At 26.9% G+C, this 57,671-nt stretch carries 65 protein-coding genes and 2 pseudogenes (2 of these 67 cut by a window edge); 20 read left to right on the top strand and 47 right to left on the bottom strand.

Features of this window, described 5'->3' with window-relative positions; all coding sequences use genetic code 11:
* The 13 genes from AWT65_RS02405 to AWT65_RS02350 form a co-directional block, all read right to left on the bottom strand.
* A protein-coding gene (locus tag AWT65_RS02405) for a DEAD/DEAH box helicase (protein WP_066728978.1) crosses the window boundary here: on the bottom strand, window positions 1–1,781 show its 5' portion. 454 nt of this gene lie to the left of the window's left edge; only the first 1,781 of its 2,235 coding nucleotides appear in the window; its start codon is at window positions 1,779–1,781; the stop codon falls past the left edge of the window.
* Entirely contained in the window at window positions 1,778–3,328 is a 1,551-nt protein-coding gene (locus AWT65_RS02400; protein WP_066728976.1) for a site-specific DNA-methyltransferase, read from the bottom strand. The genes AWT65_RS02405 and AWT65_RS02400 overlap by 4 nt, the downstream gene beginning before the upstream one ends.
* A gap of 11 nt (window positions 3,329–3,339) precedes the next feature.
* Window positions 3,340–4,038, bottom strand: a complete 699-nt coding sequence (locus AWT65_RS02395; RefSeq protein ID WP_066728974.1) for a hypothetical protein — start codon at window positions 4,036–4,038, stop codon at window positions 3,340–3,342.
* Between the two features lie 215 nt (window positions 4,039–4,253).
* The gene (locus AWT65_RS02390) at window positions 4,254–5,987 is read right to left on the bottom strand and encodes a site-specific DNA-methyltransferase (protein ID WP_066728972.1); all 1,734 of its coding nucleotides are present in this window, start codon (window positions 5,985–5,987) and stop codon (window positions 4,254–4,256) included.
* Window positions 5,988–6,307: 320 nt separating this feature from the next.
* On the bottom strand, window positions 6,308–6,619 hold the full coding sequence (locus AWT65_RS02385) for a hypothetical protein (RefSeq protein ID WP_066728970.1): 312 nt from the start codon (window positions 6,617–6,619) through the stop codon (window positions 6,308–6,310).
* Entirely contained in the window at window positions 6,616–6,975 is a 360-nt protein-coding gene (locus AWT65_RS02380) for a hypothetical protein (protein ID WP_066728968.1), read from the bottom strand. The genes AWT65_RS02385 and AWT65_RS02380 overlap by 4 nt, the downstream gene beginning before the upstream one ends.
* 144 nt (window positions 6,976–7,119) lie before the next feature.
* Window positions 7,120–7,305, bottom strand: a complete 186-nt coding sequence (locus AWT65_RS06730) for a DNA methyltransferase (RefSeq protein ID WP_232292783.1) — start codon at window positions 7,303–7,305, stop codon at window positions 7,120–7,122.
* 145 nt (window positions 7,306–7,450) lie between these two features.
* The gene (locus AWT65_RS06725; RefSeq protein WP_232292781.1) at window positions 7,451–7,789 is read right to left on the bottom strand and encodes a hypothetical protein; all 339 of its coding nucleotides are present in this window, start codon (window positions 7,787–7,789) and stop codon (window positions 7,451–7,453) included.
* A complete protein-coding gene (locus AWT65_RS06580) occupies window positions 7,786–8,178 on the bottom strand; it encodes a Fic family protein (protein WP_066728966.1) in 393 nt (130 codons plus the stop codon). Before AWT65_RS06580 ends, AWT65_RS06725 begins: the two co-directional genes overlap by 4 nt.
* Window positions 8,150–8,473, bottom strand: a complete 324-nt coding sequence (locus AWT65_RS02365) for a hypothetical protein (protein ID WP_066728964.1) — start codon at window positions 8,471–8,473, stop codon at window positions 8,150–8,152. The genes AWT65_RS06580 and AWT65_RS02365 overlap by 29 nt, the downstream gene beginning before the upstream one ends.
* 105 nt (window positions 8,474–8,578) lie before the next feature.
* Complete coding sequence (locus AWT65_RS02360; RefSeq protein ID WP_066728963.1) at window positions 8,579–10,933, bottom strand: heavy metal translocating P-type ATPase; 2,355 nt, start codon at window positions 10,931–10,933, stop codon at window positions 8,579–8,581.
* A 76-nt stretch (window positions 10,934–11,009) separates the two neighbouring features.
* Window positions 11,010–11,204, bottom strand: a complete 195-nt coding sequence (gene rpmF, locus AWT65_RS02355) for a 50S ribosomal protein L32 (protein ID WP_066728962.1) — start codon at window positions 11,202–11,204, stop codon at window positions 11,010–11,012.
* Window positions 11,205–11,425: 221 nt separating this feature from the next.
* A complete protein-coding gene (locus tag AWT65_RS02350) occupies window positions 11,426–12,757 on the bottom strand; it encodes an MATE family efflux transporter (protein ID WP_066728960.1) in 1,332 nt (443 codons plus the stop codon).
* Window positions 12,758–12,885: 128 nt separating this feature from the next.
* On the opposite strand from AWT65_RS02350, the gene ahpC reads away from it, so the two are divergent.
* The 6 genes from ahpC to AWT65_RS02320 all read left to right on the top strand — a co-directional run bounded on the left by ahpC (window position 12,886) and on the right by AWT65_RS02320 (window position 16,344).
* Entirely contained in the window at window positions 12,886–13,452 is a 567-nt protein-coding gene (gene ahpC, locus AWT65_RS02345; protein WP_066728957.1) for an alkyl hydroperoxide reductase subunit C, read from the top strand.
* Complete coding sequence (locus AWT65_RS02340; protein WP_066728955.1) at window positions 13,452–14,048, top strand: thioredoxin family protein; 597 nt, start codon at window positions 13,452–13,454, stop codon at window positions 14,046–14,048. The genes ahpC and AWT65_RS02340 overlap by 1 nt, the downstream gene beginning before the upstream one ends.
* 75 nt (window positions 14,049–14,123) lie before the next feature.
* Window positions 14,124–14,489 carry a GntR family transcriptional regulator gene (locus AWT65_RS02335; protein WP_066728953.1) on the top strand — a complete coding sequence of 122 codons (366 nt, stop codon included), beginning with the start codon at window positions 14,124–14,126 and terminating at the stop codon, window positions 14,487–14,489.
* Window positions 14,476–15,177 (top strand): ATP-binding cassette domain-containing protein, encoded by a 702-nt coding sequence (locus AWT65_RS02330; protein ID WP_066728952.1) that lies wholly within the window; start codon window positions 14,476–14,478, stop codon window positions 15,175–15,177. The genes AWT65_RS02335 and AWT65_RS02330 overlap by 14 nt, the downstream gene beginning before the upstream one ends.
* Window positions 15,170–15,844 (top strand): ABC transporter permease, encoded by a 675-nt coding sequence (locus AWT65_RS02325; protein ID WP_066728951.1) that lies wholly within the window; start codon window positions 15,170–15,172, stop codon window positions 15,842–15,844. The genes AWT65_RS02330 and AWT65_RS02325 overlap by 8 nt, the downstream gene beginning before the upstream one ends.
* Window positions 15,845–15,906: 62 nt before the next feature.
* Window positions 15,907–16,344, top strand: coding sequence for a PTS sugar transporter subunit IIA (locus tag AWT65_RS02320; protein WP_066728949.1), 438 nt, complete (start codon window positions 15,907–15,909; stop codon window positions 16,342–16,344).
* A gap of 38 nt (window positions 16,345–16,382) precedes the next feature.
* Here the strand turns inward: AWT65_RS02320 and AWT65_RS02315 are convergent, their stop codons facing one another.
* The 28 genes from AWT65_RS02315 to rpsL all read right to left on the bottom strand — a co-directional run bounded on the left by AWT65_RS02315 (window position 16,383) and on the right by rpsL (window position 33,434).
* On the bottom strand, window positions 16,383–17,753 hold the full coding sequence (locus tag AWT65_RS02315; protein ID WP_198142937.1) for an ABC transporter substrate-binding protein: 1,371 nt from the start codon (window positions 17,751–17,753) through the stop codon (window positions 16,383–16,385).
* Window positions 17,754–17,894: 141 nt separating this feature from the next.
* Window positions 17,895–18,431: a hypothetical protein gene (locus AWT65_RS02310; RefSeq protein WP_066728945.1), complete on the bottom strand. Its 537-nt coding sequence runs from the start codon at window positions 18,429–18,431 to the stop codon at window positions 17,895–17,897.
* A gap of 48 nt (window positions 18,432–18,479) precedes the next feature.
* A complete protein-coding gene (secY, locus tag AWT65_RS02305) occupies window positions 18,480–19,796 on the bottom strand; it encodes a preprotein translocase subunit SecY (protein ID WP_066728943.1) in 1,317 nt (438 codons plus the stop codon).
* Between the two features lie 27 nt (window positions 19,797–19,823).
* Window positions 19,824–20,357, bottom strand: coding sequence for a 50S ribosomal protein L15 (gene rplO, locus AWT65_RS02300; RefSeq protein ID WP_066728942.1), 534 nt, complete (start codon window positions 20,355–20,357; stop codon window positions 19,824–19,826).
* Between the two features lie 6 nt (window positions 20,358–20,363).
* Window positions 20,364–20,543 (bottom strand): 50S ribosomal protein L30, encoded by a 180-nt coding sequence (gene rpmD, locus AWT65_RS02295; RefSeq protein WP_066728940.1) that lies wholly within the window; start codon window positions 20,541–20,543, stop codon window positions 20,364–20,366.
* A gap of 16 nt (window positions 20,544–20,559) precedes the next feature.
* Window positions 20,560–21,057, bottom strand: coding sequence for a 30S ribosomal protein S5 (gene rpsE, locus AWT65_RS02290; protein ID WP_066728938.1), 498 nt, complete (start codon window positions 21,055–21,057; stop codon window positions 20,560–20,562).
* Between the two features lie 19 nt (window positions 21,058–21,076).
* Entirely contained in the window at window positions 21,077–21,439 is a 363-nt protein-coding gene (gene rplR, locus AWT65_RS02285) for a 50S ribosomal protein L18 (protein ID WP_066728935.1), read from the bottom strand.
* Between the two features lie 14 nt (window positions 21,440–21,453).
* Window positions 21,454–21,987 carry a 50S ribosomal protein L6 gene (gene rplF, locus AWT65_RS02280; RefSeq protein ID WP_066728934.1) on the bottom strand — a complete coding sequence of 178 codons (534 nt, stop codon included), beginning with the start codon at window positions 21,985–21,987 and terminating at the stop codon, window positions 21,454–21,456.
* 38 nt (window positions 21,988–22,025) lie between these two features.
* The gene (rpsH, locus tag AWT65_RS02275) at window positions 22,026–22,421 is read right to left on the bottom strand and encodes a 30S ribosomal protein S8 (protein WP_066728933.1); all 396 of its coding nucleotides are present in this window, start codon (window positions 22,419–22,421) and stop codon (window positions 22,026–22,028) included.
* Window positions 22,422–22,440: 19 nt separating this feature from the next.
* Window positions 22,441–22,728, bottom strand: coding sequence for a 30S ribosomal protein S14 (gene rpsN, locus AWT65_RS02270; RefSeq protein ID WP_066728930.1), 288 nt, complete (start codon window positions 22,726–22,728; stop codon window positions 22,441–22,443).
* Between the two features lie 11 nt (window positions 22,729–22,739).
* Window positions 22,740–23,294, bottom strand: coding sequence for a 50S ribosomal protein L5 (rplE, locus tag AWT65_RS02265; RefSeq protein WP_066728929.1), 555 nt, complete (start codon window positions 23,292–23,294; stop codon window positions 22,740–22,742).
* A gap of 13 nt (window positions 23,295–23,307) precedes the next feature.
* Window positions 23,308–23,691, bottom strand: a complete 384-nt coding sequence (rplX, locus tag AWT65_RS02260; protein ID WP_066728927.1) for a 50S ribosomal protein L24 — start codon at window positions 23,689–23,691, stop codon at window positions 23,308–23,310.
* Between the two features lie 16 nt (window positions 23,692–23,707).
* Window positions 23,708–24,076, bottom strand: a complete 369-nt coding sequence (gene rplN, locus AWT65_RS02255; RefSeq protein ID WP_066728926.1) for a 50S ribosomal protein L14 — start codon at window positions 24,074–24,076, stop codon at window positions 23,708–23,710.
* Window positions 24,077–24,097: 21 nt separating this feature from the next.
* Window positions 24,098–24,352 carry a 30S ribosomal protein S17 gene (gene rpsQ, locus AWT65_RS02250; protein ID WP_083497794.1) on the bottom strand — a complete coding sequence of 85 codons (255 nt, stop codon included), beginning with the start codon at window positions 24,350–24,352 and terminating at the stop codon, window positions 24,098–24,100.
* A gap of 11 nt (window positions 24,353–24,363) precedes the next feature.
* Window positions 24,364–24,549 carry a 50S ribosomal protein L29 gene (rpmC, locus tag AWT65_RS02245; protein WP_066728924.1) on the bottom strand — a complete coding sequence of 62 codons (186 nt, stop codon included), beginning with the start codon at window positions 24,547–24,549 and terminating at the stop codon, window positions 24,364–24,366.
* Entirely contained in the window at window positions 24,549–24,971 is a 423-nt protein-coding gene (gene rplP, locus AWT65_RS02240) for a 50S ribosomal protein L16 (protein ID WP_066728922.1), read from the bottom strand. Before rplP ends, rpmC begins: the two co-directional genes overlap by 1 nt.
* Window positions 24,971–25,627 (bottom strand): 30S ribosomal protein S3, encoded by a 657-nt coding sequence (rpsC, locus tag AWT65_RS02235; protein WP_066728920.1) that lies wholly within the window; start codon window positions 25,625–25,627, stop codon window positions 24,971–24,973. The genes rplP and rpsC overlap by 1 nt, the downstream gene beginning before the upstream one ends.
* Window positions 25,628–25,644: 17 nt before the next feature.
* Window positions 25,645–25,980, bottom strand: coding sequence for a 50S ribosomal protein L22 (gene rplV, locus AWT65_RS02230; RefSeq protein ID WP_066728918.1), 336 nt, complete (start codon window positions 25,978–25,980; stop codon window positions 25,645–25,647).
* Window positions 25,981–26,007: 27 nt separating this feature from the next.
* The gene (rpsS, locus tag AWT65_RS02225) at window positions 26,008–26,283 is read right to left on the bottom strand and encodes a 30S ribosomal protein S19 (protein WP_066728917.1); all 276 of its coding nucleotides are present in this window, start codon (window positions 26,281–26,283) and stop codon (window positions 26,008–26,010) included.
* A 29-nt stretch (window positions 26,284–26,312) separates the two neighbouring features.
* Window positions 26,313–27,140, bottom strand: a complete 828-nt coding sequence (gene rplB / locus AWT65_RS02220) for a 50S ribosomal protein L2 (RefSeq protein WP_066728915.1) — start codon at window positions 27,138–27,140, stop codon at window positions 26,313–26,315.
* A 134-nt stretch (window positions 27,141–27,274) separates the two neighbouring features.
* Window positions 27,275–27,559: a 50S ribosomal protein L23 gene (rplW, locus tag AWT65_RS02215; RefSeq protein ID WP_066728914.1), complete on the bottom strand. Its 285-nt coding sequence runs from the start codon at window positions 27,557–27,559 to the stop codon at window positions 27,275–27,277.
* A 1-nt stretch (window position 27,560) separates the two neighbouring features.
* Window positions 27,561–28,199 carry a 50S ribosomal protein L4 gene (gene rplD / locus AWT65_RS02210; RefSeq protein ID WP_066728912.1) on the bottom strand — a complete coding sequence of 213 codons (639 nt, stop codon included), beginning with the start codon at window positions 28,197–28,199 and terminating at the stop codon, window positions 27,561–27,563.
* A gap of 15 nt (window positions 28,200–28,214) precedes the next feature.
* Complete coding sequence (gene rplC / locus AWT65_RS02205; RefSeq protein WP_066728910.1) at window positions 28,215–28,838, bottom strand: 50S ribosomal protein L3; 624 nt, start codon at window positions 28,836–28,838, stop codon at window positions 28,215–28,217.
* A 68-nt stretch (window positions 28,839–28,906) separates the two neighbouring features.
* On the bottom strand, window positions 28,907–29,212 hold the full coding sequence (gene rpsJ / locus AWT65_RS02200; RefSeq protein ID WP_157055040.1) for a 30S ribosomal protein S10: 306 nt from the start codon (window positions 29,210–29,212) through the stop codon (window positions 28,907–28,909).
* Window positions 29,213–29,284: 72 nt separating this feature from the next.
* On the bottom strand, window positions 29,285–30,469 hold the full coding sequence (gene tuf / locus AWT65_RS02195; RefSeq protein ID WP_066728554.1) for an elongation factor Tu: 1,185 nt from the start codon (window positions 30,467–30,469) through the stop codon (window positions 29,285–29,287).
* 17 nt (window positions 30,470–30,486) lie between these two features.
* Window positions 30,487–32,565, bottom strand: coding sequence for an elongation factor G (gene fusA, locus AWT65_RS02190; protein WP_066728907.1), 2,079 nt, complete (start codon window positions 32,563–32,565; stop codon window positions 30,487–30,489).
* A gap of 11 nt (window positions 32,566–32,576) precedes the next feature.
* Window positions 32,577–33,047, bottom strand: coding sequence for a 30S ribosomal protein S7 (gene rpsG, locus AWT65_RS02185; RefSeq protein WP_066728905.1), 471 nt, complete (start codon window positions 33,045–33,047; stop codon window positions 32,577–32,579).
* 15 nt (window positions 33,048–33,062) lie between these two features.
* Window positions 33,063–33,434: a 30S ribosomal protein S12 gene (gene rpsL, locus AWT65_RS02180; RefSeq protein ID WP_066728899.1), complete on the bottom strand. Its 372-nt coding sequence runs from the start codon at window positions 33,432–33,434 to the stop codon at window positions 33,063–33,065.
* 488 nt (window positions 33,435–33,922) lie between these two features.
* Here rpsL and AWT65_RS02175 point away from each other — a divergent pair, with 488 nt between their 5' ends.
* The 6 genes from AWT65_RS02175 (at window position 33,923) to AWT65_RS02150 (ending at window position 39,125) form a co-directional block, all read left to right on the top strand.
* Window positions 33,923–34,279: a DUF4143 domain-containing protein gene (locus AWT65_RS02175; protein WP_157055039.1), complete on the top strand. Its 357-nt coding sequence runs from the start codon at window positions 33,923–33,925 to the stop codon at window positions 34,277–34,279.
* A gap of 46 nt (window positions 34,280–34,325) precedes the next feature.
* Window positions 34,326–36,203 carry an ABC-F family ATP-binding cassette domain-containing protein gene (locus AWT65_RS02170; RefSeq protein ID WP_066728897.1) on the top strand — a complete coding sequence of 626 codons (1,878 nt, stop codon included), beginning with the start codon at window positions 34,326–34,328 and terminating at the stop codon, window positions 36,201–36,203.
* The gene (locus AWT65_RS02165) at window positions 36,193–36,846 is read left to right on the top strand and encodes an HAD family hydrolase (RefSeq protein WP_066728896.1); all 654 of its coding nucleotides are present in this window, start codon (window positions 36,193–36,195) and stop codon (window positions 36,844–36,846) included. The genes AWT65_RS02170 and AWT65_RS02165 overlap by 11 nt, the downstream gene beginning before the upstream one ends.
* Window positions 36,847–36,952: 106 nt before the next feature.
* Window positions 36,953–38,056: a hypothetical protein gene (locus AWT65_RS02160; protein WP_066728894.1), complete on the top strand. Its 1,104-nt coding sequence runs from the start codon at window positions 36,953–36,955 to the stop codon at window positions 38,054–38,056.
* A complete protein-coding gene (locus AWT65_RS02155) occupies window positions 38,031–38,252 on the top strand; it encodes a hypothetical protein (RefSeq protein WP_066728892.1) in 222 nt (73 codons plus the stop codon). The genes AWT65_RS02160 and AWT65_RS02155 overlap by 26 nt, the downstream gene beginning before the upstream one ends.
* Window positions 38,253–38,438: 186 nt before the next feature.
* The gene (locus tag AWT65_RS02150) at window positions 38,439–39,125 is read left to right on the top strand and encodes a DUF3800 domain-containing protein (RefSeq protein ID WP_066728889.1); all 687 of its coding nucleotides are present in this window, start codon (window positions 38,439–38,441) and stop codon (window positions 39,123–39,125) included.
* Window positions 39,126–39,158: 33 nt separating this feature from the next.
* On the opposite strand, the gene AWT65_RS02145 is transcribed toward AWT65_RS02150, so the two are convergent.
* The 3 genes from AWT65_RS02145 to AWT65_RS02135 form a co-directional block, all read right to left on the bottom strand.
* A complete protein-coding gene (locus AWT65_RS02145; protein WP_066728887.1) occupies window positions 39,159–41,489 on the bottom strand; it encodes a hypothetical protein in 2,331 nt (776 codons plus the stop codon).
* A gap of 246 nt (window positions 41,490–41,735) precedes the next feature.
* Window positions 41,736–44,057, bottom strand: a complete 2,322-nt coding sequence (locus tag AWT65_RS02140) for a hypothetical protein (protein WP_066728885.1) — start codon at window positions 44,055–44,057, stop codon at window positions 41,736–41,738.
* Between the two features lie 78 nt (window positions 44,058–44,135).
* Window positions 44,136–46,595: a hypothetical protein gene (locus AWT65_RS02135; protein ID WP_066728883.1), complete on the bottom strand. Its 2,460-nt coding sequence runs from the start codon at window positions 46,593–46,595 to the stop codon at window positions 44,136–44,138.
* Between the two features lie 232 nt (window positions 46,596–46,827).
* Here AWT65_RS02135 and AWT65_RS02130 point away from each other — a divergent pair.
* Window positions 46,828–47,438, top strand: a pseudogene (locus tag AWT65_RS02130) (cation:dicarboxylate symporter family transporter); the annotation flags it as partial.
* Between the two features lie 129 nt (window positions 47,439–47,567).
* Here the strand turns inward: AWT65_RS02130 and tnpB are convergent.
* The 3 genes and pseudogenes from tnpB to AWT65_RS02115 form a co-directional block, all read right to left on the bottom strand.
* A complete protein-coding gene (tnpB, locus tag AWT65_RS02125) occupies window positions 47,568–48,707 on the bottom strand; it encodes an IS200/IS605 family element RNA-guided endonuclease TnpB (RefSeq protein WP_066728879.1) in 1,140 nt (379 codons plus the stop codon).
* 46 nt (window positions 48,708–48,753) lie between these two features.
* A pseudogene (tnpA, locus tag AWT65_RS02120) lies at window positions 48,754–48,983 on the bottom strand (IS200/IS605 family transposase); the annotation flags it as partial.
* 82 nt (window positions 48,984–49,065) lie between these two features.
* Complete coding sequence (locus AWT65_RS02115) at window positions 49,066–50,235, bottom strand: amidohydrolase (protein WP_066728877.1); 1,170 nt, start codon at window positions 50,233–50,235, stop codon at window positions 49,066–49,068.
* Between the two features lie 100 nt (window positions 50,236–50,335).
* Here AWT65_RS02115 and nagB point away from each other — a divergent pair, with 100 nt between their 5' ends.
* The 7 genes in view from nagB to AWT65_RS02080 are tightly spaced (at most 13 nt apart) and all read left to right on the top strand, a layout consistent with a single transcriptional unit that may run on beyond the window.
* Window positions 50,336–51,169 (top strand): glucosamine-6-phosphate deaminase, encoded by an 834-nt coding sequence (gene nagB / locus AWT65_RS02110; protein ID WP_066728875.1) that lies wholly within the window; start codon window positions 50,336–50,338, stop codon window positions 51,167–51,169.
* The gene (locus AWT65_RS02105) at window positions 51,166–51,705 is read left to right on the top strand and encodes a hypothetical protein (RefSeq protein ID WP_066728873.1); all 540 of its coding nucleotides are present in this window, start codon (window positions 51,166–51,168) and stop codon (window positions 51,703–51,705) included. The genes nagB and AWT65_RS02105 overlap by 4 nt, the downstream gene beginning before the upstream one ends.
* Window positions 51,706–54,285 (top strand): single-stranded-DNA-specific exonuclease RecJ, encoded by a 2,580-nt coding sequence (recJ, locus tag AWT65_RS02100; protein ID WP_066728872.1) that lies wholly within the window; start codon window positions 51,706–51,708, stop codon window positions 54,283–54,285.
* 8 nt (window positions 54,286–54,293) lie between these two features.
* On the top strand, window positions 54,294–54,782 hold the full coding sequence (locus AWT65_RS02095; RefSeq protein WP_066728870.1) for a flavodoxin: 489 nt from the start codon (window positions 54,294–54,296) through the stop codon (window positions 54,780–54,782).
* Window positions 54,783–54,795: 13 nt separating this feature from the next.
* Window positions 54,796–56,637 carry a type I pullulanase gene (pulA, locus tag AWT65_RS02090; RefSeq protein ID WP_066728869.1) on the top strand — a complete coding sequence of 614 codons (1,842 nt, stop codon included), beginning with the start codon at window positions 54,796–54,798 and terminating at the stop codon, window positions 56,635–56,637.
* Window positions 56,634–57,551, top strand: a complete 918-nt coding sequence (locus AWT65_RS02085; RefSeq protein ID WP_066728868.1) for an ABC transporter substrate-binding protein — start codon at window positions 56,634–56,636, stop codon at window positions 57,549–57,551. The genes pulA and AWT65_RS02085 overlap by 4 nt, the downstream gene beginning before the upstream one ends.
* Window positions 57,552–57,561: 10 nt before the next feature.
* A protein-coding gene (locus tag AWT65_RS02080) for an ABC transporter substrate-binding protein (protein ID WP_066728866.1) crosses the window boundary here: on the top strand, window positions 57,562–57,671 show its 5' portion. 787 nt of this gene lie beyond the right edge of the window; the window shows 110 of its 897 coding nt (coding positions 1–110); the start codon lies at window positions 57,562–57,564; its stop codon lies beyond the right edge, outside the window.

Below are 57,671 nucleotides of genomic sequence, written 5' to 3'. Positions count from 1 at the left end.
TCTACATTTTTTGAATTAGGTATAAAGTCATAATATTCTTCTTTTGGAATATAGAAGTAATCTTCTTTAGCTTCTTTTATTTGTTGTACACCACTATCTTGCAATTCTATTTCTTGAAATTCATAAAATACTTCTTTTAACTTATCAATATTATTAATTATGAAAGTATAATATTCACTTAATTTTAAATTAAGTAATTTATTTGAATTAATACCATAGCCTTTTTTAAATAAGGTTCTTAAAATTTTATTAGTTGTTTCATATGAAAGCCCCATCGTTTTTTTCAATTCATTTGTATTATGTTGCAAATCTATACCATGTAAGTGTGTATCTATCTTTATATTCATTTTTGATATATCTTTACTTTTTGTTATTTGTTCAAAAGTTGTATATTTTCCTTTAAGATATGTCTTTGTAATATATTCTCCAAACTCATATCCATATATTTCTAAAATCTTTTTATTATTTTCCTTTATCGTTCCTAATTTATACTTTTTCTTTAAAAATTCATAAATATTTTTTCTAACTTTTTTTTCATCTTGATATTGATAGTCATCTTTTCTTGTTTGCTTTATTAATTTTATTTCCTTTGCGTCATTTTTCAAAAATACTTTTTGTTTTTCACAACCTAAACCTGAGTTAATAACTTCTAATTTATACTTTTCATCAAATGTGTATAAATATGAACAATCTAATATATCATCTTCATAATGTATTGCCCTAGGCATTCTTCTTAGTCTACCTAAAGTCTGTATTTCAAATGTTTCACTCATTTTTTCTCTTAATTTTACCAAAATTTTCGCTCTCGGACAGTCCCAACCTGTTGCAATTGCTTGTTTAAATAAAAGAAAATCTTGTTTTCCATCAATATTCGTTATATCTTTTAGATTAATTATACCTATTTTTTTAGATTTTTCTTTTTTATCTGCTGATGAAAACCAACTAGAAACCAATCCATTTTCATAACTGTATCCCATTTCATTTAATTTATCTTCTACTTGTTGTATAAGATCATCATTTAAGTTAGGAAATTGAACTAAAACTAAAGGGTTAATATTCTCTCCTATTTTTCTATATTCTTCTTTTACTTGTTTTCTAATTTCATTTGCCTTTTCAATTAATATATTCGTTTCATGTTGTATATCATCTATTTCAACTTCATTTAAATCTTTATTAATATACATAAATTTTGTAATTAAACCTTCATTAATTACATCTTCTTCTTTTATTTCATATATTTCACCAATAGATTTTGGATTAGGTGTAGCCGAAACTCTTATTTCATATTTAGCATTTATACTATTTATTATATCATCAGCTTTTTTAGTATCATTATTATGTTCTTCATCAATTATTATTATAAACGGAAACTGTTGTGAATGTGCTTCTGCAATTCTTTCAAACAAATTCTTTCTTTCTGTGTCTGAAATTGCAATATTACCCCTTTTTGTAATTTTTTCCCAATTAATAAAATATGTTGTATTCAATTCAAATCCATTATTTATTATACTGTCTATATCTCCAGTCTTTAAATTAGGACAAAATTTATTCATTTTTTCAAGAGATTGCTTTTCAAGTTCACCTTTACCAGGACACAACCAACAAAATACTGCATCAGATATATCAAGATATCTTTCAATAAAGTTTAATAATATTATTGTCTTACCACTACCAGTTGGACTTTTCACTATTATTCTTCTATTTGATTCTGAATCCATAGTTTTATCTATTAAAAAATCTACCGTTCTTTCTTGAAAATCTTTCAAATTTATTCCTATCATATTTCTCCCAACTCTTTCAATTCATTTCTATAATATATTTCTGGAACCTCTTTTATCTTTATTCTCTTTTTTTCTACTATTTTTTGTTCTTTACCACTTAACATTATTCCACTCATAATATATACTGAACTATCACAAGAACTTTCTTCTAATACTTTTTCGACTTCTTCTTCATCGTAGATTACTTTTACTTCTTTTCCTTCTTCCAAATTTACCATTTCTTGTATATGTTCATTTAATTTTTCATATACTTCTTCATCTGATTTTGATACATAATCTACCTTATAGTATTTTAAATTATGTGGTAATTCTTCCTGTATATTACTAAGTCTTTTATATGTTACATCTTCACATATATTATTTTCATTATTAGTACATAATATATACTTACGATTCCCTCCATCTTCAACATTAAGCTTTGCCACTGCATGTCCTGTTGTACCTGATCCTGCGAAGAAGTCGAGGATTGTGGAGTTTTTGTTAGAAAAACTAAGAATATACATTATTAGTTCTATCGGCTTTGCATAGTTAAATTTATCTTTACCAATTAAATTTACTAATGTTTTTGTTCCCAAAGAATTAGGATAATCTCTTATTTCACTTCTCATTATTTGTCCATTTTCATTTAATCTTTGCTTTATTTGTAATGAATATTTTCCATCAGCTATTTTTTTAAATCTAATATCTCCTTTTTTTAATAATTCAAGAAATTTTTCTTTTTTATATATCCAAGAATTTTCTACTAATTCTCCATTAGGAAATTCAATTTTATAAATATTTGAACTCCCTTGTCTATTCCTTGCAAATGTATCCCAAAAATATTTACCATTATCATCTGATTCATTATAACGCTTTAAATATTTTTCATCAAAAGGAACATAAAATCTATTTTTTTTTGTTATATCTTTAGAATATAGCAATATATATTCATGATCAGTTGAAACATACTTAGACATGCTTCCACCACCTTTTCTGGTAGTTCTTGTAAAATTAGCTATAAAATTTGCTCCTCCAAAAATTTCATCACATAATAGTTTAAGTTGAAATAGTTCATTATCATCGATACTTATATAAATAATACCATCATCTATCAATAACTCCCTTGCTATTCTTAATCTTTTCTCCATAAAACTTAGCCACTTACTATGTGAATAGCCATCTGTTTTGTCTACATATTGATCATTATAAATAAAGTCCTTATTACCTGTATTATATGGTGGATCTATATATATTACATCTATTTTCCCCTTATGTGTCTTTTCTAATAGTCTTAATGAATGTAGGTTATCTCCTTCTAGTAAAAAGTTATATGCTTTTTCTTTATCTTTTTCTATTTTTCTTTCTTCTACTTCTTTAAATACTGGTATATTTGTTTTTAATTCTTCATCTACTTTTTCACTATGTTCTTCCCATACTAATCCATATTTCTTTTCATTTAAGGCTTTCTCAATTTCTGATATTATTCTAATATCTTCATCTTCTTTTCCTTCTTTTAATTTTTCTAAATAATTTAAAAGTTTTTCTCTTCTTTCTTTTGATATATTCATTTTCCACCTTTCTAATATGAATATGAATTTCTCATTTCTTCCATAATTTCTAATTTACTAGAATAATCTAAATATATAAATACAAGCATTTTATACACATATTCCATATTTTCATATAAAATATCTAAATCTATGACTTCTCTTTGTTTTAAATAAAATTGTTCTTCTCCTTTATTTGTATAAGGATATCTCACAAAAGTTAAATCATTTGTTTTATCATATATATTTTTTATAAAATTATATATTAAATTTAATCCTGTTAATAATTGTTCCGAACCTTCTTCTTTTTCCATTCTTTTTTTTATATATTCATATAATTTATTTAAATTGTGCCTATATTTTGAAATAGAAATATCTTTTTCTTCTGAAATTTTTTCCATCACTATAATTATAGCTTTAAAATATAATTCTATAGTTTGAATAAAGCAAAATAATATAGGAAAAATCAGCCTATCTGCATCTCTATTTTCATAACATTCAAAACATTCTTCTAATGTTTTTTTACTAACAAAATAATAAGAATCAGCTAAAAATATTAATTTTTCTTCCTCCGAGTCAATAATATCTCTCATATTCCAACTTAAATAAGCTGTTCTATGTATTCCTGCATTATCACTAAATAATGATTCCATATTTTGACTCATTTTTTCTACTTTTTCAGCATATTCATTTATATCTATAATATCGATATTTTCCAAAAAATCTTTCATATTAACCTCTTTTTTATATTCATTAAGTTTCTATATCTAAATTTTTAAAAAAATAATTTATACGATGTCCAATAATTAAATTAAAATTTAACTCTCTATTTTATAAATTTTTTGATTGTATCTATATAAATTATAGCTAATCTTATTTTTGCCCATATTGCTCATTCTTTTTTAGTATAATTGCCATATCTAACCAATCTTTAATTATTTCTATACTATATTTCTCCCAACTCTTTCAATTCATTTCTATAATATATTTCTGGAACCTCTTTTATCTTTATTCTCTTTTTTTCTACTATTTTTTGTTCTTTACCACTTAACATTATTCCACCCATAATATATACTGAACTATCACAAGCACTTTCTTCTAATACTTTTTCTACTTCTTCTTCATCGTAAATTACTTTTACTTCTTTTCCTTCTTCCAAATTCACCATTTCTTGTATATGTTCATTTAATTTTTCATATACTTCTTCATCTGATTTTGATACACAATCTACCTTATAGTATTTTAAATTATGTGGCAATTCTTCTTGTATATTACTAAGTCTTTTATATGTTACATCTTCACATATATTATTTTCATTATTAGTACAAAGAATATATTTCCTATTTCCACCATCTTCTTTATTAAGCTGTACAACTGCATGTCCTGTTGTACCTGATCCTGCGAAGAAGTCTAAGACTATTGAATTTTTTCTGTTGAACCATTTATTTAATTGTTTTATAAGTCTAATAGGTTTTTTACCATTTTTAAAATCCATTTTCCCTTCTTTTTGAATATTCATCATATCTGAGTAAAAATCTTTCCACAATGCTCCTCTTATTGTAACTCTTTGCAATTTTGGATCATAATCATCAGAAAAATTAATATTTTCTTTAAGCGATCTTAATTGTCTTATTTTACCACTAGATGTTGTGGTTAATAAATATTTCTCATATTTTAATATCTTTTCTTTTTCTAATTTTTCAATTATATATTCTGGAATCGCAATACTACATGCCATTTCTTGATATATTATATCTGAAATATCATTATAAAAATATTTTTGTATTTCTTCATTTATTAATATACCTTTTCTTATGCTATTATTTGTAATCTTTTCATTATCTAAAATATTATATTTTTGAAATAATTTAAATATCTTCTCATTATTATTTTTTATGTATTCATCAATTGTGTATATATAGTATTTATTATCTAAATTTAAAATTATTTTATTAAAATGATTGTCCCAAATATCTGTTTTTTCGTACAATGGTTTTCTATCTATATATATCTTTTCTATATTTTTACTATATATAAAAATATATTCGTGATTCTTAACAATTCTTCCTTCTTGTGCTGACTTTACTTTCATTCCTTGTGTTTTGGATAATTCTACACATATACTTGAAACAAAATTCTCTCCCCCAAACACCTCATCACAAAGTAACTTTAATTGTGCTTGTTCATTATCATCTATTGAAATGAAGATTACTCCTTCTTCTGTTAATAATTCTTTTGCTATTCTTAATCTTTTTTCCATAAAACTTAGCCACTTGCTATGTGAATAGCCATCTGTTTTGTCTACATATTGATCATTATAAATAAAGTCCTTATTACCTGTATTATATGGTGGATCTATATATATTACATCTATTTTCCCCTTATGTGTCTTTTCTAATAGTCTTAATGAATGTAGGTTATCTCCTTCTAGTAAAAAGTTATATGCTTTTTCTTTATCTTTTTCTATTTTTCTTTCTTCTACTTCTTTAAATACTGGTATATTTGTTTTTAATTCTTCGTCTACTTTTTCACTATGTTCTTCCCATACTAAACCATATTTCTTTTCATTTAAGGCTTTTTCAATTTCTAATATTATTCTAATATCTTCATCTTCTTTTCCTTCTTTTAATTTTTCTAAATAATTTAAAAGTCTTTCTCTTTTCTCTTTTGATAAATTCATTGTTTATCTATTCTCCTATTATTTATTTTTTAATTATCCTCACCTTTATTTCATTTACAACTTTGCAAAATCAATAGCTTTTTTGTGTAACAAATTCTTTCATTACAGTTTTTTAACCCTTTCAGTTTCTATGTCATCAATTTCAAAAGAACCGTCATTTAATTCATCGAGTCTTTTTCGGAGTTTACCCAATAAGTCTAGCATTTTGTATTTATCTTTCTTTTCTTGTTCTTTATCAAAATATACTGGCTGGTTTTTATAGTCTATTTTATAATATGATGAATATAAATCTAAATTTCTTCATTTATTTACTACTTAATTTAAATATTCAATTCTGAAATTTTAACATTATATCTGTATTTTAATTTACTTTTAATTTTATTTGAAATTTCTAAATATAGTTTTTTTATTTCTTCTATCTTTTTAGGTTCTTTATCTCCAATATATGAAAATTCTATTTTTGTATTTATAAATAAACTATCATATAAATCTTGTAATTTCTGTACTTTTTCTGTAATTTCATCATCTAGTCCCAATTGCTCTGCAAGTATATTGTCTATAATATATCCATTTTCATTAAGTAACCACATTGGATATAAACCATATTCTAAATCAATTCTTATTGTTTTCATTTCATGTTCCCCTTACTTGGATTAGCTCCTATAATATATCCATTTTTAGATATAGTTATTGCTATATATTTTCTCTTCCCATTTAGCTCTATCTCATATATATCTCTCGGAAATTTACCAGTTCCTTGTTTTCCAACTATTTTCCCTACTTTTATTGCATAAATAATTACTCTAGGTAATTGATATTTATCTATTCCTATCAATTTAAAGTCTTTTTCATGTTCATTTAATATATGTCTAAAACCAGCTCTTTTATTTCCCTTTTCTAACCAAGCTATATTCCCATTTTTCTGTCTCATTATTGCTATAACATCTTCTTCTGTAAATTTAACACCACTTCGTCTAAGCTCATCCATCAAATGCTCTGGTTTTAATGCTCCCTTGGTATTTTTATATATACCACTATTACCTGCACCTATTAGATTACACCTCTATGTACTTTTGAAGTATAAGGTTCAATGGGGATAAGCTCTGTTCTACTTTTATATTTATCAAATATACTATCTGGCATTGTTCCATTTATAAATATTTTTTGAATATACTAAACAGTATTCATGACTTACTGAAATATACAAACTTTGATTTTTAGAACTATTTGTATTCCTTGTAATACTAGCTATAAAATTCTCTCCCCCAAATATCTCATCGCAAAGTAACTTTAATTGTGCTTGTTCATTATCATCTATCGAAATGAAGATTACTCCTTCTTCTGTTAATAATTCTTTTGCTATTCTTAGTCTTTTTTACATAAAGCTTAGCCACTTACTATGTGAGTAGCCATCTGTTTTGTCTACATATTGATCATTATAAATAAAATCCTTATTACCTGTATTATATGGTGGATCTTATATATATTACATCTATTTTCCCCTTATGTGTCTTTTCTAATAGTCTTAATGAATGTAGGTTATCTCCTTCTAGTAAAAAGTTATATGCTTTTTCTTTATCTTTTTCTATTTTTCTTTCTTCTACTTCTTTAAATACTGGTATATTTGTTTTTAATTCTTCGTCTACTTTTTCACTATGTTCTTCCCATACTAATCCATATTTCTTTTTATTTAATGCTTTTTCAATTTCTGATATTATTCTAATATCTTCATCTTCTTTTCCTTCTTTTAATTTTTCTAAATAATTTAAAAGTTTTTCTCTTTTTTCTTTTGATATATTCATTTTCCACCTTCAATAATTTCTAAATCATTTTCATATTCTTCTTCTATTTTCTTTTCTTCTCCTGGGATACAATATGAAAGCATTGTTTCTTTTTGAGCTTTTAACATTGTTTTAAATAATGGTATTATATTATCATTATCATAATAATCTACCAACTCTTTTGATGTATTTTCATCATAAAAATTAATTACAAAAGGAGCATACCCTTTTTTCACTAATAAACCATTCATCATAAGTTGTGCTGTTCTCTTATTTCCATCTCCAAAAAATTGATGCTTAAATAATTTTAAAGCTAATTCAATATATTTTCTGCCCTTATTTTCTTTTTCATTTTTGTACCAACATTTTAAAACATCAAATTCATATTCTAGCTGAAATGGAAAAGCCACCTATATTATCAAAATTTTCATTAGCTGCTACATATCTATTTATCATACATAAAATATCTTTATCAAAATATAAGTCATCATAATACAATTTATCTAAAAGATAATCTAATCCATTTTGAATTGATTTAACTAATATAATATCACGAGCATTAGCTTTAACTTTTAAATTTGAAATTGCTGCTACCGTTTCTGCAAAAGTCATTTGTGAACCTTCACCTTTTGATAATACAAATATAGTATTATCATATTCTTTATTTAAAATAAACATTGCTCTTTTTTTATCAATTTTATACATACTTTATATTTCTCCCATTTTTTATTATTCCTATGTATCTTTTTTATTTTACCATTAATTGTTTACCTAATCAATTAAAAAAGCACCCATTTTTTGGGTGCAAATTCAATTAATTTTTATTCTCTTTATTCTCTTAGAATTAAATATTGCAACTAGAGCTACTCCAACATCTCCAAACACAGCTCCCCACATTCCTGCTTTGCCTAAGATACCTAAAATGATTATAATAAATTTAACTATAAGTATTATACTTATATTTTCTAATACTATATACTTCATCTTTTTGGCATTTTTTTTCAAATAAACAACATTCATCAAAGTTTCAGTATTAAATACTATATCTGAAGCTCCTATAGTTACATCACTACCAGCTTTCCCCATAGCTACACCTACATCTGCACTTGCTATAACTGGGGCATCATTAATTCCATCACCCAAATACATAATTTTTTGCCCTTTTTTATGTTCTTCTAATATTTTAAGCTTATCATTAGGTAATAGATTATAGTAGCACTCATCAATAGTTAATGAATTTTTAACTTCCATTGCTGAAAGTCTATTATCACCTGTTAGCATAACTATATTTTTTATACCATTTTGTCTCATTTGTTTAATAGCTTCTTTAGTATCTTTTTTAACTTTATCTCTAATATAAATATTAAGAACATATTGCCCATTAAAGGCAACATTAACATTAGTTCCATATTCATCCTTTATATTCTTCGCACTAGCTGGAATCAATACCTTATTTTTTTTCATCATAGCATCATTTCCAACTAAAACTTCATACTTTTCAGTTATTAATTTTATACCTTGACCTGCTATTTCTTTTAGGCTTTTAATTTGAATATCTTGACCAAAAGTCTTATCTTCTTCAGGATTATTTATACTAAATTCATGATTATTACATAAATCTTCCTCAAAATGTCCTATATGATGTCTATATTCATCAACATACATTTTCCCATCCTTATTTTCCCCATGTTCTTTTGGTTTATGACAGCAACCACAATGTTGACAATAGCTAATAAATTCCATATATACATCATCATATTTGACCTTTGTTAAGCCATATTTTGCTTTTATAAACTCTATTATACTTTTGGCAATGGGATGATTTGAATTATTTTCTGCAATATAAATATATTCAAAAATTTCTCTTTCATTCAAATCACGCATATTATCATAATATTCATTTATTTCTGCAACATGGAACTTACCTTCTGTGATTGTTCCAGTTTTATCCAAAAAGACCGTATCAACTTTTTCAACTGTATCAAAAATATTTATTGCCTTAACTAAAATCCCTTTTTTAGCAAGTGATCCAACACCAGTAAAATATGTTAAAGGTATACTCAAAACCAAGGCACAAGGACAAGATATTACAAGTAAGACTATACTACTATAAAGCGATTTTTCAAAAGTAATTCTTTGTGTAAACAAAGGTGGTAGTATAGCAACTAAAATAGCTAATATTATTATACATGGTGTATACCAATTAGAAAATGTTGTTATAAATTTATCTGCCTTCGTTTTTTTATGCATAGAACTTTCTATTAATTCGACTAATTTAAACATTGAAGAATTTTCATACTTATGTGTTACTTTAAGTATAATTTTAGAATTCATATTAATAGCCCCTGCATATACTGCTTCACCTATTTCTATTTGTTTAGGCATACTTTCACCTGTTAAAGCTGCCAAATTAAATTCTCCAGATCCTTTTACTATTATTCCATCTAAAGGTACTTTTTCTCCAGGTTTAACTAATATATAGCTACCTTCCCTAACATCTTCTATTTTAACTTCTTCAAAGTTTTCATTTTCATCTAAGATAACATTTGCAGTATCTTCTTTTAATTCTAATAAATTCTTTATATCTTTTCTTGAATTTATAATAGCAATATTTTGGAAATATTCTCCAATAGCATAAAATACCATAACTCCACAAGCTTCTTCAAATGAGCCTATACAAAAGGCGGCTATTGTCGATATACTCATAAGTACTTTTTCATCAAAGAAATTTTTTCTTATTATACAATTATATGCTCCTATTAATATAGGTAACCCTATTATCAAATAAGATACTATATATATGGGATCAAAGAACAAATATAGATCATAAGGAACATACATAAATTTTTGCAATATTTCTACAATAAATGCTATGGCAAAAAGAACAAATGAAGTAATAATAAGATATTTTTCTTTTTCTAAATTATTTATTTCATGATCTGCTTCTATATCTGCCTTACTTTTATTAGGTTCTAAAACTTTAACATCAGGTTCAATTTCTTTTATGTCTTTTTTAACCTTTGCCATGTCCTTTGTAGTTATTATCATTGTTTTAGTTGCAAAACTTATGCTAACTTCTTCTACATATTCTTTTTCCTGTAAATATTTCTCTAATTTTATTCCGCAATCTGCACAATCTAATCCTTCTAGTCTATATTTTTCCATATTTTTACTTTGCCTTTCAAACTAATTTTCTAGTAAATTATACATTATAAAAAAAAAGAAGTCAAAACTTCAATATTTATTTTGCTTCCTTTTCTTCTTTAGCTTCAGCTAATACTTGTCTACCTCTATATAGCCCTGTTTCTAAGTTTACTCTATGTGGTCTTCTTACTGTTCCATCAGCTTCAACTATAAATGAAGGTGCTGATATCCCATCATGTGCCCTTCTCATGTTTCTTTTTGCTTTAGAGGTTCTCTTCTTTGGTACTGCCATTTCGAGACTCCTTTCGTTCTTTCGTCAATATAAGAATTATACATAATTACTGATTTTTTGTCAAGTAATGAAAGGATATAAATTTAGGGAAAATATTTCAAATAATTCTAATTGATAAAAGTTAAGTCTTGTAAAAGATAACCTCATTAACTGTATTATATTAATATTTTCTTATATTGTAAAATATATATTATTTATAGTACTATTAATTTTATTTATGATTAGCTAACTAAATTGTTTAACCATGATTTATTCATATATTTATAATAGCATAAGCAAGCTCTTAATATTTCTGCAAATGAAATAGATACAAAAACATAATATATTGGAAAATGTAAAATAAAGGCTGAAATATATCCCATTGGAACAGCAAAAACCCAAGAACCTATTATAGATTGATACAATACAAATTTTGTTTCTCCTCCTGCTGTCAATGCACCATTAGTAATAGTCATATTAAATATTTTTATTGGTGCAAAAATTACCATAAAATACATTACTTTTTTTGTCATTTCTAATGAATATGGACTTAATTTAAAAATAGTTAGATATAGATTATTAAATAACAAATAAATACAACCTACTATAAGAGGTGCAACACTTGCTAATATCAATATTTTTTTAGAAATTATATATGCCTTTTCTTTTTCATTTTTGCCTAAATAATTACCTACAAGAACACTAGAGGCAGTTGAAAATCCACTGAAAAATCCTATTATAGCTCCTTGTATAGGAAACATTATTGTAACTGCTATTGTTTGCTTTGTCCCCATATAACCATATATTGAGTTTGAAATACTATCTGTTGCTATAAAGCTAATATTTTCAACTAAAGTTGGTAGGGTTAATTTCCAATATAGAAGAATATCTTTATCAAAAGTTAAAAATTGTAAAAGTTCCTTTATGCTATATGACCCTATTAATTTTTTCCCATAAACTATGCTCAGTAAAATTATACAAGAAATAGTTTGTGAAGATGTAGTTGCAATTCCAGCTCCTAAAACACCAAGTTTTGGAAAACCAAATTTACCAAAAATTAAAATATAATTAAATAATGTATTTACACCAAGTCCTACAATTGTTGCATATAGTGGAATTTTAACTATTTTTGCATTTCTTAAAATGGTTACATATATTATATTCAAGAAAAATGGTATATACCCTAAGGCAATAGCCCTATGATATTTTATTCCAAGGGATATTACTTTTTCATCATTCGTAAATAAAGTCATACAAAATCTAGGAAATACCATAGATAAGATAACAAATACCAAGACTAAAACACTTCCTGCAAACATTGTCATACCTTGTATTTTACTAATCTTTTCTGTTTGTTCGCTTCCTATTAATTGTGCTGATAAAATACCTAATCCTCCAGTTAAACCTATCATAGTAAATAATAAAATGAAAAAAATCTTAGATCCTAAGCCAACTGAAACCACCGCTGTTGTTCCCAAAGTTCCAACCATTATTTGATCAAAAATATTGAATAGTGAGAACATAATACTTTGTATTGCTACTGGTATTGCTAATTTAAATACAGATTTCCACATAATTCCCCCTCCGTTCCATAAATATAACACATATATAACATCATTTCAAGTTTTTTGTAAATGATTATTGACATAATTCTGTGCTTGTATTAAAATATAAATATATTAAAGAAAAGAGAGGGATAATTATGGCAATAATTGGGAAAAAAATTGAAGATTTTACTGTTAACGCATATCACAATGAAAGTTTAGATGTAATTAATTTTGAAAAAGATATTAAAGGACATTGGTCATTATTTTTCTTTTATCCTGCAGACTTTACATTTGTATGTCCCACAGAATTAGAAGATTTACAAGACCATTACCTTGAATTTGAAAATCTTGGTTTCAAAGTTTTTTCAGTAAGTACAGATACACATTTCTGTCACAAGGCTTGGCATGATACATCAGAAAGAATTAATAAAATTACATATGCAATGATAGGTGATAAAACAGGAGAATTATCAAGAATGTTTGATGTTTATGATGAAACAACAGGTTTAGCTAATAGAGGTGCTTTCATCTTAAATCCTGAAGGTGAAATAGTTGCTTGTGATATTACAGCTGATGGTGTAGGTAGAGAAGTCAGCGAAATATTAAGAAAGGCTACAGCTGCTAAGTTCATAGCTGAACATCCAGGACTTGTATGTCCAGCTAAATGGGAAGAAGGTAAAGAAACACTAGAACCTGGTTTGGATTTGGTAGGTAAATTATAATGCTTATAAATAACGAAATTAAGAAGCAATTATCTGAATATTTTAAACATATAACTAGACCCGTACGAATACATACTAAAAATCCTAGTGAAAATTTAAATAGCTTTTTATCAGAAATTGTTTCATTGTCTAACAACTTAAGTATAGTTCAAGATCCTGATTTACCATATCGTAATAATTCATTTGAACTTTATGATGTTGATAAAGCAACTGGAATAGTATTCTCAGGCATACCTGGTGGACATGAATTCAATAGCTTTATACTTGCAATTCTATCTATATTTGGCTTGGGTGAAAAATTAACAGATGAACAAAAAGCTAAAATTAAGAATATAGACGAAAAAATGGTTATAGAGGTTTTTGTAACTTTATCTTGTACTTTTTGCCCTGGCGTTGTTCAAAGTTTAAATAAAATAGCTTTAAATAATAGCAATATTATTGTTAATACAATAGATGGTAATGAGTATATAGCAGAAGTTCGTGAAAAAAGAATTGTAGCTTCTCCAACGGTATTTATCAATGGTGAATTTTTAACTTCTGGTGCTCAAAGCACAGATAAATTAATAGAAATAATAACAGATAAAACTATGAGTTAAACTCATAGTTTTTTTTCTTGACTTTTATTTAAAACTACTGTACTATATAAGTATATAAGTTGAGAGGAGGAAGATATGGTTTTTAATTCTTCAAAGCCCATTTATTCTCAAATTTATGATATGTTAATTCGTGATATCATTAATGGAAAATATAAATGCGGCGATAAGATTATTTCTATAAATGAATTTTCAAAAAAATATGTTGTAAATCAAAATACTGTAATACATGCCTATCGTGAATTAATGTATGATAATATTATTATTTCAAAAAGAGGTTTAGGTTTTTTTGTAACAACAGATACAAATATTATAAATTCTTTTTGTGAAAAAAGAATCGATTCTTTAATACTTTCTTTTTTAAAAGAAATTAAAAATTGTGGTTTTTCTAAAAAGGAATTATTAAGAAAAATAGAGGAGGTAAATTTCGATGATATCAATTAACAATTTAACAAAAAAATTTAAAAATAAAGTTATACTTAATAATTTAAATCTTTTTTTAGAAAATGGTAAAATCTTAGGTCTTTTAGGTCCTAATGGTTCAGGTAAAACAACTCTACTTAAAATTTTATCTAACACTTCGAAAGCCGATAGTGGTTCTATTATAATAAACAATGAAAAATTATCATATAAGACTAATGAGTTTGTAGCTTTTTTACCAGATGTTCCTTTTGCTGATACTTCAAACACAATAGAACAAAGTATCCTTGAGTTCAAATATTTTTATAAGGATTTTGATGAAAATAAAGCAAATAATTTACTAAAAAAACTTAATTTAAATAAAAAAGCAAAAATAAAAACTTTATCTAAAGGAATGCTAGAAAAATTACATTTAATATTAATTTTATCTAGAAAAGCAAAATTATATATTTTAGATGAACCTATAGCTGGAGTCGATATAGTAACAAGAAATGAAATTATGAATTTATTAACTGAAAATTTAGAAAGTGATGCTTGTGTAATAGTAACAACACATTTAATTCATGATATTGAACAAATTTTTGATAAAGTTTGTTTCCTAAAAAATGGTCAAATAGATAAAATATATGATGTAGAAGAAGTTAGATCTACTAAAAATAAATCCATAGAAGAACTTTATATTGAATATTTTGGAGATGATAATAATGATTAAATACTTTATTTATATATTTAAAAAAGATTTTTTAACTCTTTTGGGAACAGCAATTTTATTATTGATTGGAAATTTTTCATTACAATATACACCTGCTATTAATTCAGGTTTATTTAAATTTATTGTATTTATTCTTTATTCAATATACATATTCTTTTTAATTTATCGTTGCATAGAATATGTTACAGCAGATTTATTCAATAATAGAAAATATTTCACCTATACTTTACCTTTATCAAAGTATAGTATTCAATTTGGTAAATTACTTTATGCCTTAGTTTATTCTATTATTATGGTTTCAACATTGATATTTATAATATGTATTTCAAAAAATAATATGGAAATTTTCAATATTAAAACGACTAATATTATTTTATTCATATTTACAACTAGCTTTACCTGCTTATTTATTTATTCAATAGCAAATATTTCATTTGTACTTGGAAAAATATTTACTAATAGCAAAATGGTCTGTGGCTTTTTAGCTGTTATACTAATAATATTTGCAATTGTTTTTGATACTAATAGTGTAACCAAATTATTTACTTTTTTTAATCTTGAAAATGAAACAATAGCAATTTTAGTAATTTCAGCTATTCATTTAGCTTATTCTATAATTTTGACTTTTATATCTTCTTATTTGTTAGATAAAAAGCTCGAAGTTTAGTTGATTTTTAAAAAAAGTATTGTATAATTATAATGTCAAAAATAAAACTTAGGAGTGATATTATGCTTAAGAATGTACTATTACCAGAAACTATTTTGCTAGATGTTGATGCAAAAGATAAAATTGATTTATTTAATAAAATAACAGCTTTAGCTAAAGAATTAGATATTATTTCTGATGAAAATAAAGTTATAGAAGAATTTTATGCAAAAGAACAAAGTTCAGAAACTTATTTAGGTACAGATTGTGCCATACCACATGCAAGAAGTAATAAGGTGTTAAAAAATACAATTTTCTTTGTTCGTGTAAAAAAAGCTATAAGATGGTCTGATGAAGATAATGCTAAATTTATATTTGCAATTTTAGCAAAAGAAGCTGATGTTGATTTACATATTGACATGCTAATGGCTGTATCTAAAAAAGTGTTAGATAACGATTTCTTAAACTTAATAAAAGTTTCAAATGATAAAGATGAAATTTTAAATGCATTTAATAAATAGTAAAAAAGGGTTTGCTCTGTTGTAGCAAACCCATTATTTTATTTATTCATTTTTAATTTTGCAAAATTTATAAATGAAATAGTATATGGCACAAAACCACTAATATTTTTATCAAAAGCTATAATATTTTCAGGATCAGCTATAAATACACTTCCACAATCTGCAAGTAATATTCCCCATGCTTTATTATATAATTCATTTCTCTTATTTCCATCCAATGTTACTTTTGCTTCTTTTATTAATTCATCATATTCTGAATTATTAAAGTTTGTAAAATTCTTTTTATAACTTGTCGTATATCTTCTATAAACAGCATCCTTATCTAATTTACCAGTGAAACCAATTAAGGTTAATTCATAATTTCTATTTGCATATACATCTTGTAACCAACTTGCCCATTCAATTTGAACTATATTTACTTTTGCTCCAACTTTTGCTAATTGTTGCTTTATAACTTGTGCTGTATCTGTATACATTTTGCTATTAGTTGGCACCTTTAATTCAAATACCATATTTTTTAATATACTTGTGTCACCATTTCTATCTTTATCTAATAATCTACCATTTCCACTAAGTACATTATCTACTATCTCTTTTCTATTTACTGCAACACTTAATGCCTCTCTTACATTTTTATCATATTTCTTATTATTTATTCCTAGAATAAATAGCATATTTCTAGGTGTTTTAACAACATTTTTGTCCTTTATTTCTTTAAGTTTCTTAGAATCAAGATTATATACAAAATTCAATTCTCCACTTAAGAATTTTAAGAATATTGTATCTGTATTTGGCATTATATTAATTTTAACTTTTTTTATGCTTGGTTTTTCTCCCCAATACTTATCAAATGCCTTTAAAACTATCTTTTGTTCCCTCTTATATTCATCAACATAATATGGTCCAGTTCCAATAGCTTTATTTTCAATATTAGAATAACTTTGCTCGTCAACTATAGGAGTTATTAAATAATAAATTAAAGAAGCATCTTTTTTTTCTAATTCAATTATTACTTTATTTCCTTCTTCTTTAACTGTTTTAATATTTTTAAAAGCTGGCTGTAATGCCAATTCCCTCATTTTATTTATTGAAAATACAACATCACTTGGTGTTAATTTTGTATCATTGTGAAAATATACATTATCTCTAATTTCAAATGTATAAACTAAACCATCATCTGAAATAGTATATTTTTTAGCAATAGCTGGTTCTACTTCTCCATTTGGTGTTTGTTTCACTAATCCTTCATAAACATTAAACATAATTTCTTCTGTTGAACTACCCACAAATTTATATGGATTTAAACTGTCAATATCTACTGGCATAGCCGTATTGATATATTTACCATTTCCAAAATTAGAGCAGGCAATTAATAGTGGGAGAAATAAGATAAAAAATAGTTTTTTCATTCTTTCAATCCTTCCTTTGTTTTTTTTTATTATATCATATAAAAAAAAGTAAAATAAATATATTTTTAAATTTTGCATAATTTACTTTACTTTTTTTCTCTTTTCATTTTTCATTTATCACATTGTAAAACAAAATATTTTCTATTTTCTTCTCAATATTCTCTCTATTATTTCAACTTCATTCTTATTTCTTAATTTCAATACTTTTGTTGTTTTATTAAAAAATGTTAATTTTATCTCTTTATCTTTCTTTTGTATACTTTGTATTTTAGATATTTCAATAATTTTATGGTAATATAAAACATAAAAAAGATCGTATAACACATAACTTTTTTGTTCGCAAACATAACCATAAACTAAAAATAAAGAAGAAATTGTTACAGCTAACGGATTCATTTTAAAATATATCCAAGATATGATATAAAGCACAATATAAAGTATACTCAATATCATACCCAATTTAGCATAAAATATGCTAAAAATTATATAATTCATTTCTTTATTTATTTTATATATCTCTTTTAAAGATAAAAGAGTTATCAAAGGTTGAGATACAAGAATTATTGCTAATAATATTGCTGTCAATTTATCTTTAGGATAAATAAAATAAATTACATTTATTGATATTGCTAATCTAAATATTAAAATTAATATTTCTTGAATTAATCTTTTTTTCATTTTTACCTTTCTAATAAAAAACTCACACTTTAAAAATGTGAGCTTTTCTTATCTATCACTTTTTGGTCTATGTCTTTGTACAAAACCACGATATTTTTTAACTGCTAGATGAGAATCTATTTGTTGAATTAACTCAACTGCTACTCCAACTAGAATTATTAAACTTGTTCCACCTATCATAACTGGCATATGAACTACATAACCAAACCAAATATTAGGTAATATTCCTAATATAGCTAAAAATACCGCTGTTCCATATGTTATAGTTGTAACCACTTCTTCAAGATAATCAGCTGTTTCACTACCTGCTCTTTTCAATGGTAAAGTACCACCACTTTGTTTTAAGCTTTCAGCTATCTTATCTGGATCAAATACTATTGCTGTATAGAAGAAAGAGAACAATATGATTAAAAATACTGTAATTAGTAAATATAACCAACCTGTTTGTCCAAGCAGTTTTTCCCAATATTTATGCTTAGTAGGATCTTTAATTGATGCAACTATTAAACCTGGTATAGCCATCAACATTGAAGCAAAGATTATAGGCATAACACCTGCAGTATTAATTTTAACTGGTAAAAATGTTTTTTTACCAACTACACTTGGTCCTTGTCCAAAACCTCTACTTGATTTCCCAACATATTGTATTGGTATTCTTCTTTCACCTAATTGAATTATTACCATAACTACTATTATTACTATAAATAAGATTATTGAAGATGTTAATAGTACTCTTCCAAAATTTGTTTTAGATAAGGTCTTCCACATATTAAAACTAACTTGAGGTAAATTTGCAACAATGTTCAAAAAGATCAACATTGATGTTCCATTTCCTATTCCCTTTATTGATATCTTTTCAGATAACCACATAAGGAAGGCTGCTCCACCTGTCATAAGTGCAACAGTTGAAATTACAAATAATATCCCTGGTTCTATTACTATTCTTTGTGCTTGTAGTATAAATGATATACCTATTGATTGAACAAGGGCTATACCTATAGCCATATATCTTGTCCATTGAGTAATAGTGTCTCTTTGCTTTCCACCTTCTCTTTGCATTTCTTCTATTTTAGGATACAAAACTCCTAACAATTGAAATACTATGGAAGCGTTAATATATGGAGTAATACCTAAAGAGAAAATTGAGGCTCTTTGTATAGCTCCCCCTGAGAATAAATCCAAAAATTGTGCTAATGGATTATTAGTTATCTTCCCAAAGGCAGCCATATTGATGCCTGGAACAGCTATATGAACACCTATTCTTGCAATCAAAAACATCAATAGGGTATATGTAACTCTTCTTCTTAGTTCTCTAACCTTAATAATAGAATTTAATCTAGTCATTATTGCTTCAGATAATGTCATGATATCACTCCTTAACTATGAATTAGCTTATTTATTATTCTTAGCAATCTTTGAATAAGATTTAACTTCTAATAATTCTACTGTTCCTCCAGCTTTTTCAACTAATTCTTTAGCTGATTTAGATATCTTTTCAACAACAAATTTTAACTTTTTATTTATTTCATAGACACCTATAACTTTTAAAATACTTGTATATTGTCTATCTCTTAATCCATCTTCAGTATATCTAACTCTAAAGCTAGGATTTTTAACAACACCTTTAGCTATTAATGTTTCTAAAGATACTGTTTCTCCATCTTCATACTTATCAATGAAATCTTTAAGATTTACAACAACTAAATCCTTTTTAAATGCTGCATTTGAGAATCCTCTTTTAGGTATTCTTCTGATTAAAGGCATTTGACCACCTTCAAAGCTTGCTGAAACATATGTTCCAGATCTTTGTTTTTGACCATTATGTCCCTTACCAGCTGTTTTACCCCAACCAGTACCATGTCCTCTTCCGATTCTCTTTCTTTCTTTTTTTGATCCTTCAGCAGGTTTTAATTCGTTAATATTCATTTGATATTAAACCTCCTCTACTTTAAGTAAATAAGAAATTAATTTAATCTTACCTTTAATATCGTCTGTTAAATTGTGTTCAACACTTTGGTTTATTTTTGATAAACCAAGTGCTTTTACAGTTTTAATATGATTAGGTTTTCTTCTATTAATTCCTTTTACAAGTGTTATTCTTACCTTAGTCATTAATCTTCCCCCTAACCTATCTAATAATTTCTTCTATTGTTTTTCCTCTTAATCTTGCAATTTCATCCAATGATCTTAATTTCTTTAAACCATCTAATGTAGCTCTTGCAATATTATCTTTGTTTCTTGCTCCTCTTATCTTAGTTAGTACATCTGTAATACCTACTAATTCAAGAAGTTCTCTTGTTGCAGACCCTGCAATAACTCCAGTCCCTTGTGTAGCTGGTTTTAATAAGACTGTTGTTGCATTGAATTTTCCAATTTGTTCATGTGGTATAGTACCACCTTTCAATGAAACTTTTATCATATTTTTCTTTGCAGATGCAAGAGCTTTTTTAATAGCATCAGGTACACCATTAGCTTTTCCTAAACCTATACCAACTTTCCCTTGACCATCTCCAACTGCTGCTAAAACTGAGAATGAAATTCTTCTTCCTCCTTTAACAGTTTTTGAAACTCTGCTTATTCTTAAAAGACTTTCCTTGTATTCATTAGTCTTAACTTCTTTTGCCAAAATAAATCCTCCTTATCCTTTAGAATTCTAGTCCTGCTTCTCTTGCGGCATCTGCTAATGCTTTAATTCTACCTGTATATACATAACCACTTCTATCGAATACTACAGCTTTAATTCCTTTTTCTATTGCTTTTTTAGCAATTCTTTCACCAATAATTTTTGCAGCTTCAACATTTGAACCATTTTCAATTTTTCCATCTTTTTCAACTGTTGACGCAGATACTAAAGTAACTCCTTTAACATCGTCAATTATTTGAGCAAAAATATTATTTAAACTTCTGTATACTGAAAGTCTAGGTCTTGATTCTGTTCCACTAACTTTATTTCTTATGCTTTGGTGTTTTTTTGCTCTTAAGCTTTTTCTATCTACTTTTTTATACATAGTAAAGTTACCTCCTATCCTTTCTTACCTTCTTTTCTCTTGATTATTTCATCAACATACTTAACACCTTTTCCTTTATAAGGTTCTGGTGGTCTCTTTGCTCTAATATTTGCTGCTATTTGACCTACTAATTGTCTGTCAATACCTTCAACAGTTATCTTAGTATTTCCTTCAACAACAAAATGTATTCCTTCAATTGGAGCTATTTCAACTGGATGTGAATATCCTAATGCTAATACTAAACCTTTACCATTAGCTTGTACTCTATATCCAACCCCAACTAATTCCAATTTCTTTTGGAAACCATCATGTACTCCAACAACCATATTATGTAAGTTTGCTCTTGTAGTTCCATGTAAGGCTCTAGTTTTTGGTTCATCATTTGGTCTTTCAAATGTAATTTCATTTTCTAATAAATTAATTTTTATTAAATCAGAAAATTCTCTTTTTAATGTTCCTTTTGGTCCCTTAACAGTATATACATTACCTTCTTTAGTAACTTCTACACCCTTTGGTAATATAATAGGTTTATTTCCTATTCTTGACATTTTTCCTCCTTAGCGTTAATTTCCGCAGTGTTTACTTACTACCATATGTAGCAAAGAATTTCTCCTCCAACACTGTGCTTTCTGCATTCTTTATCAGTTAATACACCTTTTGGTGTAGATACTATAGCTATACCTAATCCACCTAAAACTTTTGGTAAATTTTCAACTGAACTATATACTCTTCTTCCAGGTTTAGATATTCTTCTTAAACCTTTAACAACTTCTTCTCCATCAACGAATTTTAAAGTAACAACTATATCTTTAATTGCTCCTTCTTCTTTGATTTCGTAATCTACTATATATCCTTCATTTTTTAATATATTTGCAATGCTTTCTTTTATTCTTGAGAATGGTATTGAAACTGATGCGTGTTTAGCCGCATTTGCATTTCTAATTCTTGTAAGCATATCTGCAATAGGATCTGTTAAATTCATCTTATCCTCCTCTCAAATATTACCAGCTTGATTTTGTTATTCCTGGTATTGAAGCTTCTCCAGCAAGTTTTCTAAACATAACTCTTGAAATACCAAATTCTCTCATATATCCTCTTGGTCTTCCATTTATTTTACATCTATTTCTTAATCTTGTTGGTGATGCATTTCTAGGTAATTTTTGTAACTCAAGTATAGCTTCTCTGTCACCTTTTTTAATTCTTTCTTTTAATTCTGCTCTCTTTTTAGCATATTTATCAACAGTTTTTGCTCTTCTTAAGTTCTTTTGTACCATTGCTACTTTAGCCATAAACAAACCTCCTACTTAACGAATGGCATACCAAATGCTTTTAGTAATGCTCTTCCTTCTTCATCATTTTTAGCTGATGTTACTATAGTAATTCCTAAACCTAAAACCTTATCTACCTTATCAATTTCAATTTCAGGGAAAACAATTTGTTCTTTAATACCTAAAGTATAATTTCCTCTACCATCGAATGCTTTTGAAGATACACCTTCAAAGTCTCTAACTCTTGGTAATGCGATACTGATTAGTCTATCTAAAAATTCATACATTCTTTCTTTTCTTAAAGTAACACTAACTCCTATTTTTTGACCTTGTCTTAATTTAAATCCTGCTTCAGATTTTTTAGCACTTCTTGGTAAAGGTTGTTGACCTGTTATTTGAGCTAATTCTTTTAATGCTGAATCTATAAGTTTACTATTATTAACAGCTTCTCCTATTCCCATATTTACTACTATTTTTTCTAATCTTGGAACTTGCATAATATTTTTTATTTCTAATTCCTTGACTAAATTATTTATTATTTCTTCATTATATTTCTTTTGTAATCTTGGAACATATTTGTCTGCCATTGGTTCCTCCTTTCTATATTTCTTTTCCTGATACTACAGAAATTCTTACTTTCTTTCCATCTACTATTTTATGTCTTATTCTTGTTCCTTTTTTAGCTTCATCATCCCACAACATAACCTTAGAAGAGAAAATTGGCATTTCCATTTCTACTATTTTACCTTGTGCATTTTGTTGATTAGGTTTAATATGTTTTTTCTTAATATTAACTCCTTCAACAATTATTTTACCTGTTTTAGGGAAAACTTTTAGTACTTTACCTACTTTTCCTTTATCTCCCATTTGACCAGATTTTTCACTTCTTAGTTCTTTATTTGATCTTCCACTAATTACAACAACAGTATCACCTGTTTTAACATGTAATTTATTAGGAACTGACTTTATTTTACTTTTGATCACGTCCTAATCCTCCTTTTTAAAGTACTTCTGGAGCTAATGAAACTATCTTCATGAAATTCTTAGCTCTTAGTTCTCTTGCTACAGGTCCAAATATTCTAGTTCCTTTAATTTCTAATGAAGCTGTTAAAATTACAGCAGCATTATCATCAAATTTTATATATGACCCATCTTGTCTTTTAACTTCTTTTCTTGTTCTAACGATAACAGCTTTTACTACATCACCTTTTTTTACACTTCCATTAGGGATAGCTTCTTTAACTGATGCAACTACTATATCTCCAATTCTTCCGAATCTTCTTTTTGATCCACCTAGAACTCTAATAACCATAATTTTCTTAGCACCAGTATTATCTGCAACGTTTAGTATTGTTTGTTGTTGAACCACTACAGTTCCTCCTCTCACTTACTACTTAGCTTTTTCGATTATTTCAACTACTCTCCAATGTTTATCTTTACTTAAAGGTCTAGTTTCCATAATTCTAACTTTATCTCCAACCTTGCACTCATTTAATTCATCATGTGCTTTATATCTTTTAGAAAATTTTACTCTCTTTTTATATAATTTATGCAGTTTCATTGTTTCTTCAACTACTACAACAGTTTTATCCATTTTATCAGAAACAACTACACCTTCTCTAACTTTTCTTTCGTTTCTTTCCACAACGAAACCTCCTATTTCTTTTCAGTTAAGATAGTTTTCATCTTAGCAATATCTCTCTTAACTGTTCTTATTTTAGCTGTATCTTGCAATTGTCCTAATGTTTTTTGCAGTTTCAAATTAAATAATTCAAGCTTTAATTCTTTTACTTTTGTTTCTAATTGTTCAACTGATAATTCTCTTATTTCTTTAGCTGTCATTAGTTTTCACCACCTACTTCTTTTCTAACGAATTTAACTTTTATAGGTAATTTATGTCCTGCTTTTCTTAAAGCTTCTTTTGCTGTTTCTTCTTTAACTCCTCCAACTTCGAATAGGATTTTACCGGTTTTAACTACTGCTACCCATCCTTCTGTATTACCTTTACCTTTACCCATTCTTGTTCCTTCTGGTCTTTTAGTATAAGGCTTGTCAGGGAATATTCTTATCCAAATTTTACCTTCTCTTTTAAATGTTCTATTTATTGTAATACGACATGCTTCAATTTGTCTTGAAGTAATCCATCCAAATTCTTTAGCAGCTAATCCAAATTCACCGAAGGCAACTGTGTTTCCTTTTGTTGCAACTCCACCAATTTTTCCTCTGAATTGCTTTCTATATTTTGTTCTCTTAGGTATTAACATTATTCGTTTCCTCCTTCCTTTGTTGTTGGAAGTACTTCACCATTAAATATCCATACCTTGATACCTAAGGCTCCATATGTAGTATTTGCTGTTGCTACAGCATAATCTATATCTGCTCTTAATGTATGTAAAGGTACTCTTCCAGATAATGTCCATTCACTTCTTGCAATTTCAGCACCATTTAATCTACCTGAAACCATTACTTTTATACCCTTTACACCTGATTTTTCAGCTCTTTGTACTGCTTGTTGCACAGCTCTTTTATAAGCCACACGCTTTTCAATTGAAGTTGCAATTGATTCTGCAACTAATTGAGCATCTCTATTAGGGTTTTTAATTTCAGCTGCTTTAGTATTAACCTTTTTACCAGTCATTTTTTCTAATTTAGCTTTCAATGCTTCTATTTCTTGCCCTTTTCTTCCTATAAGGATACCAGCTTTTGCAGTTTCAACAATTACTGTTAATTCTGTTAATGAATTTCTTTCTATAAATATTCTTGAAATTCCAGCTTGGTAGTAATTCTTCTTTATATATTCTTTTATTTTTAAATCTTCATGAAAATTATTTAAGTAATCATCACCCTTTGCAAACCATTTAGAATTCCATGTTTTGATAATTCCAACTCTTAGTCCTCTAGGATCTACTTTTTGTCCCACAGATTTACCTCCTACCTTTAATTTCTTTCTTCAACTTCTACAGTTATATGTGCTAACGGCTTTCTTATTACATCTGCTCTTCCCATTGCTCTTGGATTCATTCTCTTTAAAACTGGTCCTTTATCAATTAAAATTTTTGATATATATAGCTTATCTGGATTCATTCCAAAATTATGTTCAGCATTTGCAATTGCTGATCTTAATGTTTTTTCAATTAATGGAGCCGCTTTTTTATTAGTAAATTTTAAGATATTCAATGCTTGTAATGCATCTTTACCTCTTACTATATCTGCAACTAATCTTGCCTTTTGTGGGCTTAGTCTTTGGTAACGTAATTTAGCATATGCTGCCATCTCTTACTCCTTTCAATTTGTTAATATTTATTTTTTCTTAACATCTTTTTTATCTTTTCCATGTCCATAGAAAGTTCTTGTAGGTGCAAATTCTCCTAATTTGTGCCCTATCATTTCATCTGTAATATATACAGGTATATGCTTCTTTCCATTGTATACTGCAAAAGTATGTCCAATAAATTCAGGGAATATTGTTGATCTTCTTGACCATGTCTTTATAACTTGTTTCTTTTCTCCCATTTTTTCAACCTTTTTCATTAAATATGAATCTACAAAAGGTCCTTTTCTTAATGAACGAGCCATTTTTCCTCCTTTATTTCATTATCTTACTGTTATTTCTTTCTTCCTCTTACTATGAACTTATCGCTATTCTTCTTACCTCTAGTTTTCTTTCCAAGAGTAGGTTTACCCCAAGGTGTAACTGGTGTTTTTCTACCAATTGGTGATCTACCTTCTCCACCACCATGTGGGTGATCTACTGGGTTCATTACTGATCCTCTAACATGAGGTTTTCTTCCTAAGTGTCTATTTCTTCCAGCTTTACCTAATGAAACTAATGAATGTTCTGAATTACCAACTTCTCCTATAGTTGCCATACATTCTTTATGAATTAATCTTAATTCTCCTGATGGTAATTCAACGTGGCAATATGTTCCTTCTTTTGCAACTAATCTTGCAGATGTTCCTGCAGATCTAGCTATTTGTCCACCTTTACCTGGTAATAATTCAATATTATGAATTTGAGTACCTATAGGTAAATTCTTTAATTTTAAAGCATTCCCTGGTTTAATATCTGCTGTTTCACCAGCTAAAACCATATCTCCTTTGTGTAATCCATTAGGAGCTAATATATATCTTTTTTCACCATCAACATAGTGTAAAAGTGCTATATTTGCTGTTCTATTTGGATCATATTCTATAGTAGCAACCTTAGCAGGAATACCTAACTTATTTCTTTTCCAATCAATTATTCTGTATAATCTCTTATGTCCCTTTTCTCTATTTCTTCCTGTTCTATGACCGTAATTGTCAATTCCATATGCTGACTTTAATGGTTCTACTAAAGATTTTTCAGGTCTAACCTTGTCAATTTCAGTATTTACCAATATAGACATATGCCGAGTCCCACTGGTAACTGGTCTTAATTTTCTAATAGGCATATTATTTCTCCTTCCATTATTAAACCTATAATACACACAATCTCGTGTGTCTTTTTAAAATGAAAGACAAAAAAATTGTCCTTCATTCTAAAACACAAATATTATTATATCATATTTTTTTTTATTTTACTAGCCTATATTTCATATGCAGCTATTTTTTCACCTTCAGCTAATTTAACTATAGCTTTCTTATATCCTTGTATAGTATATACTGTCATTCTTGATCTTGCTTTTTTTGCTTTTGTATTCAATGTATTTACAGATACAACCTTTACTGAGAATAATTTTTCTACAGCTTCTTTTATTTGAAGCTTGTTAGCTTTTTTGTCTACAACAAATACATATTCATTAGTATTCATTAAATCTCTAGCTTTTTCTGTATTTAATATTGGTTTTTTTATAATATCATATATTGTCATATTATGCTAACACCTCCTCAAGGCTTGAAAGTGCTTCCTTAGTAATTACTAATTTTTCACTCTTTAATAACCAATATACACTTATTTCACCTGGTAATAATAATTCTGTATCTTTGATATTTCTAACAGATAAGTATAAGTAGTAATCTTTATCTTCTGATAAATCATTTACTATGAATAATTTTTTATTTGTTAAAATATCTAATGATTTTGTAAAGTCTATTAAAGTCTTTGTCTTAGGTGCTTCTAGTGCATAATCATCTATAATTACAACATTACCAGCTTGTAATCTAGTTGCTAATGCTGATTTTAACGCTAATTTTCTAACTTTTTTATTTATTTTCTTTTCATAAGATCTTGGTTTTGGCCCGTGAACAACTCCTCCACCTACCATATGTGGTGCTCTTGTTGATCCTTGTCTTGCTCTACCAGTTCCTTTTTGTCTAAATGGTTTCTTTCCACCACCAGAAACTTCAGCTCTATTCTTTGTACTTGCTGACCCTTGTCTATCCTCTGCAAGTTCAGCTGTTAACACTTCATGCATAACTGTTGCATTTGGTGTTAATGATAATAAGTCATCTCTTACTTCAACAGTTCCACTAATAGAACCATCTAATTTATATACATTTAAAACTGCCATCTTTACTCCCTTCTACTATTTTTTTATTGCTTTTTTAATTACAAGATATCCTTTTTTTGCTCCTGGTACTGCACCTTTAACTAAAAGTATACCATTTTCTGCATCTATTCCAACAACTTTTAGATTTTGTACTGTAACATTTTCATTACCTAATCTTCCAGCCATTCTCTTACCTTTTGGTACATTACTATTTGATGCTGCACCCCCAGCATTTGAACCTCCAAGTCTGTGGTTTCTTGAAACCCCATGTGTAGCTCTATTACCACCGAAATTATGTCTCTTCATAACCCCAGCAGTTCCTTTACCTTTTGATACACCTTGGATATCAACATATTCTATACCTTCTAATGAAGCAATTGTTAATTCCTTACCTAATTCATATCCTTCGACTGAATCAACACGAAATTCTTTTACAAATTTTTTAGGAGTAATTCCTGCTTTTTTGAAAACACCCATTTCAGGTTTTTTAACTAATTTTTCTCTTTTTTCATCGAAGCCTAATGCTATTGCATTATATCCTTCTTTTTCATTTGTTTTTATTTGAACGACAAAATTTGAACCTACTTCTATAACTGTAACTGGTACTAATTTTTTGTCTTCAAATATTTGTGTCATACCTACTTTTTTTCCTAATATCATCTATTATTCCTCCTTAATATATTGGTTGGTAAACCAACTTGTATTAAAGTGTCATTGTAACACAATAATTACTTAATTTCTATTCCAACACCTGATGGTAAAGTTAATGAACTTAATGAATCCATCACTTGTTGATTTGAATTTTTAACTTCAATAAATCTTCTATGTATTCTCATTTCAAATTGTTCTCTTGAATCTTTATTTACATGTACTGATCTTAGTACAGTATATTTTTTAACCTTAGTTGGTAAAGGCATAGGTCCAACTATTTCAGATCCTGATTTTTTTACAACTTCAGCTATTTTTTTTGAAGATTGATCTAACAATTTATGGTCATATGATTGAAGATGTATTCTTAATTTATTTTCCAAAATTTTTCCTCCCTACTTTGTTTGTAGCAAGGGCAGAAGCCCTTACTACTATGTTTTCAATTAAATGTATTATTTTTATTTATCAATTTTAGCAACAACTCCAGAAGCAACTGTTCTTCCACCTTCTCTTATTGCAAATCTTAATCCTGGTTCCATTGCAATTGGGTGTATTAATTTTACTTCTACTGATACATTATCTCCAGGCATTACCATTTCTACTCCTTCTGGTAATTGTACTTCTCCTGTTATATCTGTTGTTCTAAAGTAGAATTGTGGTTTGTATCCTGTGAAGAATGGTGTATGTCTTCCACCTTCTTCTTTTGTTAGAACATATATTTCTCCCTTGAATTCTGTATGTGGTGTTATTGTTCCTGGTTTTGCTAATACTTGTCCTCTTTCTACTTCTTCTTTCTTAACTCCTCTTAGTAATGCTCCTATATTATCCCCTGCTTGTCCTTGGTCTAATAATTTTCTGAACATTTCTATTCCTGTTACTGTTGTCTTTGATGTTGGCTTGATTCCTACTATTTCTACTTCATCCCCAACTTTTACAACTCCTCTTTCTACTCTTCCTGTTACTACTGTTCCTCTTCCTGTTATTGTCATAACATCTTCTATTGGCATCAAGAATGGTTCATCTATTGGTCTATTTGGTGTTGGAATGTAGTCATCTACTGCCTTAATTAATTCTAAGATTTGTTCTTCTGCTTTTGCATCTCCTTCTAAGGCTTTTAATGCTGATCCCTTTATTACTGGTATTTCATCTCCTGGGAATCCATATTCAGTTAATAATTCTCTTACTTCCATTTCTACTAATTCTAGTAATTCTTCATCATCAACCATGTCTACTTTATTTAAGAATACTACTATGTAAGGTACTCCTACTTGTCTTGCCAACAAGATGTGTTCTCTTGTTTGTGGCATTGGTCCATCTGCTGCTGATACTACTAGAATAGCTCCATCCATTTGTGCTGCTCCTGTTATCATGTTCTTTACATAGTCAGCATGCCCTGGACAGTCTACGTGTGCATAGTGTCTTGTTTCTGATTCATATTCTATGTGCGCAGTGTTGATTGTTATTCCTCTTTCTCTTTCTTCTGGGGCTTGGTCGATATTTTCAAAATCTACCTTTTGTGCTAGTCCCTTTGCTGCTAATACTTTTGATATTGCTGCTGTTGTTGTTGTCTTACCATGGTCTACATGGCCTATTGTCCCTATGTTTACATGGGGCTTACTTCTTTCATACTTTTGTTTTGCCATTTGTTTTTCCTCCTAAACTATTTTCCTTGTCTTTCTTCAACTACCTTATCTGAAATATTTTTTGGAACTTGTACATATTTTTCAAATTCCATTGAATATGATGCTCTTCCTTGAGTCTTTGATCTAAGATCTGTTGCATATCCAAACATTTCTGATAATGGTACATGTGCATCTATTATTTTAGCATTATTTCTATCACTCATACCTGAAACTTGTCCTCTTCTTGAGTTTAAGTCTCCTATAACATCTCCCATATATTCTTCTGGTGTTGTAACTTCAACTTTGAATATTGGTTCAAGTAAAATTGGTTGTGCTAATTTTAAAGCCTTCTTAATACCCATAGATCCTGCAATCTTAAATGCCATTTCTGATGAATCGACTTCGTGATATGAACCATCATATAGAGTAACTTTAACATCTTGTACAGGATATCCAGCTACAACTCCAGCTTGTAATGCTTCTTGAACTCCCTTATCTACAGCAGGTATATATTCTCTTGGTATAACCCCTCCTGTAATTTGGTTAACGAATTCATAACCTTTATCCTTGTTAGGTTCAACTTTGAACTTAACATGTCCATATTGTCCTCTACCACCTGATTGTTTTATGTATTTTTCTTCTACATCTGAATTACCAAGTATAGTTTCTCTATATGCAACTTGTGGTTTACCTACATTAGCTTCAACCTTAAATTCTCTTTTCATTCTGTCTACTATAATTTCAAGGTGTAATTCACCCATTCCTGAAATTACTGTTTGACCTGTTTCTTGATTAGCTGTTACAACAAATGTTGGATCTTCTTCAGCTAATTTAGATAATGCAGTTCCCATTTTTTCTTGGTCAGCCTTAGTTTTTGGTTCAACTGCAACTGATATAACTGGATCTGGGAATTCCATATTTTCTAAGATAATTGGTGCTGTTTCATCACACAATGTATCTCCAGTAGTTGTATCTTTCAAACCAACTGCTGCTGCTATATCTCCTGTATAAACTTCTTCTAATTCTTCTCTCTTATTAGCATGCATTAGAAGTAATCTACCCATTCTTTCTTTCTTACCTTTAGTTGAGTTTAAAACATATGAACCTTTTTGTAACATACCTGAATAAACTCTAAAGAATGATAATCTTCCAACAAAAGGGTCAGTAACTATTTTAAATGCCAATGCTGAGAATTTTTCGCTATCACTTGGATGTCTTACTTCTTCAGCATCAGTTTTAGGATTTGTTCCCTTTATTGATGGTATATCTAATGGAGAAGGCATATATTCAACTATTGCATCTAATAAAGGTTGAATTCCCTTATTTTTAAATGCTGTACCGCAAGTAACTGGTACAACTACACCGTCAATAGTTGCTTTTCTTAATGCTCTTTTTAATTCTTCTTCACTTATTGGTTCATCTGCAAAGAATTTTTCCATTAATTCATCATCTGTTTCAACTACAGATTCTATTAAATGATGTCTTGCTGCTTCAGTTGCATCTTTTAATTCAGGTCTTACATCTCTTATTTCAAAAGCTGCTCCCATAGTTTCATCTTTAAATATATATTCTTTTTCAGTAATTAGGTCAATAATACCTTCAAAATTTTCTTCTGCTCCTATTGGTAATTGAATAGGTACACCATTACCACCTAATTTTTTCTTAATATCATCAACACACATTTCAAAATTTGCACCAGTTCTATCCATCTTATTAAAGAATGCAATTCTAGGTACATTATACTTGTCTGCTTGTCTCCAAACAGTTTCTGATTGTGGTTGAACACCATCAACTGCTGAAAATACTGCAACTGCTCCATCTAGTACTCTTAAAGATCTTTCAACTTCAACTGTGAAGTCAACGTGACCTGGAGTATCTATAATATTTATTCTATGTTTTTTCCAAAAACAAGTTATAGCTGCTGAAGTTATTGTAATTCCTCTTTCTTGTTCTTGTTCCATGTAATCCATAGTAGCTGCTCCATCATGAACTTCTCCTATTTTATGATTAACACCAGTATAGAATAAAATTCTTTCAGTAGTAGTAGTTTTACCAGCATCTATATGAGCCATTATTCCTATATTTCTAGTATCTTTAAGCTCTACATTTCTTGCCATTTATCCTCCTATTACCATTTATAATGTGCAAATGCTCTATTTGCTTCTGCCATTTTATATGTATCATCTTTTTTCTTAACTGATCCACCTTCACCTTTTGAAGCTGCGATTAATTCTTTCTTTAATTTTTCGATCATTCCATATTCTTTTCTTTCTCTTGTATATCTAACTAACCATCTGATTGCAAGAGTTTGTTGTCTTTCTTTTCTTACTTCAACTGGAACTTGATATGTAGCCCCACCAATTCTTCTTGATCTAACTTCTAATTGTGGTCTAACATTTTCCATTGCTCTTCTAAATACTTCTATTCCAGCTTCTCCTGTTTCTTCTTCTACACCATTTAAAGCACTGTAGAATATTGATTCAGCTAAAGACTTTTTACCATCTACCATAAGACCGTTAATAAACTTGGCAACAACTTTGTCGTTGTACTTTGAGTCAGGTAGAACATCTCTTTTTATTGCTTGTCTTCTTCTTGACATCTTTATCCTCCTTTATTATTTAGGTCTCTTAGTACCGTATCTTGATCTAGCTTGCTTTCTATTTACTACTCCTGCAGTATCTAAAGCTCCTCTTATTATCTTATATCTAACCCCTGGTAAGTCCTTTGTTCTTCCTCCTCTTATTAACACTATTGAGTGTTCTTGAAGATTGTGTCCTATACCTGGTATGTATGCTGTAACTTCTATTCCATTAACAAGTTTTACTCTGGCAACCTTTCTTAAAGCTGAGTTAGGTTTCTTAGGTGTTGTTGTATAAACTCTTACACAAACCCCTCTTTTTTGTGGATTTGCCTTTAAGGCTGGTGATTTTTTCTTCTTTTCAGAAGTGCTTCTACCAAATCTAACTAATTGATTTATTGTAGGCATATTTCCTCCTCTCAATTCTTTTTTTAATTTTATTGTTGGGTCTTAGTAAATTCATTCACAATTAATTAATCTATCTTTTAAAACTTTTGACGTTCTAACAAAAGCAGTAAAAATCAAGCTTCTTCAAAGGTTAGCTAACTTACTAAACAATAATTTTTGTACACAATAAAACAGAACAGACTCTGCTCTGTACTCGGTAATGATATACTATTTTTAGCTAAATGTCAATGATTTTTAATACTAATCTTAGTAAAAAATATATTAACTTACTAATCCCTTCACTTTCAAAAAATGAAAAAAATTAAAGTTTTGAAAGTCAGTTTTATTGACTAAACTGCTAATATATTCTATTATTGTTTCAAAAGATAAAAAAAATTAAAGTTTTGAAAGTGGTGTTTTCATGAAATTAAAGAATCTTGAAAGTTCACCTGATATAAAGATTATAATTGGTATGAGAAGAATCGGAAAATCAGAATTATTAATAGCCTATGCCAAATATTAAATACCTATGCAACGCTTTTATGTTTTACAAAATAAAAAGATATGATATTAAAGGTAAAAAATATCTAGAAACAAATGATAAATATTATTTGGTTGATTTATCGTTGCGTTATTGCATACTTGGGATAAGAAATATGGATTATGGAAAAGCTTATGAAAATATAGTAGCATTAGAACTTTTAAGACGAGGCTACGATATTTATGTTGGTAAGCTTTATCAAAAAGAAATTGACTTTGTTGCCATAAAAAACAATAGTAAAATATATATACAAGTTTCTGATAATATTTCATATGATATAGATGGTATCAAAATAATAAACATCGCAAAATGGTTAATACAGTAATTTCTTTTTTTTCTTTTTTTTGCTACAATATAAAAAAGGAGTTTTTATGGCACTTATACAAATTAATAATGTTTCAAAAGCATATTTAGATAAAACAATTTTAAAAGATATTAATTTTAATATAGAAAAGAAAGATAAAATAGGTCTTATAGGTCTTAATGGTGTTGGTAAGTCTAGTATTATTAAAATGATACTGGGTGAAGAACCAGTAAGCCAAGGATCTATTTTTGTTGACAAAAATATTAGCATTGGTTATGTATCACAAATACATAATTTTTCTAATAATAATTCTACTGTATATGAAGAATTAGACAGTGTCTTTTCAGAATTACATAAAATATATAATAAGATAAGCTTAATAAATATAAAACTTGAAACACAACCAGAACTAAAAGAAGAACTTGACGAACTATATAATAAATTTGAAGCTAAAGATGGATATAATATAGACTATAAAATTAATCAAGTCATAAATGGGCTTGCCCTTACAGAATTGAAAGATAGAACTATTTCAAGTTTATCTGGTGGTCAAAAAACTAGACTTTCAATAGCAAAACTTTTATTAAAAGAACCTGACCTATTAATTTTAGATGAACCTACAAACCATCTTGACCTTTATTCTATTGAATGGCTTGAATCTTTTCTTAAAAAATATAATAAAGCCTTTTTATTAGTTTCACACGACAGACTTTTTCTAGATGCAATTTGCAATAAAATTTTTGAAATAGAAAATACTAAACTTCGTATATATAAAGGAAATTTTTCGGATTTTGTTATTCAAAAAGAAATGCTAATTAAAGGTGAAATAAAGGAATTTGAAAAAGAACAAGATCGTATAAAGAAATTAAATGAATATATAGAAAGAAATCGTGCTGGTCGTATGGCAAAACAAGCTAAAGGACGACAAAAACTTTTATCACATTTATTAATTCGTGAAAATCCAGAAGTTAAGCAAGAAAATATGCATTTGAATTTTGAAATTAAAAATCCTAGTTCTAATGTAGTTTTAAGGGCAAAAAACTTAACTAAAGCCTTTGATAGCACTCCCATATTTTCTAATTTAAATTTAGATATATATAAGGGTGAAAGAATAGGGATAATTGGTAAAAATGGTTGTGGAAAATCTACATTATTAAAAATAATTGCCGGTTTATTAAAAGCTGATTCTGGTGAAATTCAACTTGCTTCTAATGTCAATCTTGGTTTTTATGAACAAAACAACGAAAACTTGTACCCTAAAAACACAATTTTACAAGAAATAAATACTTCTATTTCTTATACCATAGAAGATTTACGAAGAATGGCTAGTGCTTTTTTATTTAAAAACGATGATCTTGATAAAAGAATAGAAGATTTATCAGGTGGAGAAAAAGTAAGAGTTTCCTTTATTAAACTAATACAAAAACAAGCTAATTTTCTAGTATTAGATGAACCGACTAACCATTTAGACATTTATTCAATAGAAATATTAGAAAAAGCTTTAGAAAATTATGAAGGTACTCTTTTAATTGTTTCACACAACAGACACTTTTTGGACACAATTTGCAACACTATCTATGTATTAGATGAAAAAGGTCTTACAAAATTCAAAGGAAATTATGAAGAATATAGAAAAAGTTTGGCACAAGTTGAAACAAAAGATAAGGATACAACTAAAAAGCTAGACTATTTTCAAAAAAAAGAAGAACAAAAAAAATTGAATAAATTAAAAAAAGATATAGCTAGTTTAGAAGAAAAAATAGATTCAATTAATTTACAAAAACAAGAAAAACAAAAATCAATGTTTGAACCTAATATATCAAATAATATAGAAAAATTAGTTGAAATTCAAAAAGAAATAGAAAATTTAGATAAAGAAGAAGAAGAACTATTAAATAAATGGCAAAATTACTCAGATGAATTGGAGGCTCTAAATGAAATTTAAAAATATTGATTTATTTATTTTTGATATGGATGGTTTAATTTTTGAAACAGAAAAACTTTATTTAAAATTTTTACCAGAAGTAATGAAGCAATTAGGTTATACTCCTGATGTAAATACCATAAATCAAACAATAGGAATGAATTTAAGTTCCATGAAGCAACTTTATGAAAATAAATATGGAAAAGATTTTCCTTTTGCGACTTTATCAGAAAAAGTTTATGAAAAATTAATTGACCATAATGAAAAATACGGGCTTGAACTTGTACCTGGTGTTTTAGATGTTTTAAACTATTTACATGATAAGGGTAAAAAATGTGTTATTGCCTCATCTTCAGGTATAGATATTATAAAAAAGTATATTAAAAAAAATAATTTAGAAAAATATTTTTGCGATTATACTGCTGGTAATGAAATTACACATGGAAAACCAAATCCAGAAATATTTTTACTAGCTGCAAAAAAACAAAATGTTAATCCTAATAATTGCATGGTTTTTGAAGATTCATATAATGGCATACGAGCTGGAGTCAATGCTAACATGCATACAATAATGATACCTAATGTACAAAAGGCTAATGCTGAAATGAAAAATATTAGTAGCCTAATCTTAAAAAATATAAAAGAAATTTTAATGTATATTTAACACCCTTGTTTTACTGACTTTGTATACGCATTTTTATATATTTTTGACCTCTTTTTCAAGAATATACAATGCGTATTTTTTTTATTTTCTTTATACTCATCATAATATGGAAACACTTAATTACAAAAATTTTTTTAATAATGAATATAGTTCACTTGACCTTTCAAATTTGTACTATAGGAATAAGGAAGAATTTTTTAAATATATTTTTTCATTCTATAGTCCAAATAATGTGGAAAATAATTTTAATATTTTAGATGAGATATTAAATCTTAAAATTTTCAATTTAAGTTCAATGTTTCTATATACACATTTAAAAAAAGAATTAAAAAAAAGAAAAACTTATTTATTAAATAAAGATTTTAATTATTTATTTAAAATGAATTTGATATTTTTGGCAAACTATTTTAAAATTTTTCATTTTTCTTCGTTAACTTTTAAAAAACATAAAACAATTGATTATACAAAAATGGATTTCATGTTAAAAAATACTTTTAAGGCTCTAACTGTAAAGGAAAATGACTTTCATTTCTCTATCAGCACTTTCAACGATAAAGAAATAAATGAAAAATTTTCCCTTATTTTCGATGAGCTTATCTTGAAAAATTCTAAAATATCCTTAGATAAATATAAGAACTATTTAACAGACTGCCGTAAAAATTTACATACTATTTCATATACAAACAAAGTTTTTTTTAAAGAAAGTGATATAAACACTTATACCTATGAAATTTTAGAAAATAAAAAGAAATTTTTCTTGAAAGGAAAAAAAGAAATAAAAAAAATAGAAATTTTCATAGATGATATCACAAAAGAAGATTTTAAATTTTTTATGTTCAGTCTATCTAGTATTTTTTTTAAGAAAAAATATAGATTACACATTAAAAATACTTTTGATGAATTTAAAAAAATTGATAAAAATAAAATATATATTTATCTTTGCTCAGATTCAAATATAAACAAACTTTGGTGGACTACAGAAAATAGATATATTCTATCCACAACTAACCTTAAAAATGATTTATTCTTTTTATTTATCAAAAACTTAAATGAAAATCTTTTAACTTTAAAGAAAAAGGACTTTAAAGACTTAAATGAAAAAGAAAAAAGTCATTATTACAACCTATCTTATTATGTTTCTAAACGAGTTAATGCATTTCTTAAATTTCTTGAGGAGGGAGGCTATGGAAAGTACACACATTTTTGTTAGATATAAAAAACCTTATAGCGATCTTATTCTAACAATAATGTCTGAGAATTCACTTTTTGAAGAAAATGTATTACTTAATAATATAGAAAAAATTATCCCAGTATCAAAGATACTGAAAGGTAAAAATAATAAAAAAATTTTAGGTATTTCATATAAAACTCAATTTGATGGAATACAATTTGATCTTTCTTTTTAACTTTTAACAGGGCTTTGCCCCTGTTTTTTATTGACTTTTTCTCAAAAAATGCTATACTTACATTGAAGATAGGTCTACCTATACTGTTTATATCTATGATTACTGAATGTGAGTTTAAGCGTACTGTAAGTACGTCAGACATAGAGCCACTCCTTTAATGTGAGTGGTCTTTTTATAAGGAGAAAAATGGAATTACATATTTATTCAGACGAATCTGGAGTATTCGATAAAAATCATAATGATTTTTTTGTATTTGCTGGTGTAATATTTTTGGATCCTAATAATATTAAAGATAGTGAAAAAAGTTATCAAAATACAGAAAATAAGATAAAGAAAAAATTAGCCTTGAATAATAACTTTGAATTAAAAGCAACCATGTTAAATTTTAATCAAAAAAGAAAATTACTAAGAAGTATAAAAAATAATTTTAATTTTGTGGTTTTAATAAATCAGGAAGAAATTTATGATAGAATTTTCATTGACAAAAAAACTAAACAAAGATATTTAGATTATGCCTATAAAATAGGAATTAAAAAAGCTCTACTTAATTTAGCAAAAAATAAGGTCATAGACCTAAATAATGTTGACTATTTGAAAATTTTTTGTGATGAACATACTACCGCAACAAATGCTATTCACGATTTACAAACAAGTATTTTTCGTGAATTTAAAATTGGAATTGAAAAGTTTGAATATAATCTCATAACCCCACCACTACTACCTAATTTGAAAAATGTTAATGTCGCTTATCTTAATTCTAAATCTAAAATTTTAATTCGTTATGCTGATATTTTAGCAAACACAACATTTAATATTTATCGTAGCACCAAAAATTTTTATAATAAAAATATTTTCGTAATAAAATTGCCATAAAAAAAGAGTTGTCAAATGACAACTCCTTTTGTGTTACCACATATATTTAATACTTATATTTGTTCCTAAAGCACTTCCCTTATATTCAACTTTTTCAAAATTATTGCTTAATTTTACATCAGCACCAATTAACAAGTTCTTTACTGGAATGCATTTAAATGCTAACTTAGGTGTTAAACTATATTTAACATCTAAATCTTTTTTAGTTGCTTTTTCTACACTAACTTCTCCATTTAATTCTGGGACTATGAATATATTCTTCTTAACTTCAAAAGTATAATTAACTTTTCCATTTAATTTTGCATATTGAATAAAGTTTTTTTCTATTTCTTTCTTATCTTTTTTAAGTGAATTATATTCTGTTCCTAATGTCAATTTACTTTCAACACCAAGATTTTTGTAAGCATATTCAACACCTAATTTTGCTCCAATATAAACTTTATTTGCTTCCATTTTATATGGATTTTTTTCTAAGATTTCTATATCATGATCTTTATTTTTTTCTCTTTTATCAATTTCTTTATTTATTTCATTAAGTTTCTTTTCTACATCTTCAGCCTTAATTTTACCAGTAAATACTTCTTTTTTCAATTCAGTTTCATTATCAGTCAAGTTTTTCATATCTTGATTATAGATTACTTCTTTAGCATTTTTATCAGCCATCTTTTTTTCAAGAGCTGTCTTTGTTCTCAATGCATTATCTCTTTCATTTCTTAAAGTAGTTTCTTCCTTCTCTAAGCTTTCTAACTTAGTTTTAGCTGTTTCAAATTTTGTTCTTTTACCTTTAAGTTCTTCAATTTTATCATATGTTTTTTCAACATTTTCTCTAGCTGCTTTCTTTTCATTATATTCTGTTTCTTTGTTTGTTTTATCAGCTTGTTTTTCACCTGATATTTTTTTTGCATTATCATATTCATTTTGCTTCGTATCAAGTGCTTGCTTATTTTTATTAGCTTTTTTTATTTTTGCATCAATTTCATTTATTTCATTATCTAATTGTTGAATTTTGTTTTCATCATTTTTCAAAGTATTTGAAACATTTCTAACAGTTTCTTCTTTTTTATTAATTTCATCAGCAAAACTTTTTAATTTTTCTTCTAAACCTGATTCTTTTCCAATTAAGTCTTTATTTTCACTTAAAAACTCGTTAATTTTTTCTTGTGTCTTACCTTCATTTTTATATATTGTTTCTTCCAAAGTTTTTATTTTACTTTTTATTTCTTCTGATTTCAATCCTGTACAAATTTCTGCAATTTTATTTTTTATCTCGTTTTTAATTTCATTTTTTTTATCATTTAAACTATTTTTAAACGTATTTATTTCATCTTGAGGTGATTTCTTTTCTTTTTCTTTATTTTCTTTTTCTTTAGTTAATTCATCAACTTTATATTTTTCACTTTCTGCCTTTATTTGATTTAATTCTGTCAATGCTTGTTGTTCTTTTTGCATAGCTGCCTTATATTCATTATCTGCATTTTCAAATGCTTTTTTAGCTACTGCTTCTGCTTCTCGTTCTTTTTTTATTTTTTCATTTAATTCATTTTCTAATGGAGATATTTCTTTTTCCAAATCACTTATTTTTTTTGTTTCTTCTTTTTTATCGTTAATTTTTTGATTTAAATCATTCATTTTTTTATCATAATCTTGATTTGCTTGTTTTAATTCTTCTTCTGTTACTTTCACTTTTTCAAATTCTTCTTTTGAAGTGTCAGCCTTTTTTCTTAAATTCTTATTAGCAGTTAATAAATCTCTTTGTTTCTTTAATTTATCAATATTTTTATCTAAATCTTCTATTTGATCTTGTTTCTTTTCTTCATATCTTTCATTTACATGTTGAAGTAATAAATCTCCTGTTACTTTTAAATTATCTTTTGTATATTTTGCTTCAATTACATATGAATGAGCAAATAGTTTTGTATCGCTATTTTTTTCTATCTTAACATCTTCATCTTTCAATACATTCTTGTATTCCAAAGTTTTTCCATTTATACCAGGGTTAAATGTACTAGCAAAACTTATTTCTAAATCACTAGTAGGTTCATAAATAAGTTTTGTTCCTAATTCTAATTGAGCTCCTAATGAAGCTTTCCCCCTAAATTCACCTTTAAGCCCTTTATATGCAGGTGTTGTATATTGAACATAAACATTACTTGAAGTATATTTTGTAAAATTATCTTGAGCAACTAAATGTGTCCCTAATTTAAACCCTAAAACTTCTACTTCAGCATTAATACCTGTTTCTTTAGCTGAAAACTTATTAGTATCTATAGTATATTGGTTTTTATTAAATGCTTCTACATTTCCATGAACATTTGCATAAAGTGCAGAAGTTAAAAATAGAGATGCTATTGCGATTTTATTCATATCTGTTCCTCCGTCGTTTTTTATTTTAATAAATTATACCATAAAAATTGAATTTTTACTAAAAAAATTTAATATTTTTAAATTTACCCCTTATTTTGTCAATTTTAAATGGATAAAAATGTTTTATATTCAATAAAAACCACGATTTTTTTTAATTTTTACTTATTTTGTCAATTTTAAATAAATGAAAATTTAAGAATATTTAAAAAAGTGAGACTATATCTCTATAATCTCACTTATTTATTTTTACCACATATATTTAATGCTTATATTTGTTCCTAATGCACTTCCCTTATATTGAACTTTTTCAAAATTATTGCTTAATTCTAAATCAGCACTGATTAATAGGTTATTTAATGGTAAACATTTAAATGCTACCTTAGGCGTTAAGCTATATTTAATATTCAAATCACTTGTTGTTAATTTGTCTGCTGTTACTTGTCCACTTAACTCTGGTACTATGAATATGTTTTTCTTAACTTCAAAATTATAGTTAATTTTTCCATTTAATTTTACATAAGGCATAAATTTACTTTCTACTTTTTCCTTATCTTTTTTAACTGATTTATATGCTGTTCCTAATGTTAATTTACCTTCAACGCCAAGATTTTTGTAAGTATATTCAACACCTAATTTTGCTCCAAAATAAACTGTATTCTCTTCCATTTTATATGGATTTTTTTCTAAAACTTCTTTATCTTGATCTTTATTATTTTCTTTTTTCTCAATTTCAGCATTTATTTCATTAAGTTTCTTTTCTACATCTTCAGCCTTAATTTCACCAGTAAATACTTCTTTCTTCAATTTAGTTTCATTATCAGTCAAGTTTTGCTTATCTTGATTATATGTTGCTTCTTTAGTATTTTTATCAGTCATCTTTTTTTCAAGAGCTGACTTTTTATTCAATGCATTACTTAATTCAGTTCTTAAAGTATTTTCTTCCTTCTCTAAGCTCGCTAACTTAGTTTTAGCTGCTTCAAGTTCTGCTCTTTTATCTTTAAGTTCTGCAATTTTATCATATGTTTTTTCAACATCTTCTCTATCTGCTTTCTTTTTATTATATTCTGTTTCTTTTTTTGTTTTATTATCTTGTTTTTCACCTGATATTTTTTTTGCATTATCATATTCCTTTTGCTTTGTATCAAGTGCTTTTTTATTTTCATTAACTTTTGCTATTTTTGCATCTATTTCTTTTATTTCATTATCTAATTGTTGAATTTTATTTTCTTCACTTTTCAAAATATCTGAAACTGTTCTAACAGTTTCTTCGTTTTTATTAATTTCATTAGCAAAGTCTTTTAATTTTTTTCCTAATCCTACTTCTTTTGTAATTAAATCTACATTTTTGCTTAAAAACTCATCAATTTTTTCTTGTGTTTTACCTTCATTGTTATTTATTGTTTTTTCCAAAGTTTTTATTTTACTTTTTATTTCTTCAGATTGCAATCCTGCACAAATTTCTTCAATTTTCTTTTTTATCTCTTCTTTAATTTTATTTTTTAAATTAGTTACTTTACCTTGATATTCATTTATATGATTTTTGTATGGTTCCTTTTCTTTTTCTTTTTTTGCTCTTTCTTTAGTTAATTCATCAACATTATATTTTTGATTTTCTTGATGTAATTGCTTTAATTCTGTAAATGCTTGTTGTTCTTTTTGCTTAGCTGCCTTATATTCATTATCTGCAGTTTCAAATGCTTTTTTAGCTGTTGCTTCTGATTCTTGTTCATTTTTTATTTTTTCTTTCAACCCATCCTCTAATGGCTTAATTTCTTTTTCTAGTTTATCTACTTCTTCTTGTTTACTTTTCTTTTCAGCACTCTTAGCTTTTAATTCTTCTTCTTTTTTATCATAATCTTGTTTTGCTTGTTTTAATTCTTCTTCTGTTACATTTGATTTTTCAAATTCTTTTTTTGAAGCATTAAACTTTTCTCTTAATACTTTATTCTCTTCTAATAATTCTTTTTTCTTCTTTAATTGTTCTATTTCTGCTTCTACATGATTTTGTCTTTTTTCTTCATATCTTTCATTTACATGTTGAAGTAATAGATCTCCTATTACTTTTAAATTATCTTTTGTATATTTTGCTTCAAGTACATATGAATGAGCAAATAGTTTTGTATCCTTATTTTTTTCTATTCTAACATTTTCATCTGTTAACACATTCTTGTATTCTAAAGTTTTTCCATTTATACCTATATTAAACGTACTATCAAAACTTAATTCTAAATCTTTAGCAATTTCATAGTTAATTTTTGCTCCTAATTCTGCCTTAGTTCCTAAAGATATTTCTCCTTTAAAATCTCCTGTAACTCCTTTATATGCAGGCGTTGTATATTTAATATATACATTACTTGAAGTATAGTGAGTAAAATTATCTTGAGCAACTAAATGTGCTCCTAATTTAAAGCCTAAAGCTTCTACTTCAGCATTAATACCTGTTTCTTTAGCTGAAAATTTATTATTATTAATTTCATATTGATTTTTATTAAATGCCTCGACATTACCATGTACATTTGCATAAAGTACAGAAGCTAATAAAATTGATGTTATTGCGATTTTATTCATAAGATCCTCCATTTATATTCTAAAATTCCCATAAAAAAGGGGTTGTTAAATTTTTTTAACAACTCCTATTCTATTTTATTACCACATATATTTAATACTTATATTTGTTCCCAATGCACTTTCCTTATATTGAACTTTTTCAAAATTATTGCTTAATTCTAAATCAGCACTGATTAATAGGTTATTTACTGGTGTACATTTAAATGCTACCTTAGGCGTTAAGCTATATTTAATATTCAAATCACTTGTTGTTAATTTGTCTGCTGTTACTTGCCCACTTAATTCTGGTACTATGAATATGTTCTTCTTAACTTCAAAATTATAGTTAATTTTTCCATTTAATTTTGCATAAGGCATAAATTCACTTACCACTTTTTCCTTATCTTTTTTTACTGATTTATATGCTGTTCCTAATGTCAATTTACCTTCAACACCAAGATTTTTATAAGCATATTCAACACCTAATTTTGCTCCAACATAAATTGTATTTTCTTCCATTTTATTATATGGATTTTCATTTATATCTTTTATTTGTTCTTCTTTAGTTCTTTCTTTTATATCAATTTCAGCATTTACTTCCTTAAGTTTATTTTCTACATTTTCAGCATTAATTTCACCAGTAAATACTTCTTTTTTCAACTCAGTTTCATTATCAGTTAAGTTTTTATTATCTTCATCAAATTTTGCTTTTTTATCTTTCTTATTTTCAATACCAGCTTTTTTATTTGATAAAGCATCAAAATCATTTTTTAAAGTATTTTCTTCATCACTTAATTGTTGCAAGCTAGTTTTAGCTGCTTCAAGTTCTGCTTCTTTATTTTTTATAGTTTTATCTTTTTCACTAAGGTTATTATTTAAATTCTTTAGAGTTGTTTTTTTAGTTATCGCCTTAAACTTGTCATCGTATTCTTTATACTTTTTAGCAATTTCATTTTGATTTTCTTCTATTTTAGAATTTAATTCTTCTATCTTATTATCTATTGTACTTATAGTTAATTCTGTTTCATTTATATAGTTTAAAACTATCCTATCAGCTATTTGATTAATTTCTAATTTTTCTTTTTCTTCTTTTATTTTCTTTTTTGCATTTTCTATTTGTTTCTTTATATCTTTACTTTCTAAACGATTTTCATACATTTCTTTTGCTTTTTTCATATTTTGTAATTCTGAATATGTTTTAGATAGTTTTTCATCTTTTTTCTCGTATTCTTTTATTTTTTCTTCAGTTTTTGTTTTTAATTTAGAAAAGACTTTGTTTAATAAAGTTGCAACAAAAGATTTGTTTTGTTCTTTTTCTTCTGCTTTTAAAAATTTTTCATAGACTGTTTTTAGTTTTTGTAAATCTACATATGTCTTACTTGAACTTTCTAATTCTTTTTCATATTTTGCTATCTTTTCATCAATTTTATCTATTTGTTTATAGATTTCTTGTTCTTTTTTTAGATTTTTTAAACTATTTTCAGAACTACTTATTTCATTTTTAAGAGTTTCAATATCTTTATTTCCTTGTGAAATACTATCTTTAATTTGTTTTGATTTATCTAAATGGCTATTTTTTTCTTGTTCTTTTTTAGCTTTTAATTTTTCATTTTCTTTTTTTTCATTTGTTAATTTTGCATTTTCTTGTTTCAAGTTATCTAATTCTTTAGAAATAGCATCTTGATTTTCTTTCAATGCTTTAACTTCTTCTGTAATTTTATTTGCATCTACTTGTGCTTTTAACTCATTTAGTTCATTTTGTAATTCATCTACATTTTTTTGTTTTTTATCTTTTTCAGCACTCTTAGCTTTTAATTCTTCTTCCTTTGTAGTGTAGTCTGTCTTAATCTTATTAGCTTCTTCTTCTGTAACATTTACTTTTTCAAATTCTTCCTTTGATGCTTTTGCTATTTCTCTTAATTCTTTATTTTTTTCCAATAATTCTTTTGTTTTTCTTAATTTATCAATATTTTTTTCAAGAGCTTCTACTTGGTTTGGTTTCTTTTTTTCATATCTTTCATTTACATGTTGAAGTAATAAATCTCCTATTACTTTTAAAGTATCTTTTGTATATTTTGCTTCAAATACATATGAATGAGCAAACAATTTTGTTTCGCTATCTTTTTCTATTGTAACACCTTCGTCAGTCAATACATTTTTATATTCTAAAGTCTTTCCATTTATACCAGGATTAAATGTACTAGCAAAACTTAATTCTAAATCTTTCACAGGTTCGTAAATAAGTTTTGTTCCTAATTCTAATTGAGCTCCTAAAGAAGCTTTACCTCTAAATTCACCTTTAATTCCTTTGTATGCAGGTGTTGTATATTGAGCATAAACATTACTTGAAGTAAATTTTTTAAAATCATCTTGTGCTACTAAATGTGTTCCTATTTTAAAGCCCAAAACTTCCACTTCAGCATTAATACCTGTTTCTTTAGCTGAAAATTTGTTACTATTTATCTTATATTGATTATTATTAAACGCTTCTACATTCCCATGCACATTTGCATAAAGTACAGAAGTTAAAAAAATAGATGTTATTGCAAGTTTATTCATATTTTATTCCCCCATTTTAGATTATTCTTATTATATCATAAAATCACTACTTACCCTCAAAAATTAATTTAAAATATTTAACTTTGTCTTGTTTTAATTTTATTTTTTGTTAATTTTTCATTTTTTTATTTTAAAATTGAACTTTTACACTTTTTTAACTTTTTTTCATTAAATTGAAAAATTTAAAAATTTTGATATAATATAATATAATTTTTTAATTAGGAGGTTTCATATGAAAAAGCTTAAATTCAGTCTTGTTATAAGGTTAATTTTTGCAATTTTTTTAGGAATTATACTTGGTAATTTTTTACCCCTTAGTTTTGTTAGAATATTTAAAACTTTCACAAGCTTTTTTGGTAGCTTTTTAGCTTTTTTATACCTTTTATGATTATTGGTTTTGTTGTAATTGGAATTGCTCGTTTATCTGAAGGGGCAGGAATTTTACTAGCATTAACAGCTGGAATTTCATATATTTCAACTATTATTGCCGGCTTATTTTCATATACAGTAGCTTTTAACTTTTACCCAAATTTAGTATCTACCGATCTTGTTAAAAGCTTACAATATACTATTTCTAACAATTCAATGCTAGTTTCACCATATTTCACTATACCTCTTTCACCAGCATTAGATGTTACAACGGCTATAGTTTTTGCATTTATGGTAGGAATTACTATAAGTTATATGAGAAAAGAAAAAATTGGAGAAACAACTTTCAATATTTTCAATGATTTTGAAATGATAGTTACAAGAATTTTAAATTATTTTATAATCCCCTTATTACCTATACATATTTTTGGTATTATATGCGAACTAACTTATACTGGCGAAGTATTTTCTATAAGTGAACCTCTCCCACTTAAAATTACTTTGTAATTTTTGAAGTGGGAGCTTCTTCTTGGGAAGTAGTTATTTTTGTAACTATATTTACCAAGCTATCCCCGTAGTTCCTACGGTTCTTTATACTTTCTTTTAGACTGCTTGTCTTATTCTTAAACCTTCAGCTAATATATTTTTCGCTGCATTTATATCTCTATCGTGTGTTGTATTACAAAATGGACAAGTCCACTCTCTTATACTTAGAGCTTTCTTACCTGTATTTTCTCCACATACAGAGCATATTTGACTTGATGGATACCATCTGTCTATTTTTATAATTTCTTTTCCGTACCATTTAGCTTTGTATTCTAATTTATTTATTAGTTTATACCATGATACATCAGCTATACTTCTTGCTAATTTATGATTTTGTAATAAGCCCTTTGTATTTAAGTCTTCTATACAGATAATATCGTGGCTTTTGATTATTTCTGTACTCAACTTATTTAAGAAATCATTACGACTATTCATAATTTTTTCGTGTATCTTCACCAATTTGATTTTTTGTTTTTGATAATTTTTACATTCTTTCAAATCTCTTTTTTCTTTTTTTGCTACTTCTTGTTTTCTTGATAATTTCCTTTGTTCTCTTCTTAATTTTCTCTCTAATTTTCTACTAAATTTTTTATTACCTACTTTTTCTCCATTTGATAATATCATCATATCTTTTAGTCCTAAATCAATTCCAATGTTTGAATTAGTTTTAGGAAGTTCATTTATTTCTGTCTCACACAAGATAGATACATAATATTTTCCACTTGCTACTCGCGATATTGTTACTGACTTTATTATTCCTTTTATTTCTCTATGTATTTTTATTTTTATTAGCGATTTTAATTTAGGAATTTTAATATGCTTTCCAACTATATTTACAGTTCCGTTTTGGTTGTTTGTTGTGTAGCTTTGAACTGTATTTTTCTTTGATTTGAATCTCGGAAAACCTATAGTCTTATCTCTAAAAAAGTTTTTGTATGCTTTATCTAAATTCATTTTAGCATTAGCAAGAGCAAGACTATCAACTTCTTTTAGAAATTCATACTCTTTTTTATATTTTGCAGGAGTAGGATATTTTAATTTTTTATCAGAATTACCCTTACTTTCTTCATATGCTTTAATTCTATCATTTAGCATAAGATTATATACAAGGCGAACACAACCAAAAGTTTTACTAAAAAATATCTTTTGTTCATCGCTTGGATAAATTCTAAATTTATATGCTTTTAGCTGTTTCATCAGTCCACATCCCTCAAAATTATTTAATCCTTTGTCCTTGTTCTTCTATATATTTTTTTACATTTGGAAATTCTTTTTTTATTATCCGTGAACTTGCTGATTTATATGCATTTATGAATTTAGTCAATTCTGTTTTAGGATGAGCTTTGAACATTATATGTACATGGTCTTTATCATGATTCCATTGTACTAAAGTAATATGATACGAGCTTCCAATCCTAACAAACATATCTTTAGCAAATTCTCATCAAATAAATTTCTTCTATATTTTACAACTTATTCTCTAAAAAACAATAGGGCAATTCATCGCACCACCTACAGAGGTGGGCGACTTCTTGCCCATTATGTTAAAATTTTTTTAATTAATTTCTAAATATTCAAACACAACTGCTAGCATAGCTTTAGAAGCTACTAATAAACTTTCCTCATTAATATCAAATTTCGAATTATGATGCGGATAATTATTATTATCTTTTTTTGCTCCAACATAGAAAAAGCATGAAGGCTTAATTTTAGCATAATGAGCAAAATCTTCTGATGGAGACTGTGGACCACAGTCTTCTGCTTCTAATCCCACTTTTTTTACTGCATTTACAACAAGTTGTGTCATTTTTTTATCATTATTCAATATAGGATAATCAATTAAAAAGTTGTACTCTATATCCATAGAATAAGTTTTTGCAATACCTTGAGAAATTATATTTATTTGTTCTTCAATTTTTTTTATTGTATTTTCTGACATTGCTCTAACATCACCTGTAATTTCAATCTTATCCTTTATTATATTAAAAGTCCCTGCTCCATCAAATGAACCTACAGTTACTACACCATTTTCAAAAGGACTTAATCTTCTTGATACTATAGTCTGTAAAGCCATAATAAGATTTGCACCAGCAACTATAGCATCATTTGCAGTATGTGGCATAGAACCATGTCCACCTTTACCTATCAATTTAACGTTAAATTTTGATCTTCCTTGTTGAGTTTCTCCACTATGATAATATACTTTCCCAACAGGCATATCCGTCATAACATGTATACCAAAAAAATTATCTACTTCATCTAAATTACCTGATTTTATCATACCTATTGCTCCTCCTGGCGTCATTTCTTCGGCATGTTGATGAATTATATATATTTTACCTTTAAGCTCTTTTTTATATTTTATCAAAATATCTGCTAATACCATAAGATAGGCAGTATGTGCATCATGCCCACAAGCGTGCATGACTCCTATATTTTTGGATGAAAAAGTTAAACCTGTTTCTTCTTTTATTGGTAGAGCATCAAAGTCTGCTCTTAGTCCCATTGTCTTACCAGGCTTTCCACTATCTATTATTACAACTACACCATTTCCTCCAACATGAGTTTTAACTTCAACTCCTTTATTTTCATAATATTTTGATATATATTCAGCTGTTTTAGTTTCTTTAAAAGATATTTCTGGATTTTCATGTAAATATCTTCTAATTTTTATCATTTTTTCCTTATCTTTTTCTAATTCTTTAACCAATTTTTCAAGTTTCATTTATATACCTCCTAGTTAATTATAGCATAAAGTCAATTTTTTATTTCAAAAAATATATAGAATAGTGTATAATAAAAAAAGAAAAGAGGTGTATAAGTAAATGAGAGTTATTATTTTAAAAAATAAGGAAGAAATTGGAAAATGGAGTGCATATTTAATAGCTAAGAGGATTAATGAATTTAAACCAACTGAACAAAAACCCTTTGTTTTAGGTTTACCAACTGGATCTACACCCTTAGTAACTTATAAAGAACTTATAAAATTAAATAAGGAAGGGGTAGTATCTTTCAAAAATGTTGTTACCTTCAACATGGATGAATATGTAGGTTTAAGTCCTGATCATAAGCAAAGCTATCACTATTTTATGTATGAAAATTTTTTCAAACATATTGATATAAAAGAAGAAAATATAAATATTTTAAATGGTTTAGCAACTGATCCTGAAGCAGAATGCATAAGATACGAAGAAAAAATAAAAAGCTATGGTGGCATAAACTTTTTCTTAGGTGGTGTAGGTGAAGATGGGCATATTGCCTTTAATGAACCTGGATCTTCATTAGCTTCAAGAACAAGGGATAAAGAATTAACACAAGATACTATCTTAGCTAATTCAAGATTTTTTGATAATGACATTACACAAGTTCCAAAATTAGCCCTTACTGTTGGAGTTGGAACCATAATGGACAGTGCTGAAATTATGATAATGGCTAATGGTTACAAAAAATCTTTAGCTGTCAGACATGCAATAGAAATGGGTGTTAATCATATGTGGACAGTTTCTATGTTGCAAATGCACAAAAAAGCAATAATTGTTATAGATGAAGATGCAGCTCTTGATTTAAGATTAAAAACTTATAAATATTTCAAAGACATTGAAGCTAAAAATCTTAATCTTGAAGACCTTTATTCACTAATAGGAGGAAAAAATAAATGAAAAAAATTTTAATATTGTTAAGCTTAACATTAGCTCTTAATACCTTTGCCTTTTCATATGTTGAATTTTTTAATAAACAACAATTCACACAAAGTTTAGATAAAAATGATTTTTTAACTAATTCTGAAGTTGACAAATCTATTGATGAACAAATAAAAGATGCAATGAAAAATTTAAAAGATCCTAAATTGGAAATAAAAGCAAATAATCCATCTTTCAAAAGTGTACTTATAACTACAAGCGATAACAAATATTATGGTCTTACTTTTGATGCTACTACAGGAAAAAGAATATATATGAAAGATTTCTTTGTAAATGGTTATGAAAGTCCTGTTGAAGAAATTATTAAAAATAGAATGTTTCAATTTGGCTTAAAACCTTCTAAGAAATTTTCAGGTATTTCTAAATGGTTTAACCAAAACTATTATTTAGAAGATTTTGCAGTTGTAATTTTAATGGAAAATTCAACTGATTTTGCTGATAAAAATGTGGTAGTCCCTATTCTAGTAGGAGAATTGAGAGGTTTAGTAAAATAGATGCAAAATACTAAATGGGTTTTAAAAGAAAAGAAAGCACAAATTACTTCTTTACCCATAGATAAAGATATTTTAAATATTTTAGCAACAAGAGGTATTACAAAAAAAGAAGATATTATTAATTTTATACAACCTAACATCAAAAATTTGCACGACCCTCTTCTACTAACAGATTTAGAAAAGGCTGTTGAAAGAATTTTTGTTGCTATATCTAATGATGAAAAGATTTGCATATATGGAGATTATGACGTGGACGGTATTACTTCCACGTCTATTCTATACCTAGCCTTTAAAAAATTAGGAGCTAAAAATATTGATTTCTATATTCCAATAAGAGATGAAGGTTATGGTCTTAATAATCAAGCTATAAAGCAAATAAAAGATAATGGTGCCGATTTAATAATAACTGTTGATTGTGGAATTACCTCATACAAAGAAATTAACTATGCAAATTCTTTAGGTTTAACAGTTATAGTTACCGATCACCATAATTTACTTGATCCAGTAGTCCCAAATGCCTATGCTGTTGTAAATCCAAAAAGATTGGAGAATAAATATCCTTTCAAGGAATTAGCTGGTGTAGGTACAGCTTTTATGCTAGTTTTAGAATTATTCAAAAGAAAAGATATGTATGAAGAAGCCCTTGACTATATAGATCTTGTTAGTCTTGGAACTATAGCAGATGTTGTACCCTTAGTTCAAGAAAATAGAATAATTGTAAAATATGGTCTAAAACAACTACAAAACACAAAAAATCTAGGTCTTAAATTGCTAATAAATAAAGTATTTCAAGATAAAATAGATGATTTTTCTGTTGGAGATGTTGCCTTTACAATTTGTCCAATTTTCAATGCTGCTGGTAGATTACAAGATGCAAAATTAGTTGTCCATCTTCTTATTTCTCAAAATGCTCGTGAAATTGAAGCTATAATAGAAGAATTACTTCTTAAAAATTCAGAGAGAAAAAAAATACAAAATGATATTTTTAATCTAGCAAAAAAAGAAATAGAAAAAAATGAAAAAGACTATATTTTAATAAGTTCAAGTCCACTGTATCATCATGGTGTTATAGGTATCGTAGCAGCAAAATTTGTTGATATATATTTTAAACCTTGTATTATTTTAGAAGAAAAAAAGGACGAAGGTATAGCCGTTGCTTCTTGTAGAAGTATTCCTAATTTTGATATTACTAAAGCTTTACAACACTGTGGTGATTTACTTGTTCGTTATGGTGGTCATGTTGGTGCAGCAGGTTTTACTATAGAAATTAAAAATATTAAAAAATTCAAAGAGAAGATTAATGCTTATGCAAAAAAATATTTAAAAGAAGCAGATTTTTGTAAATTAATAGAAATTGATAAGGCTATTCCTATTCAAAAAATTTCTTATGAATTTTATAGGATACTTGAATTATTAAAACCTTTTGGTTTTGGTAATCCTAATCCAACATTTTTAACTAAAAATATTATAGTTGAAAACTCAAAAGTAATAGGTCAAGATAAAACACATTTAAGTTTTGATTTTTCACAAAAAGGTTTTGTTAATAAGGGAGCAGTATGGTTTTCTAAGGCTTCTTTAATTGATAAAATAAATAAAGGAATATTTTATGATATAGTATATAAAATAAATTTAAATCTATACAATGGAAAATACTATACAAAAGTTTTAATAGATGATATGAAAGAATCAAAATTAAGTGATGATGGTCTAAGTTTCTTAAAATCTTTACATGAAACTTCATTCCCAATGAAATCAATATTTTATTCTAATTGTATTTTAAATAAGGATGAAATATTAGATATAAGTTATCATACTCAAAGATTGAGCATATATAAGGGGAATAATTTCTTGGGTAAATTAGATTATAATATCTCAAGATTGCTTTATCAATTAAATAAATTATACAATTTTAATTTTAAAATAAAAGTTATTAAAACTACTAATATAAATGATATATTTTCTGTAGATATTTTAATTTTGAGAAAATTTGACTTGTTATGTTTTAAAAAAAATGATATAAATATTTTTAAATATATAAAAAAAGAATTAATTTCTTATCTTGATTATGATAGTACAACAAAGTTAGCTTTGTCTGCTTTGTATAAAAAACATAAAAATATACTATTAAGTTCTAAAAATATAAATACACCTTTAAGTGCTAATATTTACCTTACTTTTGCAATGTATAATAATTTAAAGGGCTTTTCAACCTGTCTTTTGACTAAGAATAATAACTTATTAACCAATCAAAGATTAGCTTATTTCACAACAAAAGAGCCTACAGCACCTTATGCTATACTAGATAGAAATACATATGATAAAGAAATTGATCTTAGTGCTTTCAAACAAGTTATACTTTTAGATGATAAAATTGATGAATTTAAGGATTTTTACTCTGTAAAAAATAAAGTAAATTTACCAAAAAATATATTAAAATTATCTAAAGAAAATGTTAAAATATATGGAAATGAAAATATTTACACTTCTTTTTTATCTTTTGAAGATAAAAAGAACTTTATAGAAAAAATTAAAAATAATGAAATTATACTTTCAGATGAAAGTATATATGAAATTTTATAGGAGGATTTATGTCAGTCGGTATTTTTTACGGAACAACTACAGGTGTTACAGAAGAAGTAGCACAAATTGTAAGCGATAAAATAGAAGGTTCTGAACTTTTTGATGTTGCAAATGGAATAGATAATATAAATGATTTTGATTTTTTAATCCTTTGTGCTTCAACATGGGGTTTAGGAGATATACAAGATGATTGGATGGCAGTAATTGATGAACTACCTCGTTTTAATGGTAAACCCATTGCTCTATTAGGTACTGGTGATGCTGTTGCCTTTGCAGATACCTTTGTTGATGGGCTTAGATTGCTATATGACAAATGTAAAAAAGCTGGTGCTAATATAGTAGGTATGGTTCCAACAGATGGTTATGATTTTGTTGCCTCTATTGCAATAATTGATGGTAAATTTTTAGGTCTACCTATTGATCATATGAATGAACCTGAAAAAACAGAAGAAAGAATTGAAAATTGGCTAAAAACTTTAGATAAATATATCCATTAGAAAGAGGGAATTCATGAATACAAAAAGAATAAATTATAATCTTAGAATATATGCTATTGACAAACTATTTTATACTACTAAAGAACTTGGACCTATATATTCAAAAACCAAAACAACTTTCAATGTTTGGTCTCCAACAGCTACAGAATTAAATTTAATAGAATATAAAAAGGACAACACTACCAGTCTACATCCCATGATCAAAGGAAAAGATGGTGTATTTTCGCTTACTTTAAAGGGAGATTTAGATGGTTTTATCTACAATTATCAAGTTCATTTTGATAATATCGTAAATATCGCCGTAGATCCTTATGTGAAAGCTACAACAGTTAATGGTGAAAAAGGTGTAGTAGTAAATTTAGCAAAAACTAATCCAAGAAATTTTAATAGAATGAAAAGCTTTTCAAAAGCTACTGATGCAATAATTTATGAAATGAGTGTTCGTGATTTCACAGTAGATGAAAAAGCTTCCTTCAAACATAAGGCTCAATTTTTAGGACTTTGTGAAACTAAGGCCCTTAAATATTTAAAAAATTTAGGTATTACTCATGTGCAACTTATGCCTATATTCAACTTTAGTTCTGAATCTGTAAATGAATTAAAGCCTTTAGAAAAATATAATTGGGGTTATGATCCTGTAAATTATAATGTAGTTGAAGGAGCTTTTGCAACTGATCCAACAAAACCAAGCCTTAGAATTAAAGAATTAAAAACTGCAATTAAGACCTTACATGATAATGGTATTCGGGTAATTATGGATGTTGTATACAATCATGTTTTTGATGCTATGCAACATAGCTTTGAAAAATTAGTTCCTAATTATGGCTTCAGAAAAGATGATATTGGAAACTTCTCAAATGGTTCTGCCTGTGGTAATGATGTAGCTAGTGATCATTTAATGATAAGAAAATATATTGTAGATAGTGTTGTATATTGGGCAAAAGAATTCAAATTAGATGGCTTTAGATTTGATTTGATGGGCTTATTAGATGTTACTACTATGCAAGAAATAAGAAAAGAACTTGATAAAATAGATAAAAGTATTATTTTACTTGGAGAAGGTTGGCATTTGAATACAGATTTACCTAAAGATCAAATGGCTACACAAACTAATGCTGATAAATTAAAAAATATTGCCTTTTTCAATGATAATATAAGAAATGATTTAAAAGGTTCTACTTATGAAGAATTAAGTTTAGGTTTTGTAAATTCATGGTCTTCAAAAAAAGAAAGTTTGATAAACTCAATAAAAGGTGGTAGTGGACTTTATTCATACACTAGTCCAAATCAATTAGTTCAATATGTTGAATCTCATGATGATTACACACTATTTGATCAATTAACACTTTCAAAAGAAGGAGAAAATATAAATAACATAAAAAAAATGCATAAAATGGCTACTTCTTTAATTCTTTTATCACAAGGAATACCATTTATACATTCAGGACAAGAATTTTTTAGAACAAAAAATAAAATAGAAAATTCATATAAGTCTAGCGATAAAATAAACTTATTTGATTGGACTAGAATGAAATCTAATAAAAAATATGTGGAATATGTACAAGATCTAATCAAATTTAGAAAAAATAATCCAATATTTCGCTTAGATTCCTATGATGAAATAGAAAAGGTCTTTAAATTATTGAAATTTTCTAAAAATTTCATTGCCTTTAGTCTAGGATCTTTCATCATTCTAGCTAATTCTTCAAAGAAAACAAAACAATTCAAGGATTTTGAAGGAGAATATGAGTTGATTGCTTCAAATTATAGTTTTTCAAAAAATAATATAATTGTTAGCAAAGCCATCAATGTTACTTCTTTAAATCTTTTAATTCTTAAAAAGGTGGAAAAATGAAAAAAATAATACTATTGATTTTAACTTTTTTTCTTTGTTTTTCTTGTCTAAAAAAGCCTAAATCTGTTCATAAAGATACGATAAAAATAGGAATAATCCAATTTGTAGCTCATCCTGCCTTAGATAGGGCAAAAGAAGGCTTTGAAGAACAATTTAAAAACGATAAATATAAGGTAACATTTATAGAAAAAAATGCAAATGCCGAATTAACTACAGCAAAAATTATAGCAAGTAATTTTGTAAGAGAAAAGGTTGACTTAATCTATGCTATAGCAACACCAAGTGCTCAAGCTTGTTTAAGTGAAACAACTAGCATCCCCATTATTTTTTCAGCTGTAACTGATCCTCATGATGCAGGTTTAATAGCTAAAAATATTACTGGAGTTACAGATTATGTTGACATTTTAGAACAACTTAAATTATTAAAGCAAATAAACAAAGATATCAAAAGTATTGGTGTTTTATATAATTCATCTGAAGCTAATTCAAAAGCTACAATTAATCAATTACAAATAGCTTGTAAAAATCTAAATATTAACCTTGTTACTAAAAGTGTTACACAAATAAATGAAGTTCCTCAAGCTATCAAACTGTTAATCTCACAAACAGATGCTATTTATACACCAACAGATAACTTAATAGCTTCTGTTATGCCTATTATAACAGCTGAAGCTATAAAGCAAAAAAAGATAGTTTTTGGTTCTGAAAAAGCTCATGTTGAAGGTGGTGCATTAATAACTAAAGGTATAAATTACTATGACTTAGGTAAACAGGCTGCTAATATGGCTATTGATATTTTATATAACAAAAAAAATATTTCCAACTTGCCTATAATTAATATGCCCCTAAACGACATTGAAATAAATAAAGAAACTCAAAAAAAATTAGGAATTTCTTTGCCTAATTTAAAATAGGAGGTCAAGTATGAAAAAATTTTTTTACTTAATTCTAATTTCAATTTTACTATTTTCTTGTAAAAAATCTCCTGAACATTTCAAGGTAGGTATTTCAAAAGTTGTATCTCATCCTTCTCT

Source organism: Sneathia sanguinegens (genome assembly GCF_001517935.1).
In the GTDB taxonomy this organism is placed as follows: Bacteria; Fusobacteriota; Fusobacteriia; order Fusobacteriales; family Leptotrichiaceae; genus Sneathia; species Sneathia sanguinegens.
The sequence above is the reverse complement of the archived record's forward strand: the minus strand, read 5'-3'. Positions and strand labels throughout refer to the sequence as shown.

What these genes read in the sequence shown, in the direction of transcription:
- AWT65_RS02400 (WP_066728976.1), bottom strand. Translation starts at nt 3,328, where the DNA reads ATGAATATATCAAAAGAAAGAAGAGAAAAACTTTTAAATTATTTAGAA.
- AWT65_RS02395 (WP_066728974.1), bottom strand. Translation starts at nt 4,038, where the DNA reads ATGAAAGATTTTTTGGAAAATATCGATATTATAGATATAAATGAATAT.
- AWT65_RS02390 (WP_066728972.1), bottom strand. Translation starts at nt 5,987, where the DNA reads ATGAATTTATCAAAAGAGAAAAGAGAAAGACTTTTAAATTATTTAGAA.
- AWT65_RS02385 (WP_066728970.1), bottom strand. Translation starts at nt 6,619, where the DNA reads ATGAAAACAATAAGAATTGATTTAGAATATGGTTTATATCCAATGTGG.
- AWT65_RS02380 (WP_066728968.1), bottom strand. Translation starts at nt 6,975, where the DNA reads ATGGATGAGCTTAGACGAAGTGGTGTTAAATTTACAGAAGAAGATGTT.
- AWT65_RS06725 (WP_232292781.1), bottom strand. Translation starts at nt 7,789, where the DNA reads ATGAATATATCAAAAGAAAAAAGAGAAAAACTTTTAAATTATTTAGAA.
- AWT65_RS02365 (WP_066728964.1), bottom strand. Translation starts at nt 8,473, where the DNA reads ATGTATAAAATTGATAAAAAAAGAGCAATGTTTATTTTAAATAAAGAA.
- AWT65_RS02360 (WP_066728963.1), bottom strand. Translation starts at nt 10,933, where the DNA reads ATGGAAAAATATAGACTAGAAGGATTAGATTGTGCAGATTGCGGAATA.
- rpmF (WP_066728962.1), bottom strand. Translation starts at nt 11,204, where the DNA reads ATGGCAGTACCAAAGAAGAGAACCTCTAAAGCAAAAAGAAACATGAGA.
- AWT65_RS02350 (WP_066728960.1), bottom strand. Translation starts at nt 12,757, where the DNA reads ATGTGGAAATCTGTATTTAAATTAGCAATACCAGTAGCAATACAAAGT.
- ahpC (WP_066728957.1), top strand. Translation starts at nt 12,886, where the DNA reads ATGGCAATAATTGGGAAAAAAATTGAAGATTTTACTGTTAACGCATAT.
- AWT65_RS02340 (WP_066728955.1), top strand. Translation starts at nt 13,452, where the DNA reads ATGCTTATAAATAACGAAATTAAGAAGCAATTATCTGAATATTTTAAA.
- AWT65_RS02335 (WP_066728953.1), top strand. Translation starts at nt 14,124, where the DNA reads ATGGTTTTTAATTCTTCAAAGCCCATTTATTCTCAAATTTATGATATG.
- AWT65_RS02330 (WP_066728952.1), top strand. Translation starts at nt 14,476, where the DNA reads ATGATATCAATTAACAATTTAACAAAAAAATTTAAAAATAAAGTTATA.
- AWT65_RS02325 (WP_066728951.1), top strand. Translation starts at nt 15,170, where the DNA reads ATGATTAAATACTTTATTTATATATTTAAAAAAGATTTTTTAACTCTT.
- AWT65_RS02320 (WP_066728949.1), top strand. Translation starts at nt 15,907, where the DNA reads ATGCTTAAGAATGTACTATTACCAGAAACTATTTTGCTAGATGTTGAT.
- AWT65_RS02315 (WP_198142937.1), bottom strand. Translation starts at nt 17,753, where the DNA reads ATGAAAAAACTATTTTTTATCTTATTTCTCCCACTATTAATTGCCTGC.
- AWT65_RS02310 (WP_066728945.1), bottom strand. Translation starts at nt 18,431, where the DNA reads ATGAAAAAAAGATTAATTCAAGAAATATTAATTTTAATATTTAGATTA.
- secY (WP_066728943.1), bottom strand. Translation starts at nt 19,796, where the DNA reads ATGACATTATCTGAAGCAATAATGACTAGATTAAATTCTATTATTAAG.
- rplO (WP_066728942.1), bottom strand. Translation starts at nt 20,357, where the DNA reads ATGAATATTAACGAATTAAAACCTGCTGAAGGATCAAAAAAAGAAAGA.
- rpmD (WP_066728940.1), bottom strand. Translation starts at nt 20,543, where the DNA reads ATGACTAAGGTAAGAATAACACTTGTAAAAGGAATTAATAGAAGAAAA.
- rplR (WP_066728935.1), bottom strand. Translation starts at nt 21,439, where the DNA reads ATGTATAAAAAAGTAGATAGAAAAAGCTTAAGAGCAAAAAAACACCAA.
- rplF (WP_066728934.1), bottom strand. Translation starts at nt 21,987, where the DNA reads ATGTCAAGAATAGGAAATAAACCTATTATATTACCAAAGGGTGTAGAA.
- rpsH (WP_066728933.1), bottom strand. Translation starts at nt 22,421, where the DNA reads ATGAATTTAACAGATCCTATTGCAGATATGCTTACAAGAATTAGAAAT.
- rpsN (WP_066728930.1), bottom strand. Translation starts at nt 22,728, where the DNA reads ATGGCTAAAGTAGCAATGGTACAAAAGAACTTAAGAAGAGCAAAAACT.
- rplE (WP_066728929.1), bottom strand. Translation starts at nt 23,294, where the DNA reads ATGGCAGACAAATATGTTCCAAGATTACAAAAGAAATATAATGAAGAA.
- rpmC (WP_066728924.1), bottom strand. Translation starts at nt 24,549, where the DNA reads ATGACAGCTAAAGAAATAAGAGAATTATCAGTTGAACAATTAGAAACA.
- rplP (WP_066728922.1), bottom strand. Translation starts at nt 24,971, where the DNA reads ATGTTAATACCTAAGAGAACAAAATATAGAAAGCAATTCAGAGGAAAA.
- rplV (WP_066728918.1), bottom strand. Translation starts at nt 25,980, where the DNA reads ATGGCAGCATATGCTAAATTACGTTACCAAAGACTAAGCCCACAAAAG.
- rpsS (WP_066728917.1), bottom strand. Translation starts at nt 26,283, where the DNA reads ATGGCTCGTTCATTAAGAAAAGGACCTTTTGTAGATTCATATTTAATG.
- rplB (WP_066728915.1), bottom strand. Translation starts at nt 27,140, where the DNA reads ATGCCTATTAGAAAATTAAGACCAGTTACCAGTGGGACTCGGCATATG.
- rplW (WP_066728914.1), bottom strand. Translation starts at nt 27,559, where the DNA reads ATGACAATATATGATATTATAAAAAAACCAATATTAAATACAGAAAAA.
- rplD (WP_066728912.1), bottom strand. Translation starts at nt 28,199, where the DNA reads ATGGCAGTTTTAAATGTATATAAATTAGATGGTTCTATTAGTGGAACT.
- rplC (WP_066728910.1), bottom strand. Translation starts at nt 28,838, where the DNA reads ATGATATTAGGAAAAAAAGTAGGTATGACACAAATATTTGAAGACAAA.
- tuf (WP_066728554.1), bottom strand. Translation starts at nt 30,469, where the DNA reads ATGGCAAAACAAAAGTATGAAAGAAGTAAGCCCCATGTAAACATAGGG.
- fusA (WP_066728907.1), bottom strand. Translation starts at nt 32,565, where the DNA reads ATGGCAAGAAATGTAGAGCTTAAAGATACTAGAAATATAGGAATAATG.
- rpsG (WP_066728905.1), bottom strand. Translation starts at nt 33,047, where the DNA reads ATGTCAAGAAGAAGACAAGCAATAAAAAGAGATGTTCTACCTGACTCA.
- rpsL (WP_066728899.1), bottom strand. Translation starts at nt 33,434, where the DNA reads ATGCCTACAATAAATCAATTAGTTAGATTTGGTAGAAGCACTTCTGAA.
- AWT65_RS02175 (WP_157055039.1), top strand. Translation starts at nt 33,923, where the DNA reads ATGCCAAATATTAAATACCTATGCAACGCTTTTATGTTTTACAAAATA.
- AWT65_RS02170 (WP_066728897.1), top strand. Translation starts at nt 34,326, where the DNA reads ATGGCACTTATACAAATTAATAATGTTTCAAAAGCATATTTAGATAAA.
- AWT65_RS02165 (WP_066728896.1), top strand. Translation starts at nt 36,193, where the DNA reads ATGAAATTTAAAAATATTGATTTATTTATTTTTGATATGGATGGTTTA.
- AWT65_RS02160 (WP_066728894.1), top strand. Translation starts at nt 36,953, where the DNA reads ATGGAAACACTTAATTACAAAAATTTTTTTAATAATGAATATAGTTCA.
- AWT65_RS02155 (WP_066728892.1), top strand. Translation starts at nt 38,031, where the DNA reads ATGGAAAGTACACACATTTTTGTTAGATATAAAAAACCTTATAGCGAT.
- AWT65_RS02150 (WP_066728889.1), top strand. Translation starts at nt 38,439, where the DNA reads ATGGAATTACATATTTATTCAGACGAATCTGGAGTATTCGATAAAAAT.
- AWT65_RS02145 (WP_066728887.1), bottom strand. Translation starts at nt 41,489, where the DNA reads ATGAATAAAATCGCAATAGCATCTCTATTTTTAACTTCTGCACTTTAT.
- AWT65_RS02140 (WP_066728885.1), bottom strand. Translation starts at nt 44,057, where the DNA reads ATGAATAAAATCGCAATAACATCAATTTTATTAGCTTCTGTACTTTAT.
- AWT65_RS02135 (WP_066728883.1), bottom strand. Translation starts at nt 46,595, where the DNA reads ATGAATAAACTTGCAATAACATCTATTTTTTTAACTTCTGTACTTTAT.
- tnpB (WP_066728879.1), bottom strand. Translation starts at nt 48,707, where the DNA reads ATGAAACAGCTAAAAGCATATAAATTTAGAATTTATCCAAGCGATGAA.
- AWT65_RS02115 (WP_066728877.1), bottom strand. Translation starts at nt 50,235, where the DNA reads ATGAAACTTGAAAAATTGGTTAAAGAATTAGAAAAAGATAAGGAAAAA.
- nagB (WP_066728875.1), top strand. Translation starts at nt 50,336, where the DNA reads ATGAGAGTTATTATTTTAAAAAATAAGGAAGAAATTGGAAAATGGAGT.
- AWT65_RS02105 (WP_066728873.1), top strand. Translation starts at nt 51,166, where the DNA reads ATGAAAAAAATTTTAATATTGTTAAGCTTAACATTAGCTCTTAATACC.
- recJ (WP_066728872.1), top strand. Translation starts at nt 51,706, where the DNA reads ATGCAAAATACTAAATGGGTTTTAAAAGAAAAGAAAGCACAAATTACT.
- AWT65_RS02095 (WP_066728870.1), top strand. Translation starts at nt 54,294, where the DNA reads ATGTCAGTCGGTATTTTTTACGGAACAACTACAGGTGTTACAGAAGAA.
- pulA (WP_066728869.1), top strand. Translation starts at nt 54,796, where the DNA reads ATGAATACAAAAAGAATAAATTATAATCTTAGAATATATGCTATTGAC.
- AWT65_RS02085 (WP_066728868.1), top strand. Translation starts at nt 56,634, where the DNA reads ATGAAAAAAATAATACTATTGATTTTAACTTTTTTTCTTTGTTTTTCT.